Genomic DNA, 56,062 nt, shown 5'->3' on the forward strand with positions numbered 1-56,062 from the left:
CGGCGGTCGCCGCGGCGGCGGAGCACACCGGAGCGGCCCTGCGCGGCTGACGGCAGGCCCGTGGCCGGCGACGGCACGGAGTGAGGGCGCGCACCGGCGGAACGGCCGGTGCGCGCCCTCACCCCTTTCCCCCGGGACGGCCCAACCGGCCCGCCCCGCACGGCAGTTGCCCGGCTCCCTTCACACCCCGTGTGAAGCGCGGTTCACTACCCTGACGGCACGGAGTCAGTACGCCGACTGGAGGCATCCAGTCATGAGTCGCCGGCCCGTGGGCGGGCCCGGCTCACCGGGAGGCCGGCATGGAGCCCAACACCCTGCTCGACGCGATCCTCGACGAGGCGGGCATCTCGCACGCCGGGCTCGCGGCCCGCATCAACCATCTGGGGCGCAGCCGCGGCCTCGCGCTGCGCTACGAGCACACCGCGGTGGCCCGCTGGCTGAAGGGCCAGCGCCCGCGCGGCCAGGTCCCCGACCTGATCTGTGAGGTGCTCGGCGACCGGCTGCACCGCGCGGTGGGCCTGGACGACATCGGCCTCAGCCGCCCCGGTGCGGGCCGCACCTCTCCCGACACCCCGCTCTCCGGCTTCGTCGAACGGGCCACCGCGCTGTGGCGCTCCGACGAACAGCAGCGTGCGCACGTCGTGGACGCCCCCGCGCTGACCGGTACGTCCGCGGTCATCCCCGTCTGGGAGTGGGAGAACCCGCCGGAGGACTCCGACGTCTCCCGGGACGGCGTGGCGCGGGTCGGTATGGCCGACATCGAGATGCTGCGGGCCGCCAGGACCCACTACGAGCACCTGTACCGCAAGGCGGGCGGCGTCGCGACCAGGGCCCGCATCGTCGGCTTCCTCAACACCGAGGCCGCGCCGCTGCTGCGCGGCAGCTACAGCGACGCGACGGGACGCCAACTGCACCGCGCCACCGGCGGGTTGGTGGCCGTCGCGGGCATCTGCGCCTACGACTCGGACGCGCTCGGCCTGGCCCAGCGCTATTTCCACCAGGCCCTGCGCCTGGCGAAGGCCAGCGGTGACCGCGGCCTCGGCGCCTACATCATCGCGCTGCTCGTCAACCAGTCCCTCTTCGTACGGGAGTACCGGCAGGCGGTGGCCTTCGCGGAGGCCGCGCTGCGGGCCGCGGGGCCGCAGATCACCCCGGCGCTGAGCGCCGACCTCTACGCCATGCAGGCCAAGTCCTACGCCAGGCTCGGCGACGGCGCGGGCGCGCTGGCCTGCATCCGGCGCGCGGAGACGGCGGCCGAGCGGATCAGGCCGGGGCTCGAACCGGTGGAGACCGGCTACGTCCAGCCGGGTCTGGTGAACGTACAGGTCGCGGAGGCGTTATTGAGCCTCGGTGATCTGCGGGCCGCACGGGAGCAGGCGGACGCCGCCGTGGACACCCCCGCGCACGACCGCGGCCGGGTCCACCGGCTGGCCATGCTCACCCACATCGAGCTGCGCCAGGGCGACGCGGAGCGGGCGGCGGCCAACGCCGCGCAGATGACCGAGCGGGCCAGGGGAGTGGAGTCACAACGGTTGCGGGACCGGCTGCGGGCGGTGCGCGAACATCTGGCGGAGACCGGTAGCTCCGCGACGGACGCGGCGGCCGATCTCATCGACGAGGTGCTGCGCGTACCGCTGTAGGGCGACCCTGCCCTGACCCGGGCCCGTGTCACCTTGCCGGACAACCGCGGAAGGTGGCAGACAGTGCGTTGGAACAATCTCGCGGAAGAGACCGTGTACGAGAACCGTTGGTTCCGGGTCAATCTCGCCGATGTGCGGCTCCCCGACGGCCGGCACCTGGATCACTACCTGATCCGGATGCGGCCGGTGGCGGTGGCCACGGTGGTCAACGAGGCCAATGAGGTGCTGCTGCTGTGGCGGCACCGCTTCATCACCGACACCTGGGGCTGGGAACTGGCCGCCGGTGTCGTCGAGGACGGCGAGGACATCGCGTCGGCCGCGGCCCGGGAGATGGAGGAGGAGACCGGGTGGCGGCCGGGACCGCTGACCCATCTGCTGTCGGTCGAGCCGTCCAACGGCCTCACCGACGCCCGGCACCACATCTACTGGTCGGACGAGGGGACCTACACCGGGCCGCCCGAGGACGGCTTCGAGTCCGACCGGCGGGAGTGGGTGCCGCTGAAACTGGTGCCCGACATGGTGGCGAGGGGAGAGGTGCCGGCCGCCAACATGGCGGCTGCCCTGCTGATGCTGCACCATCTCCGGCTCGGCTGAGCTCCGGCCCGCCGCGGGCCCGGCAGGCTGTCGCCTGCCGGTGCCTGCCGAGCGGTCACCTGACCAGGACCTGCCAGACGGCCACCGCGAGCGCCGCGATGCCGGTGAGCGCGGCGAGCGAGGGCAGTGGCCAGCGTCCGCTCTCCAACTGCGTGACGCGGGCCTGGAGTTCGCCCGCGTCACGCTCGTACTGCGCGGAACGCTGGGCGAGCAGCGCCAGTTCGCCGTCGACGCGGGCGGTGCGCACGTCTAGGCAGCGCCTCAGCTCCGCCACATCGGTGGCTACCAGCTCGGGCTTGGGGTGGGCGGTCACTTTCCGCTCCTCTTTCCGTCTCCGGAATCGTCCGTGTTATCCGTACGACACCAGTCAACTGCCCAGGAAGAAAAGGCGGGAGCGTGTGCGGAGGGGCAATGGGGGTCACCGGCGCACACCCCGTGTGAAGTGACGGAGCGTGAGATCCGGGGCGGAGCGGGCCGGTTCGCGCGGGGTGCGAACCGCGCGCCACGGGTTGGCCGTTTCACACGCTTTTGCCGCCGCCCGTACGGTAGTTGACTCGAAGGTGCCACGGGGGGAGTGGCCGGCGGACGGGCGCCCGCCGGTCGCTGTCCGCCCGCCGTCCCCCCGAGCGGCGGGCGGACACCACGTCGGCTCCGGGCGGGCAGCCGCCACGACAGCGCGACGGCCCGCGTCCCCGGGGGGAGCGGGCCGTCGCGGCGTGCGGCTCAGTACGCGTAGAAGCCCGACCCGGACTTCCGGCCGAGGCGTCCCGCGTCGACCATGCGGGCGAGCAGCGGGGGAGCGGCGTACAGCGGCTCCTTGTACTCCTCGTACATCGAGGCGGCGACGGAGGAGACGGTGTCCAGACCGATCAGGTCCGACAGCTTGAGCGGACCCATCGGGTGCGCGCAGCCCAGCTCCATGCCGCGGTCGATGTCCTCGCGGCTGGCCATCCCCGACTCGAACATCCGGATCGCGGAGAGCAGGTACGGAATGAGCAGCGCGTTGACGACGAAGCCCGACCGGTCCTGGGCGCGGATCGCGTGCTTGCCCAGCACGTCCTGCACCAGCGTCTCGGCGCGGGTGATGGTCTCCTCGGCGGTGGTCAGCGCGGGAATCAGCTCGACGAGCTTCTGCACGGGCGCCGGGTTGAAGAAGTGGATCCCGATGACCTGGTCGGGGCGGGAGGTGGCGACGGCCAGCTTCACCAGCGGGATCGACGAGGTGTTGGATGCCAAGATCGCGTCCGGCCGGGTCACGACCTGGTCGAGAACCTGGAAGATCTCGGTCTTGACCTGCTCGTTCTCCACGACCGCCTCGATCACGAGGTCGCGGTCGGCGAACTCTCCGAGGTCGGTGGTGAAGTTGAGCCGGCCGAGCGTCGCATCGCGCTCCGCGGCGGTGATCTTGCCGCGTTCGGCTGCCTTGCCGAGGGAGTTGGTCAGGCGGGTGCGACCCAGCTCCAGGGCCTCGCCGGTGGTCTCGGCGACCATGACGTCCAGCCCGGCGCGGGCACACACCTCGGCGATGCCTGCGCCCATCTGGCCGCAGCCGACCACTCCGACGCGTGCGATGTCGGTGAAAGTGTCCGTCACCTCGTGCCTTTCGCTGATCTTCAGGACCGGCGGCGCGTCGCAGGAGCCCGCCTTCACCCGCGCAGGCCGGGCTCGGGTCGCGAGCTGATCCGGTCGGGGGCAAAGGCGGGCTCCAAGGGTTCCGACGACCGCCTCGACCCCGACGTTACTCCGAGCGGTAGGAGGCACCGGGCCCCGGGGCGGGCATTCTGACCTCGAAGAATGGGATGAACCGGACAAGTTGGGGACTTTTCATGAGACGAATCACACGCCGGGGGTTCGCGGTGGCCGCACTGGGCGCCACCTCGTCGCTCCTCACCGAGGGCGAGGCGACGGCCACCGGACCCGCCGGACCCGGGAAGAGCCACCGCGCGCTGCGCGGCATGTGGCTGGCGACCGTCGCCCGCCGCGACTGGCCGTCGGCGCCCGGCCTCACACCCGCCGCCGCGCAGCGCGAACTCATCGCCCACCTCGACACCGCGGCCGACCGCCGCCTCAACACCGTCTTCTTCCAGGTGCGGCCCACCGCGGACGCCCTGTGGCCCTCGCCGTACGAGCCGTGGTCGGACTGCCTCACCGGGCAGCAGGGCCGCGACCCCGGCTGGGATCCGCTCGGCTTCGCGGTCCGTGAGGCCCACCGCCGCGGCCTGGAGCTGCACGCCTGGTTCAACCCGTACCGGGTCGCCAACCACACCGACCGCGGTCTGCTGGCCCCCTCCCACCCCGTCCGCCGCCGTCCCGGCTGGGCGCTGCCGTACGGCGGCAAGCTCTACTACAACCCCGGGCTGCCCGAGGTCCGCCGCTTCGTCCAGGACGCGATCATGGACGCGGTCCGGCGGTACGCCGTGGACGGTGTGCATGTCGACGACTACTTCTACCCGTATCCGGTCGCCGGGCAGACCTTCGACGACGACGCGGCGTACGCGGCGCACGGCGGCGGCTTCGCGGACCGCGCGGCCTGGCGGCGGGCCAACACCGACCTGCTGATCCGGGAGCTGTCCGCCCGGATCGCCCGGATCACCGGGACCGGCCGCCGGGTGCGCTTCGGCGTCAGCCCGTTCGCGGTCTGGCGCAACCGCGAGAGCGACCCGGCGGGCTCCGCGACCCGGGCCGGTGTGCAGAGCTACGACGACCTCCACGCCGACACCAGGCGCTGGGTGCGCGAGGGCTGGCTCGACTACCTCGCGCCCCAGGCGTACTGGAACCTCGGTTTCGAGGCCGCCGACTATGCCGAGATCGTGCGGTGGTGGGCGCGGACGGTGGCGGGCACGGGCACGGACCTCTTCATCGGCGAGGCGCTCTACAAGGCGGGCGACCCGGCGCAGCCCGCCCCCTGGCAGGATCCCGCCGAACTCTCCCGCCACCTCACGTTCGCCGACCGGTATCCGCAGGTGGGCGGCCACATCTTCTTCTCCGCGAAGGAGGTGGCCGCCGACCGGTCGGGCGCCATGGCACGGGTCGTCGCCGACCACTACGGGACGGCGGCGCGCCTCCCGGCGTCCCGGCCGCCCGGGTGAGGCGGCACGCATCCGGGCAGCGCGGGGCCGCCGCTGCCCTGTGGTCCCGTCGCGGGTGCCGGAAAGGCCCCGCGCGGCGGGCGGCGGCGTCCGTGACGGTCAGGCGCGGCGGACGGGTCGCGGGGGCGGGCCTACTTCATGGGGCCGGGCGGCTCTTCGTGCCGGACGGCCGCGTCGGGCCCCGGCGACACGATCGCCTCGTGGCCGTCCTCGCCGCGGACACGGTAGGGAGGGGTGCCGTTCTCGCCCAGCACCTCGATGATCTTGACGACGTGGTCGTGCTGCCCGACGGTCCTGCCGTGCACCAGCAGCTGGTCGCCCGTGGTGGCGTGCATCAGGGATCCTCCCGCCTGGGATGGCCGGGTGGCCGAACGGCCGGCAACGCGACGGCCGGGTGGCACGACGGCCAGCGGATTACGGGCCGGGGGCGGCCCGGACGGCAGTACATGCCGTTGCGGCAAGTTTACGTCCGGGGCCCGTCCCTGCATCCGGGCGACGGCACCGCCGCCCGCGCCCGCCATGCCGCTCCCGGGCCGTCAGCCGCGGGAGCGCTGGGTCACCGCGATGCACGCCAGCACCGCACACGCCGCCACCGGGGCCGCGGGCGGCAGCCGCTCGCCGAGCAGCGCGACCGACCACACCAGCGTCAGCAGCGGCTGCGCCAGCTGTACCTGGCTCGCCTTGGCGACGCCGATGGCCGCCATCCCGCGGTACCAGACGACCATGCCGACGAAGGTCGAGCCGACCGCGAGCCACAGGAAACCGGCCACCGTGTGCGGCGTGAGCCGCAGCGGCTCGGTGGCGAGGGTGACGGCCGTGCCCGTCACGGTCACCGGCAGCGCGAGGACCAGCGCCCAGGCGATGACCTGCCAGCCCGGCATCAGGCGGGCCAGCCTGCCGCCCTCCGCGTAGCCCGCCGCGCAGACCAGCAGCGCGCCGAACAGGTACAGGTCGCCGGTGCTCGGCCTGCCGCCGCTCTGCTGCACCGCGAATCCGATGACGACCGCGGCACCGGCGAACGAGGCGATCCAGAACGTCCGGGAGGGGCGCGCCCCGGTCCGCAGCGCCGAGTAGACGGCGGTGGTCAGCGGCAGCAGGCCGACCACGACGGCCGCGTGCGAGGTGGTCGAGGTCTGGAGGGCGAGCGTGGTGAGCAGCGGGAAACCGAGGACGACCCCGGTCATGACGATGGCGATGCCCGCCCAGTGGCGCCGCTCCGGTATCCGTACGCGGCACAGCGCGAGGCACGCCCCGGCGACGGCCGCGGCCAGCACGCTGCGCAGCATCACCACGGTCCAGGGGCCCGCGCCCTCCAGGGCCCAGGCGGTCGCGGGGAAGGTGAGCGAGAAGGCGGCGACGCCGAGTGCGGCGAGCAGCGCGCCACGGCCGGCACCGTGGCCCGGCGCGGCGGCCGGGGTTGTTGCCGCGTCCGCAGGGCCGGGTGCGGTGCCCTGAATCCCGGGGGCGGGGCGGCAGTCGGGGGTGCCGTCGGTCGGGCGGCCTGCCGGGGCCCCGGCGCCGTCGACCGCTATCGCGAGCGAGGCAGTAGCGCTATCGTTGTCTCTCATGCATGAGCGTAGCAGTGTCGCCGAACTCGCCGCATCCCTCCGCCAAGAGGTGAACCGCTACTCACCTGGAGAGAAGCTGCCGTCGAGCCGTGCGCTCGTCGAGCGGTACCACGTCAGCCCGGTGACGGTCTCCCGCGCGCTGGCCGAACTCGCCGCCGATGGCCTGGTCACCACCCGCCCCGGCGCCGGGGCGTTCCGCGCCGAGCCGCACACCCGGTCGTCCCGGCCCGTCGACACCTCCTGGCAGGCGATCGCGCTGAGCGCCGAGGGCGCCGCCGACCAGGTGCCGCGCAGCGTGGACGCCGAGGGGGTGCTGGCGACGCTCGCCGTGCCACCGCCCGGCGTCATCGAACTCAACGGCGGCTACCTGCACCCCGACCTCCAGCCCGAACGCGCCCTCGCCGCCGCCCTCGCACGGGCCGGCCGACGCCCCGGGGCCTGGCGGCGCCCGCCCGTGGAAGGCGTGTCGGAGCTGCGCGCCTGGTTCGCGCGGGAGATCGGCGGGCCGGGCGGCGCGGTCGCCGCGAGCGACGTCCTGGTCACGGCGGGCGGCCAGAGCGCCCTGACCGCCGCCATGCGGGCGCTCGCCGCACCCGGCGCCCCGGTCCTCGTCGAAGCCCCCACCTACCCCGGCATCCTGGCCGCCGCCCGCGCGTCGGGGCTGCGCCCGGTGCCGGTACCGGTGGACGGGGACGGCATCCGCGCCGATCTCCTCGACGAGGCGTTCCGGGCCAGCGGCGCCCGGCTCGTCGTCTGCCAGCCGCTGTTCCAGAATCCGACGGGCACGGTGCTCAGCGCGGAGCGGCGGCGGGACGTGCTGCGGGTGGCGCGCGCCGCGGGCGCGTTCGTGGTCGAGGACGACTTCGCCCGCCGGCTGGTCCACGAGAACGCGCCCGCGCTGCCGCCGACCCTGATGGCGGACGACGAGGACGGCACCGTCGTCCATGTCTGCTCGCTCACCAAAGTGACCTCGCCCAGCCTGCGGGTCGGCGCGCTGGCCGCCCGCGGCCCGGTCCGCGACCGGCTGCGCGCCATCCAGGTCGTCGAGAGCTTCTTCGTGTCGGGCCCGCTCCAGGAGGCCGCACTCGAACTGGTCGGATCGCCGTCCTGGAGCCGTCATCTCCGGCTGATCTCACGGGAGTTGGCGGCCCGCAGGGACGCCCTGGCCGCCGCCCTGCACGAGCTGCTGCCCGGCCTCGTCGCACCCGGCCCGGCGCGGGGCGAGGCGTACGGCCACGGCCTGCGCGTCCCGCAGGGCGGCTGCCATCTCTGGCTGCGGCTGCCGGACGGCACCTCCGAACCTGCGCTCACCGGCGCCGCCCTGCGCGCGGGTGTCGCCATCGCGCCGGGCCGCCCGTACTTCGCCGCCGAACCGCCCGCCCCGCACCTGCGCCTGGGCTTCGCGTCCGCCACCGGAGCGGCCGAACTCGCCGAGGGAGCCCGCCGGTTGGCCGCCGCCTTCGGTGAGGTCACCGGCGGCTGAGCGGCGCGGGACGGCGCCGGCCGGGTGCCCCGCGCGGCCCGCGCAAACGGCTCGACGGGCGCCCCGCGGATCTGCGAACCTCCGGGCATGAGCGCTCACCTTCCCGAAGGCTACGAGATCTCCACCGACCCGGCCCGCCTGGATGCGGACCTGATCCACCACTGGCTGTCCACGGACACCTACTGGGCCCTGGGCCGCACCCGCGCGAAGCAGGACCTGGCCATCGCCGGATCGCTCAACTTCGGCCTGTACGCGTCCGCTTCGGGCCGTCAGGCGGCGTACGCCAGGGTGGTCACCGACCACGCCACCTTCGCCTGGCTCTGCGATGTCTACGTCGGACGTACCGACCGCGGCAAGGGCCTCGGCGGCGCCCTGGTCGAGGCCGTCGCCGACCGCCTCGCGGCCTGCGAGCTGCCGCGGATCACCCTGGCCACCAACGACGCGCACGGCATGTACGAGAAGGCCGGCTTCCGCGCCCTGGCCGCCCCCGAACGGTGGATGACCCTCGGTCTCGCCGACCCGGGCCCGCTCGCCGGGTGAACCGGTGCCGGGGGGCCGCCGCCCGCCTGCCCCATCCGGCCCAGCGGCCACCCGACCGGCGTACCCACCCACCTGACCTGCGGGAACGCCCCGGCCCTCGGCCCGGGGCCAGGACCGGGGCGGCCGGGGCGCCCACCACCGACATGCGTCCTGCGGACCGCCGCGTTCTGCTCGCTGTATGCAGATACGGCACGTCCTGCGGCACGCACCGGCGACCGGCGCCCTGGCGGCGTCCGTGGCCCTGACCTGCGTGGGCCCCGCCCTCGCGGCCGGCGGCTCGGACTCGGTGACCATCCAGCCCGATCCGGTCTCGCCCGGCGAGGAGTTCTCCGTCTTCGACGGCGGCCGGTGTCCTGGCGGGACCGGCGAGGCGACGTTCGACGGCGCGGGCATCCCGAAGATGAAGCTGTCCATGCTCAGCAACCAGGTGGGCGGCACCGGCACCGTCCCGAAGGCGACCAAGCCCGGTACGTACACCGTGACGATCACCTGCGGGGGCGGCGGCGGAGGCGGTGGTCACGACGGCTCCGGCTCCTGGGAAGGCGGCACCCACAAGCCGCCGAAGGGACAGCAGGACGGCGTGGTCCCCAAGGGGCAGCAGGACGGCGCGGTCCCCAAGGAGCAGCGGGACGGTCTGCCTCCGGACGCCTCGGGCGCCCCGGACGGCAGCGAGGGCGGCGCGGGCGCGTACGGCCGCCAGGAGGCACCGGGCGGCGCACTGCCCGGTGACGGCACCGAGCTGCCGGGCGACGGCGCGGGGGACTTGGGGATGCCGCTGCCCGGCGACGGCGGGGCAGGCACCGAGCCGCCCGGCTTCGGGACCGGCGCCGACGGCGGTCTCCCTGGCACCGGCGCCGAGAGCCTGCCGGGGGAGCCGCAGGCACCGGCGCCCGGTTCACCCACCGTCCAGGCGGGGCCCACGGGCGCCGTGCAGCGGACCTCCGCCGCGGAATCCGGCCGGAAAGTGCAGCTCACCGGAACCATGCGGGTCGTCGCCCGGCACCAGGGCATGCCCAAGGGCGGCTCGAAGACCGGGGCGGGCGGCGCCACCGGCACCGGCGTGGCCACCACCGCGGTGGGCGGCACCCTGCTGGCGGGCGCGGTCGGCTGGGGCCTGGCGGCCTTTCGGCGGCACGGCACCCGCGGGACCGGCCGGCGCTGACACCCGGCGCCGCCCCGGTCCCGCGGGACGCAGCCGTCCGCTTCCTCAGCCCGGCGGGAGACCCAGCAGGGTGCGGGCCTCGCCGACCAGGGCCAGCGAACCGATGACCACGATCAGGCCGCCGGGCCCGGTGAGCCGGGCCGCGTGCCGCAGCGCCGCGGGGACGTCAGGGGCGCGGTGGGTGTGCGGGCGGTCGACGGCGTAGCGGGCGATGCGGTCCGGGTCGGCCGCCGTCAGCGATCCGGTGCGGGTCACCAACAAGGGCCATTCGGCGGGGAGTTCGTCCAGCATCTCGGCGGACGCCTTGGTCTCGTCCGCCGCGAAAACCAGCACCGGAGCCTGCCCCGCCCCCGCTATCCGCCGGACTTCGGGGACCACGGTCGCCACGCTGTGCGGATTGTGCGCCCCGTCCAGGAGGACCGCACCGGACCAGTCGTCCAGCCGGGCGGGGCGCACCAGTTCCAGCCGGCCGGGCCAGGTGGTGGCCGCCAGGCCCTCCCGCAGCCGGTCCTCGGTGAAGTCCGGCACCAGGCCCCGCTCGCGCAGCGCGTCGATGCCCGCCACCGCCAGCGCGAGATTGCGCTCCTGGTGGGCGCCGCGCAGCGGACAGGGCAGGTCGCGGTGGGTGCCGAGCGGGGTGGTCACCTGCGCCACCGTCCGCTGCGCCGGGGCCACCGACGAGGGCCCGTCGCCCGCCTTCGCCTCGTACGCGGCCCCGGGCGCGGCATCGGCGGTCCCGGCCGTGACGCGGATCTCCTCGCCGAGGCGCCACACCGTCAACCCGCTGTGTCCGTCGAGTACCTGACGCACCATCTGCTCGGCCTCCGGCGGCAGGTCGCCGAGCAGCACGTGGTCGCCGTCCCTGACCACCCCGGCCTTGGCCCAGGCGATCTGCGCGTAGGTGTCACCCAGCATGTCGGTGTGGTCGAGCGCCACGTTGGTGATGACCTTCACGCCGAGGTCGAACGAGTTCACCGCGGTGTCCCGCCCGCCGGCGCTCGCCTCCATCACCGCCAGATCGATGCCGACCCGCCGGTAGTGCACCACCGCGGCGGCGGCCCGCAGCGCGGGTGCGTCGAGCGGCTCGCTCAGCCGCCGGGCCGCGGCGTCGACCTCGGTGTACGCGGCGGTGTAGGCGGAGCGCGAGACCGGGACGTTGTTCACGCGGATGCGCTCGGTGGACTCCTGGAGGTGCGGGCCCGGCATGCTGCCGACCCGCAGCCCGCAGGCGGCCAGGCCCGACACCGCGAACGCGCAGGTCGAGCCCTTCCCGTTGGTGCCGGCGACCAGCATGCCCCGCAGCTCCCTGCCGGGCCGGTCCAGCGCGTCGAGCAGCGGGGGAAGGTAGTTCTTGACCGGTAACGGCGTCGCCCGTCGGCGGACCGTGAGGTTCTGGGCCTGCTGATAATCCATGGCACGAGATCATGCCGCAGGCCCGGCCGCGGACCGGCGCCGCGGTCACCCGTCCCGGCCGGGGCGGTCTTGCGGAGTCGGACGTCAGGTCAGGGAGCGGGGACGGGCCCGCCGGGCCGGAACCGCTCCACCCCGACGATGTGCCGCACCTTGACCGGGCGCACGACCACCGCGACCCGCTGCTCCCCCAGCATGATCCACTCGAACCGCTCGCTGCCCAGGTACTTCCGGGCCAGCCGGTCCATCCGGTCGTGCGCCTCCTGGCCCTCGATGAAACGGGCCACCTCACCGCTGATCTGTACGCGGTCGAAGGGATCGGCGGCGTCCGCGTGCGAGAGGTAGACGCGGGGGTCGCGGCGCAGGTTCTCCTCCTTCACCCGGCCCACCGAGGTGTTGAACGTCAGCTCCCCCTCGCCCTCCAGGTCCACCCACATCGGGCTGACCTGCGGCGCTCCGTCGGCGAACACGGTGCCGACGTACCAGATGTGGGGGGCTTTCAGCCGGGCGCGGACGGCTTCGTCGAACGTGGAAAACATCCGGGGAGGCTACCAACCGTGACCGGAATCCACGGCTCGGGGGAACCGTGGAATCCGCCGGGCGAAGCCGACGTCGGGGAGCGCCGGACCGGCTAATCCTCGGCGGAGCCGGGGCGCCGCCGCCGTCCCGTGGCGCGGCGGGGCGCGAGCTGCCAGAGGGCCAGCGCGCCGAGAGCCAGGCCGATCCCGATGGCTCCCCACACCGCCGGGTGCTCCTCCACCCACATACGGCGGTCGCCCGCCATGCCGAGGGAGCCGAAGAGGCGGCCGTTGCGCCCGGGGACCAGGCAGGCCAGCGCGAGGAACGCCACGCAGCCGACGGCTGCCGCGCCGATGCCGCGCACCCACTGACGCCGTCTCAGCGCGGCGGAGGCCAACGCCCAGCAGCAGAGAACGCCGCTGCCGCAGAACGCCCCGAAGGCATAACCGGCACCAGGGCCGAGACCGGCCACCCAGCGCCACAGAGGATCGCCCACGAAGACCGAGGCGGCGGCGCCGAGGACGACGAGCCAGGACAGCTTCGTGGTGTGGCGTTCGGACATTCTGGCTATGAAGGACATCGCGGCAAGGCTACGGCACGGGGCAGGGGCTCCCCGGCCTCAGGAGCCCGTCGGCGGAACGAGGTCGTCGAGCGCCTTGGCACAGTCCTGGGCGGCCTGGGCCGAGCGCGGCAGCATGACGTTCTCGTAGGCGCGGACGGCGTCGTCGATGTCCGGCTCGGCGATGAGGGCCTGGGCGAGTTCGGCGCCGTCGAGCATGGCGAGGTGGGCGCCGACGACCGCGACGCGCGGGCCGGGAGCGGAGTGCATGGAGCTGTTCCCTCGAAAGACCGGGTGAGGTGCCAGGAGGTCCGGCACCTGATCAAGAAAGCACAGTGACCGGAAAAGTGCCCGGGAAATACGGCGTGCCGGCGGACCGGCCGACCGTGCGCCGCGAGCGCAACTGCCGGTGCCCTGACCGGTCATGAGCGGGTCCGCGCCGGGCGGGCCGCGGCCTTCGGCGACGGCACCGCCGCACCGCCCGCCCCCTGACCGGGAGAACGCGCCCCTCTGATCTCATCCCTGAGAGAAGCTGTGCACCAGGATCAGCCCGAGAAAGGAAGATCTTGCCCACCAAGACCCTGCAGATTCCCACCCCGGACGGCCAGGCCGACGCCTTCGCCGCCTTCCCCGACCGTGGCGAGCGGCACCCGGGGGTGCTGCTGTACCCGGACGCCTTCGGCTTGCGGCCCGTGCTGGAGGAGATGGCCCGCGAACTGGCCGAGCACGGGTACTACGTGCTCGTCCCCAACCTCTACTACCGGCACGGCCGGGCACCGGTGATCGAGCTTCCCGAGCACATCGGAGAAGAGGTCAGGCCCGCGGTCTTCGCCCAACTGATGCCGTTGATCGAGGCACACACCACCGAACGTGCCCTGCGCGACGCCGACGCCTACCTCAAGTTCCTCACCACCCAGCCCGAGGTCAGCGCGGGGCCGGTGGCCGCGATCGGCTACTGCATGGGCGCCGCCCTGGCGATGCGCACCGCAACGGCCCACCCCGACCGGGTGGCTGCCGTCGCCGGATTCCACCCCGGCTTCCTGGTCACCGACGCGCCCGACAGCCCGCACCGCCGCGTCCGCGAACTCACCGCCCAGGTCCACCTCGGCCTCGCCGAAGGCGACCTGTCGCCCGAGGCGATCAGCGAACTCGACCAGGCCCTGGACGCCGCGGGTGTCGCCCACAGCACCGAGGTCTACCCCGGCACCCTTCACGGCTTCACCATGTCCGACACCGACGCCTTCAGCCCCTCCGGGCTGCAACGCCACTGGGACCGTCTGCTCCCCCTCCTCGGCCGCACCCTGACCCACGGCTGAGGCTCGGCCCCGGGAACTCCCTGAAGTACCCGGCGCCTGAACCCTGAGGGCCCGCCCCGATCGATCGGGGCGGGCCCTCAGGGTTCACGGGATCCAGACGCCGGTGCGACCAAGCACTCGACGACAAAAGGCGAAGGCAAAAGGCAAGAAGGTCACGTCACCACTCCTCGCCACTTTCAACGTATAGCGCTCAGGGGGGCTTGCGGCAAGGCCCCGGTCGTGCCGCAGAATTGCCGGCCACGGCCAGGACCTGCGGAAATCAGGGGTTCACGCAGTGCGCGCGCCGCCGGACCGCGCGCAGCAACCGGCCACGACGCAGCCTTGCCCGATGGGGGGATCTTCATGATTGACGTGATCGTCGCCGGCGGTGGACCGACCGGCTTGATGCTGGCCGGCGAGTTGCGGCTGCACGGCGTGCGCACGGTCGTGCTGGAGAGGGACACGGAGCCGCCTCTACGAGCTGATGCACGGCGGTCGCGGCCTGCTGCTCGACCGGACCGGCCGGCTCTCGGTGGCGGGCTGGGCGGACCGGGTCGACCACGTCGTCGACGCCTGCGAGGAACTGGACGTGCCCGCGGCGCTGCTACGGCCCGACGGCCACGTGGCGTGGGTCGGCGAAGACCAGCAGGAACTGCTCAGCCGGCTACCCGAGTGGTTCGGCGCCGCCGCCGGTTGAGCACGCGGCGGGCTCCGTGTCAGTGCGGGGTGAGGACGCAGAACTCGTTGCCCTCCGGGTCGGCCATGACCGTCCACGGCACGTCGCCCTGGCCGAGGTCGATGTCGACGGCGCCGAGCGCCCGCAGCCGGGCCGCCTCCGCCGCTTGATCGCCACCGGCGTACGGGCGGAGGTCGAGATGGACGCGGTTCTTCACGGTCTTCGCGTCGGGTGTGCGGAGGAACTCCAGATACGGGCCGACACCCTTGGCGGAGCGCAGCACCGCGTGGTCGTCGGTCACCTCGTGCAGGGTCCAGTCCATCGCCTCGCCCCAGAACCGTGCCATGGCCCGCGGATCCGCGCAGTCGACCGCCACCGCGGCCATCGGCCCGGTGTCCCGGTAGAGCGATCGCGGCTCCAGCACGCAGAACTCGTTGCCCTCCGGATCGGCCATGACCGTCCACGGGACGTCGCCCTGGCCCACGTCGGCGAGCGTCGCGCCGAGAGCCCGGAGGCGCGCGACCAGCTCCGCCTGATGGGCCGCCGAGGTGGTGGCCAGGTCGATGTGCACACGGTTCTTGACCGTCTTGGGTTCCGGGACGCGAAGGATGTCGACGCAGACGGCGACGGGGTCGGGATAGCGGAAACCCACGGGTTCGAGGTTGGTCACGCCGGGCTCCTCGCTGTCGATGCCCCAGCCGAGCACCTCCGCCCAGAACCGGCCGAGCGCGGAGTCGTCCCGCGCGTTCATCGCGATTTGCACAAGCCGTGTCGCCATGCCGCCGACCCTATGCACACCGCCCTGCGGCGACAACGCATATACCGAGGCCCGGCGGAGACCGACTCGCTCGCCGATCGCCGTGCTCAGCTCGCCAATGGGAAGGGCCGGTCACAGCCGGGTGTGAAGCGGTACCGCTACGGCATTGCATAAAACTGCTGCTATCCGTATAGTCATGCCATCGATGAGGAGGGACCATGACGGTACGAGCGGCAGTGGCCGGTGCGAGTGGGTACGCGGGGGGTGAAGTCCTGCGTCTGCTTCTGGGGCACCCGGAAGTGGAGATCGGCGCGGTGACCGGGCACTCCAGCGCCGGGCAGCGACTGGGTTCCGTGCAGCCGCATCTGCTGCCGCTGGCCGAGCGCGAGATCGGGCCGACGTCGGCCGAGGCGCTGGCTGGCCACGACGTGGTGTTCCTCGCGCTGCCGCACGGGCAGTCCGCGGCCGTCGCCGACGAGCTGGGGCCCGAGGTGCTGGTCGTCGACTGCGGAGCGGACTTCCGGCTCAAGGACGCCGCCGACTGGGAGGCGTTCTACGGCTCGGCCCACGCGGGCACCTGGCCGTACGGGCTCCCCGAACTGCCCGGTGGGAGAGAGGCGCTCCGGGGGTCCAAGCGCATCGCGGTCCCGGGCTGCTACCCGACCGCCGTCTCGCTCGCACTGTTCCCCGCCTACGCGGCGCAGCTCGCCGAGCCCGAAGCGGTGATCGTCGCGTCGTCCGGCACCTCAGGAGCGGGCAAGGCGGCCAAGCCGCACCTGCTGGGCTCGGAGGTGATGGGCTCGATGAGCCCGTACGGCGTCGGCGGCGGGCACCGGCACACCCCGGAGATGATCCAGAACCTCAGCGCGCTGGCCGGCGAGCGGGTCGGGGTCTCCTTCACCCCGACGCTCGCGCCGATGGCCCGCGGCATCCTCGCCACCTGCACCGCGAAGGCGAAGCCAGGAGTGGACGCGGCGGCGGTGCGCGGCGCGTACGAGAAGGCGCTGGACGGTGAGCCGTTCGTGAGCCTGCTGCCGGAGGGCCAGTGGCCGGCGACCGCCGCCGTGTACGGATCCAACGTCGCGCAGCTCCAGGTCACCCTCGACCCCGCGGCCGGCCGGATCATCGCGATCTGCGCCATCGACAACCTGGCCAAGGGCACCGCGGGCGGCGCGGTGCAGAGCATGAACATCGCCCTGGGCCTCCCCGAGGACACGGGGCTTCCGAAGACCGGGGTCGCCCCGTGACGGCGCGGGGCACGGGACAGCAGGGCGTGACCGGCGGGGCCGGCGAAGCGATCGAGGAGAAGAAGCAGTGAGCGTCACCGCAGCACAAGGGTTCACGGCGGCAGGCATCGCCGCCGGGATCAAGCAGAACGGCAACCCGGACCTCGCTCTCGTGGTGAACAACGGGCCGAGCCTCGCCGCCGCCGGGGTGTTCACCTCCAACCGCGTCAAGGCGGCGCCGGTCGTCTGGTCCGAGCAGGTGCTCAAGGGCGGCCGGGTCTCCGCCGTCGTCCTCAACTCCGGCGGCGCCAACGCCTGTACCGGACCGCTCGGCTTCCAGGACACCCACGCCACCGCGGAGAAGGCCGCCGACGTGCTCGGCGACCACAGCGCGGGGGAGGTGGCGATCGCCTCCACCGGCCTGATCGGGCTGCGGCTGCCGATGGACAAGCTGCTCCCCGGCGTCGAGCGCGCCGCCGCCGAACTGACCGAGCACGGCGGCGAGAAGGCCGCCATCGCGATCAAGACCACGGACAGCGTGCACAAGACGGCGGTGGCCGGCGGCGACGGCTGGACGGTCGGCGGGATGGCCAAGGGCGCGGGCATGCTCGCCCCGGGCCTCGCGACCATGCTCGTGGTGCTGACCACGGACGCCGACGTACCGGCCGCCGAGCTGGACGCGGCGCTGCGGGCGGCGACCCGTACCACCTTCGACCGGGTCGACTCCGACGGCTGCATGTCGACCAACGACACGGTGCTGCTGCTCGCTTCCGGCGCCAGCGGCGTCGTCCCGGACGGCACGGAGTTCGCCGAGGCCGTACGGACCGTCTGCGACGACCTCGCCCGGCAGCTGATCGGCGACGCCGAGGGCGCGAGCAAGGACATCCGCATCGAGGTGATCAACGCCGCGAGCGAGGACGACGCCGTCCAGGTCGGCCGTTCCATCGCCCGCAACAACCTCCTCAAGTGCGCCATCCACGGCGAGGACCCCAACTGGGGCCGGGTGCTCTCCGCCATCGGCACCACGTCGGCCGCCTTCGAGCCCGACCAGCTGAACGTCGCGATCAACGACGTCTGGGTCTGCAAGAACGGCTCGGTGGGCGAGGACCGCGACCTCGTCGACATGCGGTACCGGGAGGTACGGATCACCGCCGACCTCGCGGCAGGCACCGAGTCGGCGGTCATCTGGGCCAACGACCTGACCGCCGACTACGTCCACGAGAACAGCGCGTACTCGTCATGAGCGATTCCCCCGCCGGCTCCGGCGCGACCCGTAAGCACACCGCACTGCCCAAGGCCCGCACCCTCATCGAGGCGCTGCCCTGGCTGACCCGCCACCACGGCAAGACCGTCGTCATCAAGTTCGGCGGCAACGCCATGGTCGACGACGAGCTGAAGAACGCCTTCGCCCAGGACGTCGTCTTCCTGCGGCACGCCGGACTGCGCCCGGTCGTGGTGCACGGCGGCGGCCCGCAGATCAGCGCCCACCTCGACCGGCTCGGTCTGGAGTCGGAGTTCAAGGCGGGCCTGCGGGTCACCACACCCGAGGCGATGGACGTCGTACGGATGGTGCTGGCCGGAAAGGTGCAGCGCGAGCTGGTCGGACTGCTCAACCGGCACGGACCGCTCGCCGTCGGCATGACGGGCGAGGACGCCCACCTGATGACGGCGACCAAGCACTACGCGGCGATCGACGGCGAGCAGGTCGACATCGGACGGGTCGGCGAGGTCACCGCGATCGACACCGGCGCGGTGCAGGCACTGCTGGACGACGGCCGGATCCCGGTCATCTCCTCCATCGCCCGCAGCAGCGACGAGGAGGACGGCTCCGGCGTCTTCAACGTCAACGCCGACACCGCAGCCGCCGCGCTGGCCGCCGCGCTCGGCGCCGAGACGCTGATGGTCCTCACCGACGTCGAGGGCCTGTACGAGGACTGGCCGCACAGCGACGAGGTGATCTCCCGCCTCACCGCCATGGAGCTGGAGAAGCTGCTGCCCGACCTGGCCAGCGGCATGGTGCCCAAGATGCGGGGCTGCCTGCACGCGGTCCGCAACGGCGTGCACAACGCCCGGGTCATCGACGGGCGGGTCCAGCACTCGATCCTGCTGGAGATCTTCACCGACGAAGGGATCGGCACGATGGTCGTGCCGGACGCGGACACGAGCGAGGGGACGGCATGAGCGACCCGATGGACAACGCGGACCTCGGACGGCGCTGGCAGGGCGCCATGATGGACAACTTCGGCACCCCGCGTCTGGCCCTGGTCCGCGGCGAAGGCACCCACCTGTGGGACGCCGACGGCAAGGAATACCTCGACTTCCTCGGCGGGATCGCCGTCAACGCGCTCGGCCATGCCCACCCCGCGGTGGTCCGCGCCGTGTCCGACCAGGTCGCCACCCTCGGCCACGTCTCCAACTTCTTCGTCGCCGAGCCGACGGTCGCCCTCGCCGAACGGCTGCTCGCGCTGGCCGGCCGCCAGGGGCGGGTCTACTTCTCCAACTCGGGCGCCGAGGCCGTCGAAGCCGCCTTCAAGATCGGCCGGCTGACCGGGCGCCGGCACATGGTCTCCGCGGCCGGCGGCTTCCACGGCCGGACCATGGGCGCGCTCGCGCTCACCGCCCAGCCCGCCAAGCAGGCCCCCTTCGCGCCGCTGCCCGGCGACGTCGACCACGTCCCGTACGGCGACGTCGAGGCACTCCGGGCCGCCGTCACCACCGACACCGCTCTCGTCATCCTCGAACCCCTCCAGGGTGAGAACGGCGTCGTCCCGCCGCCGCCCGGCTACCTCCAGGCCGCCCGGGAGATCACCGCGGCCACCGGCACCCTGCTGGTGCTCGACGAGATCCAGACCGGCATCGGCAGGACCGGGCACTGGTTCGCGTCCCAGGCGCCGGGTGTCGAGGCCGACGTGATCACCCTCGCCAAGGGCCTGGGCGGCGGCCTGCCCATCGGCGCGACGCTGGCCTTCGGCCCGGCCGCCGAGCTGCTGACACCCGGCTCGCACGGCTCGACGTTCAGCGGCAACCCGATCGTCTGCGCCGCCGCGCTCGCCGTGCTGGACACCATCGAGGCGGACGGGCTGCTCGATCACGTCAAGCGGGTCGGCGAGCGGCTGCGCGCGGGTGTCGAGGCGTCGGCGCACCCTCTGGTCGACCAAGTCCGCGGCGCGGGTCTCCTCCTGGGTATCGTCTTGACCGAGCCCCTCGCGCCCCAGGTGCAGCAGGCGGCTCAGGACGCGGGCCTGCTGGTGAACGCGGTCGCGCCGGACGTCATCCGGCTCGCCCCGCCGCTGATCCTCTCCGAGGACGATGCGGATACGTTCCTCCACAGGCTGCCCGCCGTCCTCGACACGGTCCTCGAAGGGGCCAACGGGGAACAACGATCCGGAGACTGACGACAACGATGACCGAGGCGCAGGACAACGAGACGCAGGCCGGCGGCCAGGCCGTACCGCAGACCCGCACCGCCCGCCACCGCCGGATCGTGGACATCCTCAACCGGCAGGCGGTCCGCTCCCAGAGCCAGCTCGCGAAGCTGCTCGCCGACGACGGGCTCACCGTCACCCAGGCGACGCTCTCCCGCGACCTGGACGAACTGGGCGCGGTGAAGATCCGCAACACCGGCGGTGAGCTGATCTACGCGGTGCCGAGCGAGGGCGGCGACCGCACGCCGCGGGCGCCGCTGGGGGAGTCGGCCAAGGAAGAGCGGATGCGCAGGCTCTCCGGCGAACTGCTCATCTCGGCCGAGGCGTCGGCCAACCTCGTCGTGCTGCGCACCCCGCCGGGCGCCGCGCAGTTCCTCGCCTCGGCCATCGACCAGGCCGAACTGCACGACATCCTCGGCACCATCGCGGGCGACGACACACTGATGCTGATCAGCCGCGACCCCGCGGGCGGCCAGGCGCTGGCCGACCATCTGCTGCGGCTGGCACAGAAGCCGCACTGAGCCCACCGGCCGGGACGGCGGCGCCGAGCGCGGCACCGGCGCTCAGCGCGCCGCCTCCCCGGCCCGGTGGCAGCCGCCGCAGTACCGGGCCTGCGGCACGATCTCCAGACGCGCGAACGGAATCGGCAGACCGCAGCGCCGGCAGCCGCCGTAGTCGCCGCGGTCCATCCGCTCCAGGGCGGCCTCCACGTCCACCAGCACCATCCGTGCGGAGGCCACCAGTTGGACGTGTACCTCAAGCCGCCCCGGTGAGGCGCAGGCGCGGGACCGTCCGAACTCCCGCAGCTGCTCGTGGCGGAACCGGCGCTGGTCCTCCAGGTTCGCGCGCAGCGCGGCCAGTTCATCGGGTCCGAGTCCGGCCTGGCCGGCATCGGTGACCTGGTGGGGCACGACGTCACATCCTCCGGGAGAGGCGACAGGGGAGAGCGGCGCGTCCTGCGCCGGTCAGGCGGTGCGTTCCTGGCAGCCGACGCAGCAGCGGGCGTACGGCAGGATCTCAAGGCGTTCGACGGGCACCGGCTTGGCGCACCGCCCGCAGTCGCCGTACGTCCCCGCGTCCAGGCGGGCAACCGCCGCGTCGATCTCGGCGAGCACCTGCCGGATCGCACGGATCTGCCCCGTCAGCAGCGCGTCACCGCCGGGCGGCGCGCTCTCCTCGATCGCGGCGATCTGCGCCAGCCGGGATCGGCGCTCGTGCGCGAGGCGCCCGCGGGCGTCGTGCGCGGCGAGCCGCTCGGCTCGGGGATCGGCGTGGGCCGCTTCTGGCGACATGAGGGACGTTCCTTTCGGGGCGGGCAGGTGCTGCGGGGTCGAGGGCGAACGAACGGGAATGGCCCCACCCTGGCCGCCCGCGCCGCCTCCCGCCATGGGGGCAGGCACCCATTTCCGGGGGCGCCGGGGCTGTAACCGCCCGCCCGCGCCCCGCGTTTCGGACACCGCGGATGGCTGCCGTACCCGATCGACGCGGCGTCCCTGCCGACGGCAGGCTGGGCCGTACCGGGCCCCGGCGGTCAGGACCCGGCCGTTCCCGTGGGCGCGGCGAATGGGAGAGTGACCGAAACGAGGAGGTTTTGCACGCTGTGACCGTGTCGTTGTTCTGGCGGATCTTCGGGCTCAACGCGGTGGTGCTGGGCGCGGCCACCGCGCTGCTGCTGTGGGCGCCGGTGACCGTATCCGTCCCCGTCGTGCTCACCGAGGCCGTCGTCCTGGTCGGCGGCCTGGTCGTCATGCTCGTCGCCAACGCGGCGCTGCTGCGCATCGGGCTGGCCCCGCTGGACCGGCTGGCCCGGCAGATGACCACCGTCGACCTGCTGCGGCAGGGCCGCCGGCTGCCGGTCAACGGACACGGCGGGGTCGCCCAACTGCTGCGCACCTTCAACGAGATGCTCGACCGTCTTGAGGCCGAGCGGGCCACCAGCACCGCCCGGGTGCTCTCCGCCCAGGAGGCCGAAAGGCGCCGCATCGCCCAGGAACTCCACGACGAGGTGGGACAGAGCATGACCGCCGTACTGCTCGAACTCAAACGTGTCGCCGACCGCGCCCCCGAAGCCCTGCGCGCCGACCTCCAGCACGCCCAGGAAACCACCCGGCAGAGCCTGGACGAGGTCCGCAGGATCGCCCGCCGGCTGCGCCCCGGCGTCCTGGACGACCTCGGCCTGGTGAGCGCGCTGACCGCGCTCACCACCGACTACGCCACCCACACCGGCCTCGCCGTGCAGCGCCGCTGCGCCCCCGACCTGCCGCCCCTGGACCCGGAGACGGAGCTGGTGCTCTACCGCGTCGCCCAGGAAGCGCTGACCAACGCGGCCCGGCACGCGGGCGCGGCACACGTCGAGCTGACCCTGCGGCACTCCGGTACCGAGGTGGTGCTGGACGTCTGCGACGACGGCCGCGGGCTCGGCCACGCCTGGGAGGGCGCCGGCATCCGCGGGATGCGCGAACGTGCCCTGCTCATCGACGCAGGGCTTGACATCGGGCCAGGACCCGCGGGCGGCGCCCGGGTCCGGCTGACCGTTCCGCTGCCCCGGGACGCCGCATGACGCATCCGCCCCGCACCGGCACCCCGCGCCCGGCCCGTATCCTCCTCGCCGACGACCACGCGCTGGTCCGCCGCGGCATCCGGCTCATCCTGGACGGCGAGCCCGACCTCGAAGTCGTCGCCGAGGCAGGGGACGGCGCCGAGGCGCTGGCGCTGGCCCGCAGCAGCCGCCCCGACCTCGCCATCCTGGACGTCGCGATGCCACGGATGACCGGCCTCCAGGCGGCCCGCGAACTCTCCGCGCTCCAACCGGGCCTGCGCATCCTGATGGTGACGATGTACGACAACGAGCAGTACTTCTTCGAGGCGCTGAAGGCGGGCGCGTCCGGCTACGTGCTCAAGTCGGTCGCCGACCGTGACCTGGTGGAAGCCTGCCGCGCCGCGATCCGCGGCGAGCCGTTCCTCTACCCGGGCGCGGTCACCGCCCTGATCCGCAACTACCTCGACCGCGTACGGCAGGGCGACGACGTCCCCGACAAGGTGCTCACCGTGCGCGAGGAGGAGATCCTCAAGCTGATCGCCGAGGGCCACTCGTCGAAGGAGATCGCCCATACCCTGGTCATCAGCGTCAAGACGGTCGAACGCCACCGCGCGAACATGCTGCACAAGCTCGGCATGCGGGACCGCCTGGAGCTGACCCGCTACGCGATCAGGGTCGGCCTGATCGAGCCGTAACGCGCCGCGGACGGGAGCGGGCTGGGGCAGAGACACACCGGACACGAGGAGGGGGCATGGCGCGGCGGACCGTACGGCGGCCCGGCGGCGCGCTCCGCGTCAGGGGCGGCCACGCGCTGCGCGTCCTGCTCACGCTCACCGCACTCCTCGTCGGCCTCCTCCCGGCCGCGGCACCGGCGACCGCGGGCCCCGCGCCCGCCACCCGGGCCACCGCGGCACCGCTTCCGTACGCCCCGCACTCAGGCACTCCGCACACCGGCACCTCGCATCCCGGCGTCCGGCACCAGGCCACCCCCTGCGCCAGGCCCCCGCTGTCCGCGCTGCGCCCCGGCGCGCCGTGCGACGGCGAGCCCGGCCACCCGCACCTCCCCGCGCCCGGCACGGCGTGCGCGTACCTTTGGGCGCCCCCACTGCGCGCCGGACCCCGCCCGCCCCGCCCCGGACCCGCCCGCCAGGACCACCCCCCGTACGCCGGGCGGTGCCTGGACCGCGCCCCGCCCCGCTCCAGCAGCTGACCGGCATCCCCGTCGCTCTTCGCCGCGCCCGGACAACTCCCGGCCGCGGTGCGCCTGTTGGAGGCATTGATGACCCGCGCCACCACGGTGCGGGCGCTGTTCGCGCTCGCCCTGCTAGCCCTGTCCGTCTTTCTCGCCGTGACGCAGCCCGTCCGGCTCGGTCTCGATCTGCGCGGCGGTACGCAGATCGTCCTGGAGACCCGCGACTCCCCGACGGCCGATGCCGACCGGGACGCGACCGACCGCACGCTGGAGGTGCTGCGCCGCCGGGTGGACGCCCTCGGTGTCGCCGAACCGTCCATCGCCCGCTCAGGTGACCACCGGATCGTCGTGGAACTTCCCGGCGTCCAGGACCCCGAGCAGGCCACCGAAGTGCTCGGCCGCACCGCCCAGTTGACCGTCCACCCGGTCATCGGCACGGCGGCGGGGCCGCAGCAGCCCACCGGCCACAAGGGGAAGGAACCCGCCGACCCGGCAGGAAAGGTGCTCCCGGACGCGTCCGGCGCCCACCTGCGCCTGGGGCCGCCCGCCCTGACCGGCGCCGAGGTGGACCGGGCCGACGCGCGGTTCGACGCGGAGACCGGTTCCGGCTGGTTCGTCGGCCTCGATCTGCGCGGCGCGGGGGAGCGGGCCTGGGCCGGGCTGACCGGTGAGGCGGCCTGCGCGCCGCCGGGGGATCCGGCCAGGCGGGCCGCCATCGTCCTGGACGACAAGATCATCTCCTCGCCGCAGGTCGACACCTCGGTGGCCTGCGGCACCGGAATCACCGGCGGCTCGACGCGGATCACCGGCGGATTCGACCAGGAGACGGCGACCGAACTGGCCCTGCTGGTCAACGGCGGCGCACTGCCGGTCCCCGTCGAGGTCGTGGAACAGCGGACGGTGGGGCCGACGCTGGGCGCCGCGGCCATCGACTCCAGCGCTCGCGCGGCGGCCATCGGCATCGCGCTGACCGCCGTCTTCCTCACCGTCGTCTACCGGCTGCTCGGCGCCCTCGCGACGCTCGCCCTGGCCTGCTACGCGCTCCTCTCGTACGCGGCGCTGCTCGCCGTCGGCGCGACCCTGACCCTCCCCGGGCTCGCCGGTTTCGTGCTCGCCGTCGGGATGGCGGTGGACGCCAACGTGCTGGTCTTTGAACGGGCCAGGGAGGAGTACGCGGCCGGGCGCACGCCCCGCCGCGACGGTGCCGCGCCCCGGAGCCTGCGCACCGCCCTGACGGCCGGCTTCCGGCACGCCTTCAGCGCCATCGCCGACTCCAACGCCACCACCCTGCTCGCCGCCGGACTGCTGTTCCTGTTCGCCTCCGGGCCGGTCCGCGGCTTCGGCGTCACGCTGTCCATCGGCGTGCTCGCCTCCATGGTCAGCGCCCTGCTCATCACCCGGGTCCTGGCCGAGTACGCGGTGACCCGCAAGCCGCTGGAGCGCCGCCCGCGGCTGTCCGGCATCGCAGGTCACGGACGGGTGCGCCGGCTGCTCGTCCGCCGCGGCCCGTCCCTCATGCGCCACCGGCGCCGCTGGCTCGCCGGATCCGCCGCCGCCCTGATCCTGGCCACCGGCGGGATCGCGCTGCGCGGCCTCGACTTCGGGGTGGAGTTCACCGGCGGCCGGCAGATCGCCTACACCACCCAGTCCCCCGTCGACGCCGAGCGGGCCCGTACCGCCCTGGGCGACGCGGGCTTCCCGCGGGCGGTGGTCCAGACATCGGGCGACGGGGAGCTGACCGTCCGCACCGAGCGGCTGACCGGCGAGCAGGAGGACCGGGTCGGCACGGTGGTCGACGAGCTGGGCGGCGGCGCGCAGAAGGTACGCGACGAGCTGATCGGGCCCAGCCTCGGCGACGAACTGCGCCGCAACGCGCTGATCGCCCTCGGTGTGGCGCTCGCGGGCCAGATGGCCTACCTGGCGCTGCGCTTCCGCTGGACGTTCGCCCTCTCCGCGGTCGCCGCGATGGCACACGACGTGCTGATCCTCGTCGGCGTCTTCGCCTGGCTGGGCAAACCGGTCGACGGGGTCTTCCTGGCGGCGCTGCTGACGGTCATCGGCTACTCCGTCAACGACTCCGTCGTGGTCTTCGACCGGGTGCGCGAGCTGTGGGCGGCGGCCCGCCGCACCCCGTTCGCGCAGATCGCCGACCGGGCGCTCCTGGAGACCGTGCCGCGCACCGTCAACACCGGCATCGGCGCGGTCTTCATCCTCGCCGCGCTCGCCGTGCTGGGCGGCGACTCGCTGACCGACTTCGCCGTGGCCCTGCTGATCGGCATCGGCGTCGGCACGTACTCGTCGATGTTCACCGCGACGCCGCTGGCCATCGCGCTGGAGGCGCGCAGCGGCAGTCCCGCGCCGAGCCCGGCCGGCCGCGGATCCGGCAGGAGGGGAGCGGCGGGCGCCCGCCGCGGCCCGGGGCGGCGGCCGGGCACCGGCGCGCAGGTCTGACCGGCCGCTCACACGAAAAAACCCGCTGACCTGGAGATTTCTCTCCGGTCAGCGGGTTTTCGCACCGTCGGGACGACAGGATTTGAACCTGCGACCCCTTGACCCCCAGTCAAGTGCGCTACCAAGCTGCGCCACGTCCCGGTGCTCGTCCGCCCGGATGTTCTCCGGTCGGCGCGTGCAGAAGAAAAATACCCTGTCCGGTGCCCTGATTCCAAAGCGGGGCCCCCGACGGCCATCCGACCGGCCTCCTGGAGGGGGTGCGCGGGGGCCTCGCGCGCACCGGCGAAGCGGCGCCCGACGTGTTTCGATGAGGGCATGGCCAAGGAATCGCCCGGCACCGGACACCCGGGACGCGGGGGGTCGGGGAGCGGCATCCAGGTGCGCCGGATCTATGACCGGGCCGACCCCGCCGACGGCGCGCGGGTGCTGGTCGACCGGCTGTGGCCGCGCGGCGTCTCCAAGGAGGACGCCCGGCTGACGGAGTGGTGCAAGGACGCCGCGCCCTCGTCCGGCCTGCGCCGCTGGTACGGCCACGACCCGGAGCGGTTCGACGGGTTTGCCGGCCGCTACCGCGAGGAGCTGGCCGGGCCGCAGCCGCAGGCGGCCCTGCGGCGGCTGCGCGAGCTGGCGTCCGACGGCCCGCTGACGCTGCTGACCGCGACGAAGGACCTGCCGCACAGCCACGTACAGATCCTGCTGGAGGCACTGCGCGAGACCGGCTGACGGCCCGCGCGACCCGGTAGAGACACCGCTGACCTGCGACGTCGCTCGCTCATTGACGAAACATACGGTGGAGTGCATACTTATGCTCATCAGCGTATGCACCGTAAGGAGAAACCCGTGACCGAGCGCGTCGTACTCGCCTACTCGGGCGGCCTGGACACCTCTGTCTGCATCGGCTGGATCGCCGAGGAGACGGGCGCCGAGGTCATCGCCGTTGCCGTGGACGTCGGCCAGGGCGGCGAGGACCTGGACGTCATCCGCAAGCGCGCCCTGGCCTGCGGCGCCGTCGAGGCCGAGGTCGCGGACGCCAGGAACGAGTTCGCCGACGAGTACTGCCTCCCGGCGATCCAGGCGAACGCCCTCTACATGGACCGCTACCCGCTGGTCTCCGCCCTCTCGCGGCCGGCCATCGTCAAGCACCTGGTGGCCGCCGCCGAGAAGCACGGCGCCTCCACCGTCGCCCACGGCTGCACCGGCAAGGGCAACGACCAGGTCCGCTTCGAGGCCGGCATCTCCTCCCTCGCCCCCGACCTCACCTGCATCGCCCCGGTCCGTGACTACGCGATGACCCGGGACAAGGCCATCGCCTTCTGCGAGGCGAAGAACCTCCCGATCGCGACCACCAAGAAGTCGCCGTACTCCATCGACCAGAACGTCTTCGGGCGGGCCGTCGAGACCGGCTTCCTGGAGGACATCTGGAACGCGCCGATCGAGGACGTCTACGAGTACACCGAGAACCCGGCCACCGCGCGCGAGGCCGACGAGGTCGTCATCACCTTCCAGCAGGGTGTCCCGGTGGCGATCGACGGCAGGCCCGTCACCGTCCTGGAGGCGATCCAGCAGCTCAACGTCCGGGCCGGCGCCCAGGGCATCGGCCGGATCGACATGGTCGAGGACCGGCTGGTCGGCATCAAGTCCCGCGAGGTCTACGAAGCTCCCGGTGCCATCGCGCTGATCACCGCGCACCAGGAGCTGGAGAACGTCACCGTCGAGCGTGAACTCGCCCGCTACAAGCGGCAGGTCGAGCAGCGCTGGGGCGAACTGGTCTACGACGGCCTGTGGTTCTCGCCGCTCAAGCGCGCCCTGGACGGCTTCATCGCCGAGGCCAACCAGCACGTCACCGGCGACATCCGGATGACCCTGCACGGCGGCCGTGCGGTCGTCACCGGCCGGAAGTCCGCCGAGTCGCTCTACGATTTCCACCTGGCGACCTACGACACCGGCGACACCTTCGACCAGTCGCTGTCCAAGGGCTTCATCGAGCTCTTCGGAATGTCCAGCAAGATCGCCGCCCGGCGCGACCAGGGCTGAGCCCAGGACCCGTCACTTTCCGGCACCACCCCGCTTCCCCGCCCCGCGCGGGGAAGCGGTCGTACCGTCACAGCCTTGAGGAGCAGCAGTGAGCAACGGCGCCGATTCGATCGACAAGGGCACGGGAGACGTCCGGCTCTGGGGCGGCCGGTTCGCCGACGGACCGGCCGAGGCACTCGCCCAGCTGTCCGCTTCGGTCCACTTCGACTGGCGGCTGGCCCCCTACGACATCGCCGGATCCCGCGCGCACGCCCGGGTGCTGCACAAGGCGGGGCTGCTCACCGCCGACGAGCTGGAGCGGATGCTGGCCGGACTCGACCGGCTGGCGGCCGATGTCGCCGACGGGTCCTTCACCGGCACCGTCGCCGACGAGGACGTGCACACCGCCCTGGAACGCGGCCTGTTGGAGCGGCTCGGCGCCGACCTCGGCGGCAAGCTGCGGGCCGGCCGGTCCCGCAACGACCAGGTCGCCACGCTCTTCCGGATGTACCTGCGCGACCACGCCCGGATCATCGGCGGCCTGCTCGTCGAGCTCCAGGAGGCGCTGGTCGGCCTCGCCGAGGCGCACCCTGACGTCGCGATGCCGGGCCGCACCCACCTCCAGCACGCCCAGCCGGTGCTCTTCGCCCACCACGTGCTGGCCCACGTCCAGTCGCTGTCCCGGGACGCCGAGCGGCTGCGGCAGTGGGACGAGCGGACCGCCGTGTCCCCGTACGGTTCCGGCGCGCTGGCCGGCTCCTCGCTCGGCCTCGACCCGGAGGCGGTCGCCGCCGACCTCGGCTTCGAGCACGGCAGCGCGGGCAACTCCATCGACGGCACGGCCTCCCGTGACTTCGTCGCCGAGTTCGCCTTCATCACCGCGATGGCCGGCGTCAACCTCTCCCGGATCGCCGAGGAGGTCATCATCTGGAACACGAAGGAGTTCTCCTTCGTGACCCTGCACGACGCCTTCTCCACCGGCTCGTCGATCATGCCGCAGAAGAAGAACCCGGACATCGCCGAGCTGGCGCGCGGCAAGTCGGGCCGCCTCATCGGCAACCTGACCGGCCTGATGGCCACGCTCAAGGCGCTGCCGCTCGCCTACAACCGCGACCTCCAGGAGGACAAGGAGCCGGTCTTTGACTCCTGCGACCAGCTGGAGGTCCTGCTGCCCGCCTTCACCGGCATGATGGCCACGCTCACCGTGAACCGGGAGCGCATGGCGGAGCTGGCGCCCGCCGGCTTCTCGCTCGCCACCGACATCGCGGAGTGGCTGGTCAAGCAGGGCGTGCCGTTCCGGGTCGCGCACGAGGTCGCCGGTGAGTGCGTCAAGGAGTGCGAGGCGCACGGCATCGAGCTGGACGAGCTCACCGACGAGCAGTTCGCCAAGATCTCGCCGCATCTGACCCCCGAGGTCCGCACCGTGCTCAACGTGCCGGGCGCGCTCGCCTCGCGCAGCGGCCGGGGCGGCACCGCGCCGTCCGCCGTCGCCGTCCAGCTCGCCGAGGTGATGGCGGACCTGGCGACGCAGCGGGCCTGGGCCACGGCGAAGCAGCCGACGACGTAGGGACACCGCGCCCTGCCCGTGCGGCGGCCCCCACCCGATCGGCCGGGTGGGGGCCGCCGCCGTTTCGGCCCGGCGGGGACCGACATGCACCCAGGGAGCGCCCTACGTATGGAATGAGACATTCACGTCTCATTCCGTTAAGGTGCGTCTCATGGCCGTGGATCGTGCACATGTACTGGAAGAAGCCGCCGCGCTGCTCGCGCGCCGGTCGACCTCCTCCATGGACGAGATCGCCCGCGCCGCCGGGATCAGCAGGGCCACCCTGCACCGGCACTTCGCGGGCCGCGACGCGCTGATCCGTGCCCTGGAACAGTTCGGCATAGAACAGCTCGCCCAGGCGATGGACGCCGCCGGGCTCGACGAGGACGACGCCGCCACCGCGCTGCGCCGGCTGGTCGCCGAGGCGCAGCCGGTCGCCGGCGTGCTGGCCTTCCTGTTCACCGAGAACCAGCTGTTCGAGGGCGAGGAGGTCAACTCGGGCTGGGCCCGCCTCGACACACGCATCCACGCGCTGTTCCGCCGCGGCCAGGAAGAGGGCGACTTCCGCATCGACCTGAGCGCGACCTGGCTGACCGAGGCGTTCTACGGACTCGTCGGCGCCGGCGCGTGGGCCGTCCAGGAAGGCCGCGTCGCCCGTAACGACCTCACCCACTCGATCGCCGAGCTGCTGCTCGGCGGCATCCGACGGAGCATGGAGAAATGAGCGAGAGCGCAGCGGTGGGACCGGCAGGTTCGGCCCACGAGGACCACCCCCGCCCAGGACGCTGGCTCGCGCTCGCCGTCCTCGTCCTCGCCGTACTGCTGGTCGGTGTGGACGCCACGGTCCTCGGCCTGGCGACCCCCTTCCTCAGCGAGGACCTGAAGCCGTCGGGCACCCAACTGCTGTGGATCGGCGACATCTACTCCTTCGTCATCGCCGGCCTACTGGTCTCGATGGGCAGCCTCGGTGACCGGATCGGCCGTAAGAAGCTGCTGCTCATCGGTTCCGTCGCGTTCGGCGCGATGTCGGCGCTGTGCGCGTACGCCACCAGCCCGGAGATGATGATCGCGGCCCGCGCCCTGCTCGGCGTGGCCGGCGCGACGCTGATGCCCTCCACCCTCGCGCTGATCCGCAACCTCTTCCACGACCCGAAGGAACGCAGCCTCGCGGTCGGCATCTGGGGCGCGATGGCCTCGGCCGGCACCGCCGTCGGGCCGGTACTCGGCGGCTTCCTGCTCGGCCACTTCTGGTGGGGCTCGGTCTTCCTGATCAACCTGCCGGTGATGGCGCTGCTGGTGGTCGTCGGCGCCCGGGTGATCCCCGAATCCCGCAACCCGGACCCGGGACCGTGGGACATCCCCAGCGTCGCCCTCTCGCTGGTCGGCATCGTCGGCGTGGTCTACGCCATCAAGGAAGCCGCGGTGCACGGCTTCCGCTGGGACATCGCGGTGGCCGCCGCCATCGGCATCCTGGCGCTGGTCGTCTTCGTCCGCCGCCAGTACGCGCTGCCCTCGCCGCTGCTGAACATGAAGCTCTTCCACCACCGCGGCTTCTCCGGGGCGGTACTCGCCGACCTGCTGACCATCCTGGGCCTGTCCGGGCTCGTCTTCTTCCTCTCCCAGTTCCTCCAGATGGTGCAACTGCGCTCGCCGCTGAACGCCGGGCTCACCGAACTCCCCGCCGCGATCGGCGCGGTGGGCGCAGGACTCGCCGCCGGATACGTCGCCAGACGGCTGTCCGTGCGCATCGTGGTGGCCGGCGGCCTGGCGGTCGTCGGGCTCGCGCTGGCCGGCTGCGTCACCCTGCACGCCGACACCGGCACCCTCGCGCTGGCCACCATCCTCTTCGTCGTCGGCATCGGCGCCGGATTCGCCTTCACCGTCACCGCCGACGTGATCCTCTCCAGCGTGCCCAGGGACGAGGCGGGCGCCGCGTCCGCGGTCTCCGAGACGGCCTACGAGCTGGGCGCCGCGCTGGGCATCGCCCTGCTCGGCTCCATCGTCACCGGCATCTACCGCGGCTTCGCCACCCCGTCCGGCGTACCGGAGGCCCCGGCCGACGCGGCCAGGGAATCCCTGGGCGGCGCCGTCGACGCCGCCTCGTCGCTCCCGCAGGACCAGGCCGCCGCGCTGCTGAAGACCGCTCAGGACGCCTTCGTCGACGGACTCGACGTGGCGGCCGGGGTCGGCGCCGCGGTGCTGCTGGCCGCGTCGGTCGCCGCGTGGTTCCTGCTGCACGGCCAGGAGCTGGGCGAGAGCCCCGAGCCCGAGCCGGAGACCGTGCCCGAGCGCCCCGCCGGATCCGCGTAACCCGGGCACCGCCCCCGTCCCCCTTCCGTACGGCCGCGGAACGCGCCTGCCTGCGGCGGACGGGGGACGGTGGTGCCCGGCGCGCGCCGGCGGGGCGTGTCCTGCCGGGCGGCGCGCGACGCGAGCGCCATGATCCATACGGCACGCCGCCGGGACCGCTGTCCGCCGCCTGTTCACGTCCGGGACGCGTCCCGGAGGCCGGCCGGCCCGACCCGCCCGTTTGACTCTCCGTCCGTTCCCCTCGGTCGGGCCCGTTCAGGAGAGTGACGCAGTGCGCGAGATCGGACGACGCTCCTTCTTCACCGCGGCCGGAGCCCTGGCCACCACCGGCGCCATCGGCAGCCGCGCCTACGCCACCGACCACGCACGCGACGCGGCCACCGCCACCGAATACGTCGATGTGCAACTGCTCAGCATCACCGACCTGCACGGCTTCCTCCAGGGCGCCCCGGGCGGCAACTCCGTCATCACCGGCGCCGGTGGCCGCACCTACACCGTGGGCGGGGTGGCGTACATGGGCGCGCACCTGAAGGCGCTGCGGGCCGGCCGCACCAACTCCGTCTTCTTCGCGCCCGGCGACCTCTTCTCCGGCTGGGAGTTCGACGTCTCCTCGCTCGCCGACGAGCCCACCATCGAGGCCCTGAACGCGATGGGCCTGGACTTCGCCTCCGCGGGCAACCACGAGTTCGACAAGTCGGCGGCCTTCCTCACCTCGCACATGGCAGCGGGGAAGCCCTTCCCCGTCATCGACCGCGACGACGCCTTCAAGGACTCCACAGGACGGCGGTTCCACGGCGCCGACTTCCCCTACTACAGCGCCAACATGGTCTGGTCGGGCACGGGGAAGACGGTGCTGCCGCCGTACAACATCGTGCAGGTGGACGCCGGCGGCGGCCGTACGCTGCCGGTCGGCTTCATCCACCTGACCGCCGTCGGCACCGAATCCTTCCCCGGCTCCTACCAGCCGGGACTGCGCACCCTGGACGAACTGGAGACCGCCAACAGCCGCGCCGCCGAACTCAAGGCCCGCGGCGTCAACGCCATCGTGCTGAGCATGCACGACGGCGCCGTGGCGGGCAGCGACTTCAACAGCGGCAGCAACCCCTCGGGACCTGCCTACGAACTGGCCCTGCGCGCCTCGCCCGACATCGACGCGATCGTCACAGGACACTGGCACTGCGCCTTCTCCATGATGCTGCCCGATCCCGACGGCACCCCCCGCCCGTTCGTCGAAGCGGGCTGCTACGGGCAGCTCATCAACGAGATCAACCTGCGCCTCGACCCCGTCACGGGGGCCGTCGTCCGGTCCCTGACCACGACCACCAACCACCCCAACACCCGTGACATCACCCCCGATCCGGAGCTGCGGGAGATCGCCGACTACTGGGCCGGCTACGGAACCCGGCGCGCCGCCACCGCGCTCGGCACCCAGACCGGATCGTTCACCCGCGCCGGCAACGCCGCGGGCGAGAGCACCATGGGCGACCTCGCGGCCGACTGGGCGCTGTGGGCGGGACGGCAGCCGCTCGACCCGGCAGCCGACTCCGGCGGGCCCGCCAACACCCCAGCCGACCTCGCCGTCATCGCCGTCGCGCCGCGCATCGGACAGGCCGTCATCGCCGCCGACCTGGTACGCGACGAAGCCTCCGGCGGCACCGTCACGTTCGGGAAGGCGTGGAACGCCGTCGGGTTCGGCGACCCGGTCATGACGGTGACCGTCACCGGCGCGCAGATCCACGACGCGCTGGAGGAACAGTGGGCGCCGGCCTCCGGCGGCGTCCTGTCCTTCGCGCCGCTGGCCGTCTCCGCCAACGTCCGCTACTCCTTCGACGCCGCGGGCCCGGTGGGCAAACGCGTCGACCCCGCCGATGTCCTCATCGACGGCAAGGCCCTCGACCCGGCCCGCTCCTACCGGCTCGCCGCCCCCTCGTACACCCTCATCAACCAGGACGGCTTCAGCGCCTTCCTGGGCTTCACCGCTCCGGTGCGGCACACCAGGGACTTCGAGAGCTTCGTCTCCTACGTACGGACCACGAAGACGCTGGCGCCCGCGGCCCTGGACCGGGTGCGGGTGAAGAACGCGGACGTGCCAGGCGCCCGCGTCGGCACCGTCACCGAACGGGCGCAGCTGCGGCAGGCGGACGGCAGCGCGATGCCGCGGCCCGAGGCGGCCCTGCGCGCCGCGCGGACCGGCGGCGCCGAGGGACAGCGCGCGCCCGGCGGCTTCCGGGTGCCCTGCTGACCCCGCCCGGGATACGGCGACGGGCCGCACCCCGTGAGGGATGCGGCCCGTGCGGCGGACGGTGGGTCAGGCGACCCTGGCCTTCGTGGCGTAGATGTCGACGTACTCCTGGCCCGACAGCTCCATGACGTCGCTCATGACCTCGTCGGTCACCGCGCGCAGGACGTAGCGGTCGCGGTCCATGCCGTCGTAGCGGGCGAAGTCCAGCGCCTTGCCGAAGCGGACGGTCACCGGGGCGACGTGCGGCCGGCCCTTGCCGCCGGGCTGCACCTTGTCGGTGCCGATCATCGCGAACGGCACGACGGGCGCGCCGGTCATCAGCGCGAGCCTGGCGATGCCGGTACGGCCGCGGTAGAGCCGGCCGTCGGGGGAGCGGGTGCCCTCGGGGTAGATGCCGAAGGCGTGGCCGTCCTCCAGGATCCGACGGCCGGTCATCAGCGCCGCGACGCCGCCGCGTCCGCCGTCCCGGTCCACCGGGATCATCCCGGAGCTGGTGAAGAACCAGGCCATCAGGCGGCCCTTGACGCCCTTGCCGGTGACGTACTCGTCCTTGCCGATGAAGTAGACGGGGCGTTTGACCACCAGGCTCAGGAACAGCGAGTCGATGAAGGTGACGTGGTTGCCGGCCATGATGACGGGGCCGGTGTCCGGGATGTGCTCCATGCCCTCGACCGTGGGGCGGTACAGGACGCGCATGACGAATCCGAGAATCGCCTTCAGCAGAATGCGGGACAACGGGCCCTCCGGGCGTGGCTGGTCGAAGCGAGCAGATGCAGGACTACTTAGCGGCTCTGGACGATACTCGCGGGTCACCTCCGCCCGCACATCGGGTTCACCGGACGGATACGCAGAGTTGACACGCGTTTGTCCCATGTTCCCTCTCACACCGCTGCCCGTCTCCCCGGATGCCCCCGGTCGTGCATACGATCGGACGGTCCCAACCGCAGGTCAGGGACGACCGATACAGCACGGAGCAAGGAGCGGGGATGTACAAGCGGCAGCAGCCGGGACGCCGGACGGTACTGGGGGCAGCGGCCCTGGGCGCGGGCGCGGCGGTACTGGGCGCGGCCGGACAGGCGGGCGCGGCAGGGCGCACCGCCGCGTCCGGTGACCGTGGCGCGGCGGGCCACGGCGGCGCGGGCCACGAACTGCCGGTGCCGCTGATCGTCGGCCACCGCGGAGCCAGCGGCTACCGCCCCGAGCACACCTTCGGCTCGTACCAACTCGCCCTCGACATGGGCGCGGACATCATCGAGCAGGACGTCGTCCCCACCAAGGACGGACATCTGGTCTGCCGGCACGAGAACGACATCACCGCCACCACGGACGTCGCCGACCACCCCGAGTTCGCCGACCGCAAGACCACCAAGACCGTCGACGGCGAGAAGCACACCGGCTGGTTCACCGAGGACTTCACGCTCGCCGAGATCAAGACGCTGCGCGCCAAGGAGCGCATTCCGGGCAACCGGCAGCACAACACCCTGTACGACGGGGTGTGGGAGGTGCCCTCCTTCGACGAGGTGCTCCAGTGGGCCGAGCGCGAGGGCCGCAAGCGGGGCCGCCGGGTCTGGCTGCACATCGAGACCAAGCACCCCACCTACTTCCGCAAGCTGGGCCTCGGTTTGGAGGAGCGGCTGGCCAAGGCGCTGCGCAAGTACGGCAGGCACAAGAAGCACGCGCCGAACTTCCTCCAGTCCTTCGAGCCCAGCAGCCTCCAGCGGCTCGGCAAGCTGGTGGACTGCCCCAAGGTCGTCCTGCTCTCCACCCCCGACACCCAGCCGTGGGACTTCGTCGACTCCGGTGACCCGCGGACGGTCGCCGACCTGATCACGCCCAAGGGCCTGGCGTGGATAGCCGGCTTCGCACAGGGCATAGGCCCGGACCTGACCGTGATCATCCCCTGGGACAAGGACGACAGGCTCGGCGAGCCGACCTCGGTCGTCAAGGACGCGCACGCCGCCGGTCTGGTGCTGCACCCCTACACCGTCCGCAACGAGAACCCCTTCCTGCCCGCCGATCACCGCCACGGCAGCGACCCCCAGGCGTACGGCGACTCCCTCGCCGTCTTCCGGGCGTACCTCGGCACCGGCATCGACGGGCTGTTCTCCGACAACCCCGACACCGCGCTGCTGGCCGCCGCGGAGTTCCGCAAGGGCTGACCGCCAGGCCGCCCGCACCGGACCGGTTCCACCCCCTGCGCCGCTCATCGGAGTTGGCAAAGTCACAGGGGAGCTTGGGGCCGGTCCGTTCCGGTTGTCCCCTTTGCCGTCGCAGAATGCTCGCGGCGGAGATTGCCGCTGCCGAATTCCGGGGAGTGCGGAGTGCAGCAGTGTCAGTCACGCCATGGCGGCGGCGCGTACCCCAGGCGCCGCCGGTCAGGGCCATTCGTTCCGGGCGTACCCCCAACACCCTCAGCGCGCCCGGCCACAGCGAACCGAAAAGGGGAGGCAGACGCGCATGGGCACGAGCGTGACCATCTCTGCGGCGACCGACCAGGACGCCGAGCAGATCCTCAAACTCCAGTACCTCTGTTACCAGTCGGAGGCCGCGCTGTACGACGACTACGGCATCGAGCCGCTCACCCAGAGCCTCGCGGCGCTCCGTACGGAACTGGGCGACGGCTGCGTGCTGGTGGCCAGGCTCGGCGCGGAGGTGGTCGGCTCGGTACGCGGCACGGTCGACGCCGAAGGCACCGCCGACATAGCCAAGCTCATCGTGCACCCCAGGCTCCAGCGGCACGGCCTGGGCGGCCGGCTGCTCGCGGCGGTCGAGGCCAGGCTCGGCGAGGAGCGGGCGGCCAAGCGCTACCGCCTGTTCACCGGCCACCGCAGCGAGGCCGGTCTGCACCTCTACCGCAGCCACGGCTACGCGCCCGTCGGGACGGATGAGGTCACCCGCAGGCTCAGCGTGATCACGCTGGAGAAGCCGGCCGCCGCCGCGGCGTACGCGGCCGGAGCCTGACGAAGCGGTGCGGGGCCCGTACGGCGACTCGCCGCGGACCCCGCACCACCACAGGCGGGACGGCTACGCGGTACGGGACCTGCGCAGCCAGACGAGGCCGGTGACCGGCAGGATGACCGGGATGAAGAGATAGCCCATGCCGTAGTCGGACCAGACCGTGGCGTCGGGGAAGGCGGACGGGTCGGCCAGCGTCCAGGTGCCGATGCCCAGCACCCCGAGCAGTTCCAGGGCGCAGCAGGCGAACGCCGCCCTGCGGGCCCCTTCGCCGCCGCGCACCAGCGAGAAGGTGATGAAGCCGTAGACGACGGCGGAGACCGCCGACAGGATGTACGGCAGCGGGGCCACGTCGAACTGGGCGATCAGCTGGTAGAGCGAGCGGGACGCGGCGGCGACGGTGAAGACGCCGTAGAGCGTGACCAGCAGCCGCCCGGGTCCGGTGCCGAGCGAGCGCCGTCCCCCGGCCGGGGCGGCGGTCTTCGCCGCGGTGGTCGCAGAGGTCTCAGGCACTGCCGCCTCCCCAGATGTCGAAAAGCCTTACTTCCAGCACCGCAAGCACCACGGCGCCCGCCGTGACGGTGGCCGAACCCCAGCGGGTGCGCTCGGAGAGCGACATGAACCCGGTCGCCGGGATGCAGGCCGCCGCCCCGACCAGATACGCGACGAAGATCGCAGTGCCCTGATCGGGCGACTGTCCGCGCGCCAACTGCACGACGGCGACGACCAGTTGGACGATGCCGAGGAGCGAGACGACGGCCATGCCGATGAAGTGCCAGTCCTTCGTCGGCTCGTCGCGGTACGTGGCGACACCGCACCAGGCGGCCAGGGCGAGAGCGGTCACGGCGACCACGATCGTCAGGGCGTCGATCACCGGGACCTCCGCGCGGCACGGCGGCGCACCGTGGGGTTGTGGGGCATGAGGCGATGCTAATCGGCGCCCGGCGGGCGGCTGCGTCCGGCCCCGGCGCGCCGCGGTGGCCCGGCACGGTGGGGCCGGCCGGTGCCGCCGCGTCCTGCTGCCGGGACAGGGGCCGTGGTGTTGGCCACAACCTGCCGGTGCTGTGTGTGCCCGGCGCCGGCGGCCTTCCCGGCTTCCCAGCGGCATCCGCGCAGGCCGGCGAGGGGGTGGTGGAGATCGTGGCGGCGGGCCCGCCGTCCACCCTCCGATCGGCCCTGTCCGTTATGCGGACAGGCTTGAGGGGCGCGCGGAGCCGTCTGGTTTACTGGCCGCTATGACCACGACGAGCAGCCGCACCCCTGCGACCGAGGCGATCACGACGCCCGGTGCTCGTTGCATGTGTCGAATGTGTGACCGCTGAGGGCCCCCGCCTGAGCCTCGCGCCCCGAAGCGAGACTGCTGCCATGTGCCGAATACGTCCGTCCCCGCGGAACCGGCCGCCCCGCGCGTCACCGGAACCCGAAGCCCGGCCCCGAGCCCGCCTTCCCCGGTTCCCCCATGCCGCACTCGCAAGAATGCCCCGTGCCCGGCGGGCGAGCCGCCGAGCACTCGACAGTGACGGAATTCCCTGTGATCACCACAACGGGCCTGACCAAGGTCTACCGATCGGGCGACCGCGTAGTCACCGCCCTGGACGGCGTCGACCTGCACGTCCGCGAGGGCGAGGTGTACGGCGTCATCGGCCAGAGCGGCGCCGGTAAATCCACCCTCATCCGCTGCCTCAACCTCCTGGAGCGCCCCAGCTCCGGCACGGTCACCGTGGCCGGCCAGGACCTCACCGCGCTCGCCGGCAACCAGAAGCGCGCGGGCGCCGCCCTGCGCGCCGCCCGCAGCCACATCGGCATGGTCTTCCAGCACTTCAACCTGCTGTCCTCGCGCACCGTCCAGGACAACGTCGAACTGCCCCTGGAAATCCTCAAGGTCGACCGCCGCGAACGCGCCCGCAAGGCACTCGAACTGCTCGACCTCGTCGGCCTCGCCGACAAGGCCAAGGCGTACCCCGCCCAGCTCTCCGGCGGCCAGAAGCAGCGCGTCGGCATCGCCCGCGCCCTGGCAGGCGACCCCAAGGTGCTGCTCTCCGACGAGGCCACCAGCGCCCTGGACCCGGAGACCACCCGCTCCATCCTCCAGCTGCTGCGCGACCTCAACCAGCAGCTCGGCCTCACCGTCGTCCTCATCACGCACGAGATGGACGTCGTCAAGACCATCTGCGACTCGGCGGCGCTGATGAAGAACGGCCGCGTCGTCGAACAGGGCACCGTCGCCGAACTCCTCGCCACCCCCGGCTCCGAACTGGCCCGCGAGCTGTTCCCGGTCGGCGGCGAGCCCTCCGCCGACGGCCGCACGGTCGTGGACGTCACCTTCCACGGCGACGCCGCCACCCGCCCCGTCATCTCCGAGCTGTCACGTACCTACAACGTCGACATCTCGATCCTCGGCGCCGCCATGGACACCATCGGCGGCAAGCAGGTAGGACGGATGCGGATCGCGCTGCCCGGCCCGTTCGACGAGAACGTCGTCCCCATCGGCTTCCTCCGCGAACAGGGGTTGCAGGTGGACGTCGCCGACGCCGCCGATGAGCCCGCCACGTCCCCGGCGCCCGGCGCCTCGTCCCTGAAGGAAGGTGCCAAGTGAGCTGGACCGACATGCAGCCGCTGCTCTACAACGCGTGTCTCGACACCTTCTTCATGGTGTGGTGGGCGACCGTGTGGGCCGTCGTCGGCGGTCTGCCGCTCGGTGTGCTGCTGGTGCTCACCGAGCGCGGCGGACAGTTGCAGAACGCCGTGGTCAACAAGGTCATCAGCGTCGTCGTGAACATCGGCCGCTCGCTGCCTTTCGTCATCCTGATGATCGCCCTGATCCCCTTCACCCGCTTCGTGATCGGCACCTCGATCGGCCCGAGCGCGGCGGTCGTCCCGCTCGCCATCGGCGCCATACCGTTCTTCGCGCGGCTGGTGGAGACCTCGGTGCGCGAGGTCGACGGCGGACTCGTCGAGGCGGCCCAGTCCATGGGCGGCGGCACCTGGACCATCGTCTTCAAGGTCCTGCTCCCGCAGTCCATGCCCTCACTCGTGGCCGGTCTGACCAACACCGTCATCACCGTCATCAGCTACTCCGCGATGGCCGGCGCCCTGGGCGCGGGCGGACTCGGCAGCGTCGCCATCACCTACGGGCAGCAGCGCTTCGACACCCGCTTCATGATCGTCACGGTGGTCCTCATCATCGTCATCGTGACCCTCGTCCAGCTCATCGGCGACCTCGCGGTGCGCATCCTGTCCCGCCGCTCCTCCCGCGCCGACAGTCCCGTACGACTGCTGCGCCTGCCCGGACCGCGCAAGCCGTCCGAGGAGACCGCCAAGATCTGACGCGTCTTCCGTGACCCGGAGTCCGGACCCTTTGCCGGACGACACACCCGCAAGAAAGGCACTCTTCGTGCGTAACACCATCAAGATCACCGGGGCGGTCGTGGCCGCCGCAGCCCTCACCTTCGGACTCGGCGCGTGCAGCGCCCCGTCCGACCCCGACACCGGCAAGAAGGACGACGCCGGCGCGCCGCTCACCGTCGGGGCCACGTCCGTCCCGCAGGGCCAGATCCTCGACTACGTCAAGAAGAACCTGGCGTCGAAGGAAGGGCTCAAGCTCAACGTCCGCACCTTCGAGGACTACACGCTCGTCGACCCCGCCACCGAGAACGGGGAGCTGGACGCCAACTACTTCCAGCACAAGGAATACCTCGACGAGTACAACAAGAAGCAGAACGGCCACCTCGTCCCGGTGGTCAACGTGCACCTGGAGCCGATGGGCCTCTACTCCAAGAAGCACACCAAGCTCTCGGAACTCGGCTCCGGCAGCGTCATCGGCGTCCCCAACGACCCCAGCAACCAGGGCCGCGCCCTCAAGCTGCTCGACTCCAAGGGCCTGATCGTCCTCAAGGACAAGAACGCCGACAACCCCGGTCTCAACGACATCAAGGACCCCAAGGGCCTGAAGTTCGAAGAGGCCAAGGCCGAGACCCTGCCGTCCTCCCTGCCTGACTACGACGCCGCGGCGATCAACGGCAACTACGCCATCCCCGCCAAGCTCAAGCCGTCCAAGGACGCCCTGGCCATCGAGCCGGTCCAGGGCAACCCGTACGCCAACTTCCTCGCCGTGAAGAAGGGCAACGAGGACGACCCGCGGGTCGAGAAGCTCGCCAAGCTCCTCAACTCCGACGCGGTCAAGAAGTACATCGAGAAGACCTACAGCGACGGCTCCGCCCTGCCGTCCTTCGGCAAGCCCAAGAGCTGACCCCGCGCCAGGCATCCCGACGGCCCGTCCGCAGCCAGGTGCTGCGCACGGGCCGTCGTGCTTGGCACATCTCCGTCCGGATGCTGCATGCTGGTGCACTCACGAGGTCAACAAGATGATCGAAAACGACCCGTAACTTCCCGGAGTTCTACGGTCAACGGCGTTGGAGCAGCGGCATGACACCCACCTTTCCGGACATCTCCATCAACACGGAGCGGTTGGTCCTGCGCCCCTTCGACGAGACCGACGCCCCCGCGCTGGCCGCGATGATGAACGACGAGCTGGTGGCCGCGTGGACCGCGGTGCCGCAGCCCTACAGCGAAGCCGCCGCCCGCCACTGGGCCACCCGGTACGCGCCCGCCGAACGCGCCGCGGGGCGCGGCATCGACTTCGCGGTCACCGAATTCCTCACCCAGCGCCTGGTCGGCGTCGTCCAGCTGAGCAACACCGACTGGCGGGTGCGCTCCGCCGAACTCTCGTACATCGTCGCCGCCTGGGCGCGGGGCGAGGGCTACGCATCCGAGGCCACGCTCGCCGTCGCCCAGTGGCTCTTCGACGACCAGCGGTTCGAGCGCCTCGAACTGCGCACCGCGGCGGGCAACACCGCGTCCCAGCAGGTGGCGCAGAAGACCGGCTGCATCAGCGAAGGCGTCCTGCGCAACGCCTGGATAGCCCGCAGCCGCACCGAGGACGGCGGCTGGACGGACATCCGCACGGACCTCATCGTCTGGAGCCTGCTGCCCGAAGACCTCGACGTGCTGCCCGGCAGGACGGTCGACGCCAACGGCTTCGCCCACCCGGAATGGAACTGACCCGGCACCGGACCCGATCCCGGGACCTGACCCGCCGGGGGTAGTCTCGGCCTGCTGCCCTCCGCCCCCGCGCGGACCAGCGGCGCCGCGGATCCCCGCACCCCGCCCGCGTAACCCCACCAGCCACAGGAGACTGACGAAGCATGGCCGACCGGGTCACGGTGATCGGCTGGGACGGCTCGCCGCTCACCGCCGCCGCCCGCTCAGCGCTGGGGGCCGCGACCCTCGTGGCCGGCGCGGCCCACCACCTCGCCCTGCCCGAAGTGCCGCCCGCGGCCGAACGCATCCGGCTCGGCAGCGTCTCGCTCGCCGCCCGCCGGATCGCCCAGCACCGCGGCACCGCCGTCGTCCTCGCCGACGGCGACCCCGGCTTCTTCGGCGTCGTGCGCACCCTGCGCGCCCCCGAACACGGCCTGGAGGTCGAGGTCGTACCGGCCGTCTCCTCCGTCGCCGCCGCCTTCGCACGGGCCGGAATGCCCTGGGACGACGCCCAGATCGTCGTCGCGCACAGCCGCGACCTGCGCCGCGCGGTCAACGTCTGCCGCGCCCACCCCAAGGTCGCGGTGCTCACCGCACCGGGCGCCGGGCCCGCCGAACTCGCCCTGCTGCTGGGCGGCGTGCACCGTACGTTCGTCATCTGCGAGGCGCTGGGCACCGACCGCGAGCGGGTGACGGTTCTCACGTCGGACAAGGCGGCCGACCACGACTGGCGCGACCCCAACGTCGTCATCGTCGTCGGCGGTTCGGCCGGTGGCGCCGCGGCCCAGGGCAGCGGCTGGATCGCCGGCCACGACGTCGGGCACCCGACCGGGCCACGCGGCTGGGGGCTGCCGGCCGGCGCCTACGGCGGCGTGCTCGGCGAGGGCGAGTCCGTCCAGCTGCGCACCGCCCAACTGGCCAGGCTCGGGCCGCAGGTGGGCGAGCTGGTCTGGGACATCGGCTCGGGCTGCGGGGCCGCCGCGGTGGAGGCCGCCCGCTTCGGCGCCGCGGTCATCGCCGTGGACGCCGACCCGGACGCCTGCGGCCGTACCACCGCCGTCGCCCGGCGCTACGGCGTCCAGCTCCAGGTCGTCCACGGCCGCGCGCCGCAGATCCTCGAAGACCTGCCCGAGCCCGACGTGGTGCGGGTCGGCGGCGGGGGAGCGGCGGTGGTCACCGCCTGCGCGGCCCGCCGTCCGGAGCGGATCGTCACCCACGCGTCGACCCGTGACGAGGCCGAGTCGCTGGGCCGCGCGCTGGCCGACGGCGGGTACGACGTCGAGTGCGCGCTGCTGCAATCGGTCGATCTGGACACTTCGGCATGGGTCGAACGCGAGCGCTCCGTCGTCTTTCTGCTGAGCGGCTATCGCGTTCCTCACCCGTGACCAGGACGGCGACCCACGGAAGGTAGGCTGGCGGATCGTTGCGCCGCCGTGCCGCGTTCGGCTTCGTGCACCAATATCCGGAAAATGCCGCGGTTTTGGCTGAAAATGAAGCTCTAGAGGGCGGACGTGCCGGGAGGCGTGCTCGCTCGTTCTAGCTATCGGGGCGTACGACGCGTCCCGGTCGAGCGCGTCGTACGAGCGGTTGAGAAGGAGCACTACCAATGGGCGAGGGGTACGCATGACCGACACCGGCCAGGTCCCGGGCGAGGGACTGCCGGAGAACGCAGGCGGACATCCCGGGCAGCCGCAGCCGGCGGCCGTCCCCTCCCCTGCCGGCTCCGCACCGATCGAGCAGCCGGGCGTGCTGCCGCCCCCGGACGCCTACCCCTACGTCGAACCGGCCGAGGTCGTGACCGATGACGACGATCTGCTGCTGATGCCGGGTGCCCAGGGCGCCTGGAGCGAACACCAGGTGTCCCAGCCGTCCCCGCAGCCGCAGGCGGCCGTCCCGGCGCCCCAGGAAGCCGTCGCCGGGGCGCAGTTGCCCGCCCAGGCCGGTGACCACGAGAGCGGTGGCCGCGACACCGGTTCCGTCGACTTCGAAGCCGTCCGCCTCCAGCAGACCGCCCCGGCCCCGCAGGAGCGGATGCCCGCGGCGGCCCAGGCAGCGCCGCCGCGCCGCCCGCTCCACATGGGCCCGCCGGTGCCCGACGCGACCGGCGGCGTGGTCCGCTCGCTCGCCGACCGCGGCCCCGCGCACCCGCCCCAGCCCGTGCCCGTACGGCAGCCGGGCCCGCCCACCGTCGGCCCCGAGTACCTCGACGTCCCTGAAACGGGCCCCGCCACCGAGGCACCGGCCGCGCAGGAGACCGTCCAGGCGTACGCCGGACAGCCGGACGGGACCGCCCACGACGGCCGGTCGTTCGGCCCGCAGGCCCAGGGACTCACCGCGTACGGCGCGCCGGGCGAGGCCCCGCTGCCGGGCCCGCAGCTCGGCGAGATCCCGTCGCAGGTGCCGCCGTGGGGCGAGGCGTCGGCCCAGGCCGTCGGCCTCCCGATGGCAGGAACGGCCGCGCAGGGCGGCGTGCCGGACGGCGCGGTCGCACCCCAGGACGCGCAGGACGCGCAGGAACCGCAGGACGCACAGGAACCGCAGCAGGCACCGGACGAGACGGCCGCGGAGGAAGCCCAGGCCGTCGGCGCCGCCCCGGCCGCCGCGGAGCAGACCGCCGGATCCGCCGTGCCGCCGCAGGCCGAGGACGCGCCGCAGGACCTTCCGCAGCCCGCGACGGCCCCGGCGGCGCCGGAAGCCGAGGGGGCGACTCCCGCGCAGGCGGCCCCTGAAGCCCAGGCCCAGGCGCCGCTCCAGGCGACCGCGGACCAGGTCATACAGGCCGCGCCGGAACCGTCCGCCGCCGAGCGGACACCGCAGGAGGAGCAGTCGGCGGCCGATGCCCCGTCCGCCGCCGCGGCCACCGCGCAGGACGCGGACGAGCAGCCGGCGCCGCAGGACACGGAGCCCGCCGCCCCGGCGCAGCCCACCGCTGACGTCGCTCCGGCCGCGCCGCAGGCGCCCACGTCGGAGGAAGCCGCGCCGCAGCAGCCGTCGGCGGTCGTCGGCGACCAGGCCCCCGAGGCCGCCGGCGCCGAAGCCGGTGCACCGCAGACCGCCGAGGACGCCGGAGCCCAGGCCCCGCCGTCGCCGCAGGCCGAGGCCCAGGAGACGGAACAGGCCGCGGAGCCGACGCCCGAACAGCCCGCGGACCAGGCACCGCAGGGTGACCACGGTGACCAGGTGCCGGACGGCGAGCAGGCGGCGGACGGCGTTCCGGCCGAGGCCGACGGGGATGCCGCAGGTGACGGCGGCGCTGCCGTCGCGGAGGCCGCCCCGGCAGCCGACGGCGGCGCCCCGGCGCCCGATGCCGTGGAGCCGTCGGCCGCCGCCGAGGCGCAGCCGGAAGCCGTCGCCCCGGAGGGGACGGCCGCCGCGCCGCACCCGGAGCAGACGCCCGCCGAGCAGATCCCCGGACAGCCACAGCCCGTCGCCCAGGCCACCGGTGCCTTCCCCGTCGGCGTCCCGCTGCACGGCACCCCGGCCGCCGGCACTCCGATCGATGGCTGGCCCGGGAACGTGCCCGCCGGAATCGCCGCACCCGCCGACGCCGTGCCCGCCGAAGCCGAAGTCCCCGCGCCGCAGCAGCAGGACGGCGCCGCACTCGTCCAGCTCGGCGAGTCCGACGGCTCCGACGACCAGGCCCCGTCCCAGGAGCAGCCTGAGCTTCAGCCTGAGGCCCAGCCCGAGCAGGAGGCCGCGGAGCAGGCCCTCGACGGCACGGACCAGGCCCAGGACGACAGCCGGGCCGAGGCTCACCCCGTAAGCCAGGACGCCGCCGAGGCACCGGCCGCACCGCAGGCCGAAGCCGCCGCGGCCGACGGCGCCGCCACCCCCGGAGCCGAGCAGACGGCGGAGACCGGCGAGGCGGCGGACACCCCCGCAGCGACCGCGGCCGACCCCGCCGAAACCACGGCCCCCGCCGCCCCGTCCGACCTGCCCCAGGACGGACCGGTGGACGGACCGGTGGACGACGGAACGGCGCCCGAGAGCGGCCCGCTCCAGGCTCCGGCCGCCCCGTACGACGACTCCGAACGCGCCGCCGTCCACCGCGTGATGCGCGAACGCCGCGACATCCGCAACGGATTCCGCAGCGACCCGATCCCCAACGACGTGCTGCTGCGCGTCCTGGAGGCGGCGCACACCGCGCCGAGCGTCGGCCACTCCCAGCCCTGGGACTTCGTCGTCATCCGCTCGGACGAGACCCGCGAGCGGATGCACCAGCTCGCGATGGACCAGCGGGACGCGTACGCCAAGTCGCTGCCCAAGGCCCGCGCCAAGCAGTTCCGCGAGCTGAAGATCGAGGCCATCCTCGAAACGCCCGTCAACATCGTCGTCACCGCCGATCCCACCCGCGGCGGCCGGCACACCCTCGGCCGGCACACCCAGCCGCAGATGGCCCCGTACTCCTCCGCGCTCGCCGTGGAGAACCTCTGGCTGGCGGCCCGCGCCGAGGGCCTCGGCGTCGGCTGGGTCAGCTTCTTCGACGAGCGCGAGATGGTCCGCGCGCTGGATCTTCCCGAGCACTTGGAGGTCGTCGCCTACCTCTGCATCGGCTACGTCGACGAGTTCCCCGACGAGCCCGAGCTGATGCAGGCCGGATGGGCCAAGCGCCGCCCGCTGTCCTGGGTCGTCCACGAAGAGACGTACGGCCGCCGCGCCCTGCCCGGCGAGGACCCGCACGACCTGCTCCAGGAGACGCTGCACGGCATCCGCCCGCTGGACGCCAAGGCGCTCGGCGAGGCGTGGGAGCGGCAGAAGCGGATGACCAAGCCCGCCGGGGCGCTGGGCATGCTGGAGATCATCTCCGCGCAGCTGTGCGGCCTCTCCCGCAAGTGCCCGCCGCCCATCCCGGAGCCGGCCGCCGTCGCGATCTTCGCGGGCGACCACGGCGTGCACGCCCAGGGCGTCACCCCCTGGCCCCAGGAGGTCACCGGCCAGATGGTCGCCAACTTCCTGGGCGGCGGCGCGGTCTGCAACGCCTTCGCCAACCAGGTCGGCGCCGAGGTCTGCATCGTGGACGTCGGCGTGGCCGCCGAACTCCCCGCGACGCCCGGCCTGCTGCCCCGCAAGGTCCGCCCCGGCACCGCGGACTTCACCGCGGGCCCCGCGATGTCCCACGAGGACGTGCTCAAGGCGATCGAGGTCGGCATCGAGACGGCCCGTGACCTCGTCGCGGCCGGCAACAAGGCGCTGCTGACCGGCGAGATGGGCATCGCCAACACCACCGCTTCGGCCGCCCTGATCGCCGTCTACACCGACGCCGACCCGGTCGAGGTCACCGGCCGCGGCACCGGCATCAACGACGAGACGCACACCCGCAAGGTCGAGGTGGTCCGCCGCGCGCTGGAGCTGCACCGGCCCGACCCGGCCGACCCGATCGGCGTCCTCGCCGCGGTCGGCGGCCTGGAGCACGCGGCACTCGTCGGCCTGATCCTCGGCGGTGCCTCGCTGCGCACCCCGGTCATCCTCGACGGCGTCAGCGCGGGCGCCGCCGCCCTGGTCGCCCGCGCCATCGCCCCCGAGGCGCTGGCCGCCTGCATCGCGGGCCACCGCAGCGCCGAGCCGGGACACGTCGCGGCCCTGACCAAGCTGGGCCTGCGCCCGCTGGTCGACCTCGACCTCCGGCTCGGGGAAGGCACCGGCGCGCTGCTCGCCCTCCCCGTCGTGCAGGCCGCCGCCCGCGCCATGCACGAAGTCGCCACCTTCGACGCGGCCGGGGTGACCGAGAAGGACTGACCGGCACCGCCGCCGCAGCACCCCCGGCCCGCAGCTCTGCACGTTGCGGGCCGGGGCCTTACCCTCCACCGGTACGCCGGGCCGCGAGCCGCAGGGACGAGCGGGTGCCCGCCCCTCGGGAGCGCTCATCTAGGCTGGCGGCCAGGATGCCCCCGCACCGGCACCCCGGCGTACCACCCCTCACCAGCCGCTCCAGCGCCGCAGCGGCAGCCGCCGATCTCGCACCTTCCGCACAAGGAGCCACACCGCCATGGCCGAGCACGCCGCCGAACACGCCGCCTACCCCGTCGGACTGCGCCTGTCCGGCCGCCGCGTGGTCGTCCTCGGCGCCGGACAGGTCGCCCAGCGCCGGCTCCCCGCGCTCATCGCCGCCGGTGCCGACGTCCTGCTGATCTCCCCGTCCGCCACCCCGTCGGTCGAGGCCATGGCCGACACCGGCGAGATCCGCTGGGAGCGCCGCCGCTACCGCGCGGGCGACCTCACCGGCGCCTGGTACGCGCTGATCTCCACGGACGACCCGGAGGCCAACGCCGCCGCGTCCCAGGAGGCCGAGGACCACCGCGTGTGGTGCGTACGCTCCGACGACGCCGAGGCGGCCACCGCCTGGACCCCGGCCACCGGCCACAGCGAGGGTGTCACCGTCGCCGTGCTCACCGGCCGCGACCCGCGCCGCTCCGCCGCCGTCCGCGACGCCATCGTCGAAGGACTGCGGGACGGCACCCTCGCCGCACCGCACCACCGCAGCCGCACCACCGGCGTCGCCCTGGTCGGCGGCGGTCCCGGCGACCCCGACCTGATCACCGTCCGCGGCCGGCGGCTGCTCGCCGAGGCCGACGTCGTCATCGCCGACCGCCTCGGCCCCCGCGACCTGCTCGCCGAACTCCCGCCGCACGTCGAGATCATCGACGCGGCCAAGATCCCCTACGGCCGCTTCATGGCCCAGGAAGCGATCAACCACGCGCTGATCGAGCACGCGAAGGCAGGCAAGGCCGTGGTCCGGCTCAAGGGCGGCGACCCGTTCGTCTTCGGCCGCGGCATGGAAGAGGCCCAGGCCCTCGCCGAGGCGGGAATTCCCTGCACGGTCGTCCCCGGCATCTCCAGCACCATCTCGGTACCCGGCGCGGCCGGCATCCCCGTCACGCACCGCGGCGTCGCCCACGAGTTCACGGTCGTCAGCGGCCACGTCGCCCCCGACGACGCGCGCTCGCTGGTGGACTGGCCCGCCCTCGCCAAGCTGCGTGGCACCCTCGTCGTCCTGATGGGCGTGGAGAACAGCGGCGCCATCGCCGCCAAGCTCATCGAGCACGGCCGCCCCGCCGACACCCCCGCCGCCGTCATCCAGGAGGGCACCACCGCGGCCCAGCGCCGCGTCGACGCCACCCTCGCGACGCTCGGCGAGACGGTACGGGCCGAAGGCGTACGGCCCCCGGCGGTCATCGTCGTCGGAGACGTCGTCGCGGTCGCCTCACCTACCCGTAAGTAGCCGAATCCGTAACCGGCATTGGCACCTCGACACCGACAAGGCACTATCTCCCCGTGGCAGAAATCATCACCGTCGATGACCCGGACGACCCGCGGCTGAGCGACTACACCGGCCTCACCGACGTCGAGCTGCGGCGCCGGCGCGAGCCCGCCGAAGGGCTGTTCATCGCGGAGGGCGAGAAGGTCATCAGGCGCGCTGGGCACGCCGGTTACACCATGCGCTCGATGCTCCTCTCGGCCAAGTGGGTCGACGTCATGCGCGATGTCATCGACGAGGTACCGGCCCCCGTCTACGCCGTCAGCCCGGACCTCGCCGAGCGGGTGACCGGCTACCACGTCCACCGCGGCGCGCTCGCCTCCATGCAGCGCAAACCCCTGCCCACGGCCGCCGAACTGCTCGGCGGCGCACGGCGGATCGCGGTCATGGAGGCGGTCAACGACCACACCAACATCGGGGCGATCTTCCGCAGCGCCGCCGCGCTCGGCATGGACGCCGTCCTGCTCTCCCCGGACTGCGCCGACCCGCTCTACCGGCGCTCGGTCAAGGTATCCATGGGCGCCGTCTTCTCCGTGCCCTACGCACGGCTCGACAGCTGGCCCCGCGACCTCGCCGCCGTACGGGAAGCGGGCTTCAAGCTGCTCGCGCTGACCCCCGCGGAGCAGGCCACCGCCATCGACGAGGCCGCCCCGCACACCCTGGAACGCGCCGCCCTGATGCTCGGCGCCGAGGGCGAAGGACTGTCCACCGGAGCGCTGCGGGCCGCCGACGAGTGGGTGCGGATCCCGATGGCGCACGGCGTGGACTCGCTCAACGTCGGCGCCGCGGCGGCCGTCGCGTTCTACGCGGTCGCCACCGGCCGCCCGAAGGACTGACCGGACGGGCGGGCCCGGACGAAGCTCAGCGGGCCCGCCCGGCGGCCGGATCCTTCGTACCGTCATCCACCGCCGCCGGCCCGGCAGCCGGCGTGCCCGCCGCGGCGTGGGTCACCGGAACGTTTCGCTCCACGCCAAGACCGCGGGTGGGCCCCTGACAGCCCTGCGCCGCCGCGATGCCGAGCGCCACCAGCAGCGTCACCGTCACGAACACGATGATCCGCTGCCGCAGCAACCGCCGGTCAGGACCGGGCCGCCGGCCGCCCGACCCCGTACGCACCGGGGCGCGGCGCCCCTTGCGCCCGGCAGGACCGGCGGCCGGGGCACGCCCCGAATGCGGCCCGCCGGACCGCGCGTTGCCGCCACCGGGCGCCGACGGATGACCGGACGGCCGGGAGGACGAACCCTCCCGCTGCGCCGGGGGCCTGGCGGCCTGCGGACGCGGCGGCGGTGTACCGGTCGGCCGCCGTTCGGTGCGCTGGCGCGCGTACTCCTCGGCGCGCTGCCCGGTGGGCCGGTCGGACGGACGGCGGTCCGTACGGGCCCGGCCCGCCCCCGGATTCGCGCCGCCCGCCGCGCTCTCCGCCGGGCCCGACAGGCCGTGCGCCTCACGTGCCGCGATCTCCTTCAGCCGCAGCGAGAGGGACAGCGTGCTGGGGCGGTCCGCCGGATCCTTGGCCAGGCAGGAGGCGAGCAGCGGCGCCAGCGCGTCCGGCACCCCGGCCAGTTGCGCCTCCTCGTGCACCACGCGGTAGAGCATGACCTCCGAACTGCCCTGTCCGAAGGGCGAGTCGGCGGTGCAGGCGTAGGCGAGGGTGGCGCCGAGCGCGAAGATGTCCGTCGCCGGGGTGACCGCGGCGCCGCGCACCTGCTCGGGCGCGAGGAACCCGGGGGAGCCGACCGCGGTGCCGACGTGCGTCAGCGTGCTGGCGCCGGTCGCCCAGGCGATGCCGAAGTCGATGATCCGCGGCCCCTTGGGGGACAGCAGGATGTTGGAGGGCTTGAGGTCGCGGTGGACCACCCCCGCGTCGTGGACGGCCAGCAGCCCTTCGGAGAGCGCGGCGCCGACCGAGGCGACCTGCGCGGGGGACAGCGGGCCCTCCTCGTTCACCTTGTCGTGCAGCGAAGGGCCGGGCACGTACTGGGTGGCGAACCACGGCCGGTCCGCGTCGAGATCGGCCGCGACCAGCCGCGCCGTACAGCCGCCGCGGATCCGCCGGGCCGCCGACACCTCGCGGGCGAACCGTGAGCGGAACTCCTGATCCTCCGCCAGGTCCGGGCGGATCACCTTCAGCGCCACCCGCTGCCCGCGCTTGTCCGAGCCGAGATAGACGACGCCCATCCCGCCCGCGCCGAGCCTGCGGTGCAGCCGGAACGTGCCGACGACACGCGGGTCCTCGCGCCGGAGCCGCATCATCGCCATGTCCGTCCCCTACCTACGGTGGGGAGGCCCCACGCTGCCAACCGTCTGACGTGGCACAGCTTACGGATTGACGGCCCGCTGCGCTGAGAGGCCGCGCATGCGTCGGTACCGGGAATGCCGCGGGGCGGCGGGATCCGGGCGCGGTGGCCCCGGCGCGGTCGGGCCGCGCGTCCGCCCGCCCTTCGCGCGGTCCCAATCCTCGGCCCTGGAAAGGGGATTGGCGCGGGGGAGAGGCGCCAGGTCAGACGTGCGCGGGGGGCCGGGAAGCCGCCCGGGAGCGCCCAAGTCCCCGTGGTGCGGGCCGGGTGCGGAGCGTACGGAGCATGACCCGGAGGAGCGAGGGGAGTTGCGGGAGTGAGAGAAGTCACCCGCAGGGGAACCGGTGCCACCGGCCCGGAGTACCGGACGACGGCCCGCCCCGCACCGTGCGGCGCACCGAACCGCCTCGGGGTCGCCTCGGGGTCACCTCCACCCGCTCTCCAACCAGGGGAGTACACACGACGCCCCGCCGTCATACTCCTGGAGGCCCGTCATCGGTACGACGGGCTGACGCCGGTCCGCCGCCTGTTGCCTACTGTGGAGATCAAGCGGCGGGTGCAGCACTCGTCCCCCGAGGCCAGACACCCGCCGCTGCGGATTCAGGACAGGAGTCAGGTGATGCCGGACATCCCAGGGCGTACGGGCCTCCGGGCGCAGGGGCGCAAGACCGCCGCGGCGCTCGGCCGGCAGCCCTCGGGTACCCGCCATCCCCTCGTCGCCGTGGCGATGGTGCTGCCACTGGCGATCTTCCTGGCGGTGGCGTTCGGCGGCTGGGAAGCCGTCATGACACAGGCGTCGTCCGTGGTCGGAATGCTGGGGCGCTGAGGCGTCCCGGTCCTGGGAGAGCGGCCCGGGACGGGGGACTCCGGCCGACAACCCCGTGGGGACGGGGGTACGGCGGACGGCACGAGTGGCCGGGCATCTGGGGAGATGCCCGGCCATCGGGCTTTCCCACCGCCGCCACGCTCCGCACCCGCCGCGCGTACGATTCCGGACCGGGCCGCGCCCGGCCCGCCTTCGCGCACCACGCGTCACCCCGGGGGAACGATGTCCACCACACTGCTCGCCCGCCTGGCGGCCCTGTCCTCGGCACCCGGCCCGGCCCCGGCCTCCGCCGCACCCGTACCGCCGCCCTCCCCAGAGACACCCGCCTCCCCTGAGATACCCGCCTCCCCTGAGACACCGGCCGCAACGCCCGCCCCCGAGGTCCTCGCCGACCGGCCCGACGGCACGGTCGTCCGCAGCGGCCCGCGGGTGGCCAAGGCCCACGACCCTGCATGCGCACCCCGCGACCTCGCCGCCCGCCTGAGCGTCGCCGCCCACCCCCGCCTGCACGGCATCCTCCTGACCCCCCTCCCCGTCACCGCACCCGACGGCTTCCTCACCCGCACCGAGGACGGCCGCCTGCTGACCCGGTGGCCCTACGGAAGCCCCGTCCCGCCCGACGACCCCGACGCCGCCCCCTGGGAGGACGCCGCCCGCCTGCTGGCCGCACTGCACTCCGTGGACCCCCGCCAACTGCCCGCCCCCGTACCGCCGATGCGCGGCCCGGCCAAGGCGGCCCGCGCGCTGGCCAGGATGCGCGCCGCCACCACGGGCGTCCCGCTGCCCGCACCGCTGCGCGCGGCATCCGGCGCCGTCGAGCGCGCCTGGACCCTCCTGCCGCCCTGGGCCCGCGCCGCAACGGCCGGACCACCGCGCCCCGCGGACCGCCCGGCACTCCTCTGCCACGGCGACCTCCACCTAGGCCAGCTCGTCCGCCACCCGGCTCCCATCGGCCCCTGGCTGCTGATAGACATCGACGACCTCGGCCTGGGCGACCCCGCCTGGGACCTGGCCCGCCCCGCCGCGTGGTTCGCCACCGGCCTTCTCGCGCCGGACATCTGGTCCCGCTTCCTGGCCGCCTACCGCGCGGCCCGCGGCCCCGCCGTGCCGTCCGAAGGCGACCCGTGGCCCGCCCTGGAACCGGCCGCCCGCGCGCTCACCGTGCAGACGGCCGCGCTCGCCGTCGCGAAGGCCGCCGCCGCGCCCCGCCTCCTGGACGACATCGAGACGGCGGTTGCCGACGCCTGTGCCCGAATGGCACCGATGCCACCCGATGCGGACGGATCCGCCCCCGAACGACCTCCCCACCGCGGGAGTTCGCGCAGGCCGGACGCGTCGTAGGGTGAACACCTCATCGCCGGGAGGCCGTTCCGGCGGTGCCGGAACGAGCAGTGATGGATAACGGGAGTTGAGCCGACGATGCAGTGCCCCAAGTGCCATGCGCCGATGCATACGTACAACCGCAACGGCGTCCAGATCGAGCAGTGCGCCGGCTGCCGGGGGATCTTCCTGGACTACGGGGAGCTGGAGTCGCTGACCCGCCTGGAGTCCCAGTGGGTCCAGCAGGCCCCGCCGCCGCCCGCCCCGCAGGCGTACCCGGCGGCCCCCGCCTGGGGAGCACCGCACCAGGGCCACCACGGCGCCCACCACGGTCACCACGGCCATCACCGCAGCTTCGGCCGGATGCTCTTCTCCTCCTGAAACAGCCGGACAACGACCGAGGGCCGGAGCGATGTGCTCCGGCCCTCGGTCGTACGGTGTGGACGATACTGGGATTGAACCAGTGACCTCTTCCGTGTCAGGGAAGCGCTCTCCCGCTGAGCTAATCGTCCTCGGGACCACGGACCTCGATGATCTCCGTGGGGTGTTGCGGTGCTGCGTGCGCGATACTGGGATTGAACCAGTGACCTCTTCCGTGTCAGGGAAGCGCTCTCCCGCTGAGCTAATCGCGCGGGACGGATACCCGTTGTGCGGGGATCCAGTGGACGATACTGGGATTGAACCAGTGACCTCTTCCGTGTCAGGGAAGCGCTCTCCCGCTGAGCTAATCGTCCTTGGAGGTGGAGACGGGATTTGAACCCGTGTAGACGGCTTTGCAGGCCGTTGCCTCGCCTCTCGGCCACTCCACCAGGAGCGCAGGGGTTCGGGAAGATCCCCCACATCGAGCGGACGACGAGACTCGAACTCGCGACATCCACCTTGGCAAGGTGGTGCTCTACCAACTGAGCTACGTCCGCAGGTGACTCTCCCAGACTACGTCGGGAAGCTACCCGGTCTCCGGGGCGCTTTCGCGTCCCGGCGACGTGTTGAACTCTAGCGGATTCCGGGGCCAGTACAAAAACGCGTTTGTGCAGCGTGCTGCGCTGCTCGCTCGGCCACGGCGGTGACCGGGCCGCCGCCATAGACTCATTGACGTGCGCGACCTTCCTCCCGTGGCCCGCTTCGGCGGCCTGATAGCCACCGATCTGCGAGACGTCACCAGCGACCCCGCCGCCCTGGATTCCAGCGGCTGGTGGGCCGTGGTGGCCGGATTCGAAGGGGAGGTGGTCTGCGCGCGCTTCGCCGACGTCCGGCCCGCGACCCCGGCGGACGCCCCGGACCCCGCACGCTGGAGCGGCCCCGCGACCGGCGCCTGGCACAGCTCCCTGGACCGCGACGCCTATACCGCCGGCGTGCGGCGGGTACGCGCACACATAGCGGCGGGCGATGTCTACCAGGTGAACCTCTGCCGGGTGCTGAGCGCGCGGCTGCCCGACCCGGACCGTTCCGACGTCGACGCGCTGACCGCGCTGCTGGCCCACGGCAACCCCGCCCCGTACGCAGGCACGATCCGGCTGCCCGCCCACGGCGTCGAGGTCGCCACCGCATCCCCCGAGCTGTATCTGCGGCGTACGGGACGCACCGTCGACTCCGGGCCCATCAAGGGGACCGGCAGGACCGCCGCCGATCTGTCGGACAAGGACCGGGCGGAGAACGTGATGATCGTCGACCTGGTCCGCAACGACCTCGGCCGGGTCTGCGCCACCGGCACCGTCACCGTCCCCGCCCTGTGCGCCGTCGAGGAGCACCCCGGGCTCGTCCACCTCGTCTCGACCGTGCGCGGTGATCTCGCCGACGCGCACGAGAAGACCGCCTGGGCCGACCTGCTCACCGCCACCTTCCCGCCGGGCTCGGTCACCGGCGCGCCCAAGGAGAGCGCGCTGCGGATCATCGGCGAACTGGAGCGGGCGCCCCGCGGCCCGTACTGCGGCGGCATCGGCTGGGTGGACGCGGACCGCGGCACCGGCGAGCTGGCCGTCGGCATCCGCACCTTCTGGATCGACCGCACGGACCCCGGCGGACCCGCCCTGCGCTTCGGCGCTGGCGCCGGGATCATCTGGGACTCCGACCCCGTACGGGAGTGGGCGGAAACCGAACTGAAGGCGCACCGGCTGCTCGCGGTAGCGTCGGGCC

The 56,062-nt window shown here is 73.2% G+C and carries 52 protein-coding genes, 6 tRNA genes and 1 pseudogene (2 of these 59 only partly in view); 38 read left to right on the forward strand and 21 right to left on the reverse strand.

Going from position 1 to position 56,062, the window contains the following annotated elements; genetic code table 11:
- From pheT to ACIBK8_RS19580, 3 genes are all read left to right on the forward strand, one after another.
- Positions 1-50: the end of a phenylalanine--tRNA ligase subunit beta gene (gene pheT, locus ACIBK8_RS19570; RefSeq protein ID WP_399043097.1), read on the forward strand. It extends 2,476 nt beyond the left edge of the window; 50 of the gene's 2,526 nt are visible here — the last part of the coding sequence; its start codon lies beyond the left edge, outside the window; it ends in the stop codon at positions 48-50.
- Positions 51-299: 249 nt separating this feature from the next.
- Complete coding sequence (locus ACIBK8_RS19575) at positions 300-1,640, forward strand: transcriptional regulator (protein ID WP_399043098.1); 1,341 nt, start codon at positions 300-302, stop codon at positions 1,638-1,640.
- 63 nt (positions 1,641-1,703) lie between these two features.
- Positions 1,704-2,234, forward strand: a complete 531-nt coding sequence (locus ACIBK8_RS19580; RefSeq protein ID WP_393686130.1) for an NUDIX hydrolase — start codon at positions 1,704-1,706, stop codon at positions 2,232-2,234.
- Positions 2,235-2,289: 55 nt separating this feature from the next.
- Here ACIBK8_RS19580 and ACIBK8_RS19585 read toward each other — a convergent pair whose 3' ends face one another.
- A complete protein-coding gene (locus tag ACIBK8_RS19585) occupies positions 2,290-2,547 on the reverse strand; it encodes a hypothetical protein (protein WP_393686128.1) in 258 nt (85 codons plus the stop codon).
- Positions 2,548-2,957: 410 nt separating this feature from the next.
- Positions 2,958-3,827 carry a 3-hydroxybutyryl-CoA dehydrogenase gene (locus ACIBK8_RS19590; protein ID WP_393686126.1) on the reverse strand — a complete coding sequence of 290 codons (870 nt, stop codon included), beginning with the start codon at positions 3,825-3,827 and terminating at the stop codon, positions 2,958-2,960.
- A gap of 233 nt (positions 3,828-4,060) precedes the next feature.
- Between ACIBK8_RS19590 and ACIBK8_RS19595 the strand changes: the two genes are divergently transcribed.
- Entirely contained in the window at positions 4,061-5,323 is a 1,263-nt protein-coding gene (locus ACIBK8_RS19595; protein ID WP_399043099.1) for a glycoside hydrolase family 10 protein, read from the forward strand.
- Positions 5,324-5,454: 131 nt separating this feature from the next.
- Here the strand turns inward: ACIBK8_RS19595 and ACIBK8_RS19600 are convergent, their stop codons facing one another.
- Both ACIBK8_RS19600 and ACIBK8_RS19605 read right to left on the reverse strand, forming a co-directional pair.
- A complete protein-coding gene (locus ACIBK8_RS19600) occupies positions 5,455-5,658 on the reverse strand; it encodes a DUF1918 domain-containing protein (protein ID WP_393686123.1) in 204 nt (67 codons plus the stop codon).
- A gap of 201 nt (positions 5,659-5,859) precedes the next feature.
- On the reverse strand, positions 5,860-6,891 hold the full coding sequence (locus ACIBK8_RS19605) for a DMT family transporter (protein WP_399043100.1): 1,032 nt from the start codon (positions 6,889-6,891) through the stop codon (positions 5,860-5,862).
- Here ACIBK8_RS19605 and ACIBK8_RS19610 point away from each other — a divergent pair.
- The 3 genes from ACIBK8_RS19610 to ACIBK8_RS19620 all read left to right on the forward strand — a co-directional run bounded on the left by ACIBK8_RS19610 (position 6,890) and on the right by ACIBK8_RS19620 (position 10,076).
- The gene (locus tag ACIBK8_RS19610) at positions 6,890-8,374 is read left to right on the forward strand and encodes a PLP-dependent aminotransferase family protein (RefSeq protein ID WP_399043101.1); all 1,485 of its coding nucleotides are present in this window, start codon (positions 6,890-6,892) and stop codon (positions 8,372-8,374) included. The genes ACIBK8_RS19605 and ACIBK8_RS19610 overlap by 2 nt on opposite strands.
- Before the next feature lie 87 nt (positions 8,375-8,461).
- Entirely contained in the window at positions 8,462-8,914 is a 453-nt protein-coding gene (locus ACIBK8_RS19615) for a GNAT family N-acetyltransferase (RefSeq protein WP_399043102.1), read from the forward strand.
- Positions 8,915-9,092: 178 nt separating this feature from the next.
- Positions 9,093-10,076 carry a hypothetical protein gene (locus ACIBK8_RS19620; RefSeq protein ID WP_399043103.1) on the forward strand — a complete coding sequence of 328 codons (984 nt, stop codon included), beginning with the start codon at positions 9,093-9,095 and terminating at the stop codon, positions 10,074-10,076.
- Positions 10,077-10,121: 45 nt separating this feature from the next.
- Here the strand turns inward: ACIBK8_RS19620 and ACIBK8_RS19625 are convergent, their stop codons facing one another.
- The 4 genes from ACIBK8_RS19625 to ACIBK8_RS19640 all read right to left on the reverse strand — a co-directional run bounded on the left by ACIBK8_RS19625 (position 10,122) and on the right by ACIBK8_RS19640 (position 12,834).
- Positions 10,122-11,489: a bifunctional folylpolyglutamate synthase/dihydrofolate synthase gene (locus ACIBK8_RS19625; protein WP_399043104.1), complete on the reverse strand. Its 1,368-nt coding sequence runs from the start codon at positions 11,487-11,489 to the stop codon at positions 10,122-10,124.
- 89 nt (positions 11,490-11,578) lie between these two features.
- Entirely contained in the window at positions 11,579-12,025 is a 447-nt protein-coding gene (locus tag ACIBK8_RS19630; RefSeq protein ID WP_399043105.1) for a TIGR03618 family F420-dependent PPOX class oxidoreductase, read from the reverse strand.
- A 92-nt stretch (positions 12,026-12,117) separates the two neighbouring features.
- Complete coding sequence (locus ACIBK8_RS19635) at positions 12,118-12,585, reverse strand: hypothetical protein (RefSeq protein ID WP_399043106.1); 468 nt, start codon at positions 12,583-12,585, stop codon at positions 12,118-12,120.
- 39 nt (positions 12,586-12,624) lie between these two features.
- A complete protein-coding gene (locus ACIBK8_RS19640) occupies positions 12,625-12,834 on the reverse strand; it encodes a hypothetical protein (RefSeq protein ID WP_399043107.1) in 210 nt (69 codons plus the stop codon).
- 296 nt (positions 12,835-13,130) lie between these two features.
- Here ACIBK8_RS19640 and ACIBK8_RS19645 point away from each other — a divergent pair, with 296 nt between their 5' ends.
- Positions 13,131-13,880, forward strand: coding sequence for a dienelactone hydrolase family protein (locus tag ACIBK8_RS19645; RefSeq protein WP_399043108.1), 750 nt, complete (start codon positions 13,131-13,133; stop codon positions 13,878-13,880).
- A gap of 442 nt (positions 13,881-14,322) precedes the next feature.
- Positions 14,323-14,556: pseudogene (locus tag ACIBK8_RS19650) on the forward strand (FAD-dependent oxidoreductase); the annotation flags it as partial.
- Between the two features lie 19 nt (positions 14,557-14,575).
- Here ACIBK8_RS19650 and ACIBK8_RS19655 read toward each other — a convergent pair.
- Positions 14,576-15,313, reverse strand: a complete 738-nt coding sequence (locus tag ACIBK8_RS19655; RefSeq protein ID WP_399043109.1) for a VOC family protein — start codon at positions 15,311-15,313, stop codon at positions 14,576-14,578.
- Positions 15,314-15,510: 197 nt separating this feature from the next.
- On the opposite strand from ACIBK8_RS19655, the gene argC reads away from it, so the two are divergent.
- The 5 genes from argC (at position 15,511) to ACIBK8_RS19680 (ending at position 20,464) form a co-directional block, all read left to right on the forward strand.
- Entirely contained in the window at positions 15,511-16,539 is a 1,029-nt protein-coding gene (gene argC, locus ACIBK8_RS19660; RefSeq protein WP_399043110.1) for an N-acetyl-gamma-glutamyl-phosphate reductase, read from the forward strand.
- Positions 16,540-16,606: 67 nt separating this feature from the next.
- Positions 16,607-17,761 carry a bifunctional glutamate N-acetyltransferase/amino-acid acetyltransferase ArgJ gene (gene argJ / locus ACIBK8_RS19665; protein ID WP_399043111.1) on the forward strand — a complete coding sequence of 385 codons (1,155 nt, stop codon included), beginning with the start codon at positions 16,607-16,609 and terminating at the stop codon, positions 17,759-17,761.
- Positions 17,758-18,699 carry an acetylglutamate kinase gene (gene argB / locus ACIBK8_RS19670; RefSeq protein WP_399043112.1) on the forward strand — a complete coding sequence of 314 codons (942 nt, stop codon included), beginning with the start codon at positions 17,758-17,760 and terminating at the stop codon, positions 18,697-18,699. Before argJ ends, argB begins: the two co-directional genes overlap by 4 nt.
- Before the next feature lie 8 nt (positions 18,700-18,707).
- On the forward strand, positions 18,708-19,913 hold the full coding sequence (locus tag ACIBK8_RS19675) for an acetylornithine transaminase (protein ID WP_399043190.1): 1,206 nt from the start codon (positions 18,708-18,710) through the stop codon (positions 19,911-19,913).
- Positions 19,914-19,921: 8 nt separating this feature from the next.
- Positions 19,922-20,464 (forward strand): arginine repressor, encoded by a 543-nt coding sequence (locus ACIBK8_RS19680; RefSeq protein ID WP_393686095.1) that lies wholly within the window; start codon positions 19,922-19,924, stop codon positions 20,462-20,464.
- A 42-nt stretch (positions 20,465-20,506) separates the two neighbouring features.
- Here ACIBK8_RS19680 and ACIBK8_RS19685 read toward each other — a convergent pair whose 3' ends face one another.
- Together ACIBK8_RS19685 and ACIBK8_RS19690 are read right to left on the reverse strand one after the other, a co-directional pair.
- Positions 20,507-20,854, reverse strand: coding sequence for a TraR/DksA family transcriptional regulator (locus tag ACIBK8_RS19685; protein WP_399043113.1), 348 nt, complete (start codon positions 20,852-20,854; stop codon positions 20,507-20,509).
- Between the two features lie 54 nt (positions 20,855-20,908).
- A complete protein-coding gene (locus ACIBK8_RS19690) occupies positions 20,909-21,235 on the reverse strand; it encodes a TraR/DksA family transcriptional regulator (RefSeq protein ID WP_393686092.1) in 327 nt (108 codons plus the stop codon).
- A gap of 314 nt (positions 21,236-21,549) precedes the next feature.
- On the opposite strand from ACIBK8_RS19690, the gene ACIBK8_RS19695 reads away from it, so the two are divergent.
- The 4 genes from ACIBK8_RS19695 to secD all read left to right on the forward strand — a co-directional run bounded on the left by ACIBK8_RS19695 (position 21,550) and on the right by secD (position 26,125).
- Positions 21,550-22,503 (forward strand): HAMP domain-containing sensor histidine kinase, encoded by a 954-nt coding sequence (locus ACIBK8_RS19695; protein WP_399043114.1) that lies wholly within the window; start codon positions 21,550-21,552, stop codon positions 22,501-22,503.
- Positions 22,500-23,177, forward strand: a complete 678-nt coding sequence (locus ACIBK8_RS19700; protein WP_393686090.1) for a response regulator — start codon at positions 22,500-22,502, stop codon at positions 23,175-23,177. Before ACIBK8_RS19695 ends, ACIBK8_RS19700 begins: the two co-directional genes overlap by 4 nt.
- Positions 23,178-23,233: 56 nt before the next feature.
- Positions 23,234-23,692, forward strand: a complete 459-nt coding sequence (locus ACIBK8_RS19705) for a hypothetical protein (protein ID WP_399043115.1) — start codon at positions 23,234-23,236, stop codon at positions 23,690-23,692.
- A 69-nt stretch (positions 23,693-23,761) separates the two neighbouring features.
- A complete protein-coding gene (gene secD, locus ACIBK8_RS19710; protein ID WP_399043116.1) occupies positions 23,762-26,125 on the forward strand; it encodes a protein translocase subunit SecD in 2,364 nt (787 codons plus the stop codon).
- Between the two features lie 67 nt (positions 26,126-26,192).
- Here the strand turns inward: secD and ACIBK8_RS19715 are convergent.
- Positions 26,193-26,266, reverse strand: a tRNA-Pro gene (locus tag ACIBK8_RS19715).
- Positions 26,267-26,440: 174 nt separating this feature from the next.
- On the opposite strand from ACIBK8_RS19715, the gene ACIBK8_RS19720 reads away from it, so the two are divergent.
- The 6 genes from ACIBK8_RS19720 to ACIBK8_RS19745 all read left to right on the forward strand — a co-directional run bounded on the left by ACIBK8_RS19720 (position 26,441) and on the right by ACIBK8_RS19745 (position 34,236).
- Positions 26,441-26,848: a DUF488 domain-containing protein gene (locus ACIBK8_RS19720; protein ID WP_399043117.1), complete on the forward strand. Its 408-nt coding sequence runs from the start codon at positions 26,441-26,443 to the stop codon at positions 26,846-26,848.
- A gap of 117 nt (positions 26,849-26,965) precedes the next feature.
- Positions 26,966-28,159, forward strand: coding sequence for an argininosuccinate synthase (locus ACIBK8_RS19725; RefSeq protein ID WP_399043118.1), 1,194 nt, complete (start codon positions 26,966-26,968; stop codon positions 28,157-28,159).
- 109 nt (positions 28,160-28,268) lie between these two features.
- Entirely contained in the window at positions 28,269-29,705 is a 1,437-nt protein-coding gene (argH, locus tag ACIBK8_RS19730; protein ID WP_399043191.1) for an argininosuccinate lyase, read from the forward strand.
- 151 nt (positions 29,706-29,856) lie between these two features.
- Positions 29,857-30,408, forward strand: coding sequence for a TetR/AcrR family transcriptional regulator (locus ACIBK8_RS19735; protein WP_399043119.1), 552 nt, complete (start codon positions 29,857-29,859; stop codon positions 30,406-30,408).
- Positions 30,405-31,994, forward strand: coding sequence for an MFS transporter (locus ACIBK8_RS19740; RefSeq protein ID WP_399043120.1), 1,590 nt, complete (start codon positions 30,405-30,407; stop codon positions 31,992-31,994). The genes ACIBK8_RS19735 and ACIBK8_RS19740 overlap by 4 nt, the downstream gene beginning before the upstream one ends.
- Positions 31,995-32,265: 271 nt before the next feature.
- Positions 32,266-34,236: a bifunctional metallophosphatase/5'-nucleotidase gene (locus ACIBK8_RS19745; protein ID WP_399043121.1), complete on the forward strand. Its 1,971-nt coding sequence runs from the start codon at positions 32,266-32,268 to the stop codon at positions 34,234-34,236.
- Between the two features lie 66 nt (positions 34,237-34,302).
- Here ACIBK8_RS19745 and ACIBK8_RS19750 read toward each other — a convergent pair whose 3' ends face one another.
- On the reverse strand, positions 34,303-34,971 hold the full coding sequence (locus ACIBK8_RS19750) for a lysophospholipid acyltransferase family protein (RefSeq protein ID WP_399043122.1): 669 nt from the start codon (positions 34,969-34,971) through the stop codon (positions 34,303-34,305).
- 251 nt (positions 34,972-35,222) lie between these two features.
- Between ACIBK8_RS19750 and ACIBK8_RS19755 the strand changes: the two genes are divergently transcribed.
- Together ACIBK8_RS19755 and ACIBK8_RS19760 are read left to right on the forward strand one after the other, a co-directional pair.
- Positions 35,223-36,395, forward strand: a complete 1,173-nt coding sequence (locus ACIBK8_RS19755) for a glycerophosphodiester phosphodiesterase (protein ID WP_399043123.1) — start codon at positions 35,223-35,225, stop codon at positions 36,393-36,395.
- 298 nt (positions 36,396-36,693) lie between these two features.
- Complete coding sequence (locus ACIBK8_RS19760; RefSeq protein WP_393686074.1) at positions 36,694-37,197, forward strand: GNAT family N-acetyltransferase; 504 nt, start codon at positions 36,694-36,696, stop codon at positions 37,195-37,197.
- A gap of 63 nt (positions 37,198-37,260) precedes the next feature.
- Here ACIBK8_RS19760 and ACIBK8_RS19765 read toward each other — a convergent pair whose 3' ends face one another.
- Complete coding sequence (locus tag ACIBK8_RS19765) at positions 37,261-37,704, reverse strand: hypothetical protein (protein WP_399043124.1); 444 nt, start codon at positions 37,702-37,704, stop codon at positions 37,261-37,263.
- Positions 37,697-38,065, reverse strand: coding sequence for a hypothetical protein (locus tag ACIBK8_RS19770; protein WP_393686070.1), 369 nt, complete (start codon positions 38,063-38,065; stop codon positions 37,697-37,699). Before ACIBK8_RS19770 ends, ACIBK8_RS19765 begins: the two co-directional genes overlap by 8 nt.
- Positions 38,066-38,722: 657 nt before the next feature.
- Here ACIBK8_RS19770 and ACIBK8_RS19775 point away from each other — a divergent pair.
- The 8 genes from ACIBK8_RS19775 (at position 38,723) to ACIBK8_RS19810 (ending at position 50,322) form a co-directional block, all read left to right on the forward strand.
- On the forward strand, positions 38,723-39,787 hold the full coding sequence (locus ACIBK8_RS19775; protein ID WP_399043125.1) for a methionine ABC transporter ATP-binding protein: 1,065 nt from the start codon (positions 38,723-38,725) through the stop codon (positions 39,785-39,787).
- Complete coding sequence (locus ACIBK8_RS19780; RefSeq protein ID WP_399043126.1) at positions 39,784-40,518, forward strand: methionine ABC transporter permease; 735 nt, start codon at positions 39,784-39,786, stop codon at positions 40,516-40,518. Before ACIBK8_RS19775 ends, ACIBK8_RS19780 begins: the two co-directional genes overlap by 4 nt.
- Before the next feature lie 67 nt (positions 40,519-40,585).
- Positions 40,586-41,440 (forward strand): MetQ/NlpA family ABC transporter substrate-binding protein, encoded by an 855-nt coding sequence (locus ACIBK8_RS19785; protein WP_399043127.1) that lies wholly within the window; start codon positions 40,586-40,588, stop codon positions 41,438-41,440.
- Positions 41,441-41,616: 176 nt separating this feature from the next.
- A complete protein-coding gene (locus tag ACIBK8_RS19790) occupies positions 41,617-42,252 on the forward strand; it encodes a GNAT family N-acetyltransferase (RefSeq protein WP_399043128.1) in 636 nt (211 codons plus the stop codon).
- Between the two features lie 143 nt (positions 42,253-42,395).
- Entirely contained in the window at positions 42,396-43,616 is a 1,221-nt protein-coding gene (gene cbiE, locus ACIBK8_RS19795) for a precorrin-6y C5,15-methyltransferase (decarboxylating) subunit CbiE (RefSeq protein WP_393686061.1), read from the forward strand.
- Positions 43,617-43,854: 238 nt separating this feature from the next.
- Complete coding sequence (cobT, locus tag ACIBK8_RS19800; protein ID WP_399043129.1) at positions 43,855-47,967, forward strand: nicotinate-nucleotide--dimethylbenzimidazole phosphoribosyltransferase; 4,113 nt, start codon at positions 43,855-43,857, stop codon at positions 47,965-47,967.
- 250 nt (positions 47,968-48,217) lie between these two features.
- Positions 48,218-49,450 (forward strand): uroporphyrinogen-III C-methyltransferase, encoded by a 1,233-nt coding sequence (cobA, locus tag ACIBK8_RS19805; protein ID WP_399043130.1) that lies wholly within the window; start codon positions 48,218-48,220, stop codon positions 49,448-49,450.
- Between the two features lie 53 nt (positions 49,451-49,503).
- Complete coding sequence (locus ACIBK8_RS19810; protein ID WP_399043131.1) at positions 49,504-50,322, forward strand: TrmH family RNA methyltransferase; 819 nt, start codon at positions 49,504-49,506, stop codon at positions 50,320-50,322.
- Between the two features lie 25 nt (positions 50,323-50,347).
- On the opposite strand, the gene ACIBK8_RS19815 is transcribed toward ACIBK8_RS19810, so the two are convergent.
- Positions 50,348-51,745, reverse strand: coding sequence for a serine/threonine-protein kinase (locus ACIBK8_RS19815; protein ID WP_399043132.1), 1,398 nt, complete (start codon positions 51,743-51,745; stop codon positions 50,348-50,350).
- Between the two features lie 657 nt (positions 51,746-52,402).
- On the opposite strand from ACIBK8_RS19815, the gene ACIBK8_RS19820 reads away from it, so the two are divergent.
- From ACIBK8_RS19820 to ACIBK8_RS19830, 3 genes are all read left to right on the forward strand, one after another.
- A complete protein-coding gene (locus ACIBK8_RS19820; RefSeq protein ID WP_399043133.1) occupies positions 52,403-52,609 on the forward strand; it encodes a hypothetical protein in 207 nt (68 codons plus the stop codon).
- Positions 52,610-52,831: 222 nt separating this feature from the next.
- Positions 52,832-53,950 (forward strand): phosphotransferase family protein, encoded by a 1,119-nt coding sequence (locus ACIBK8_RS19825; protein WP_399043134.1) that lies wholly within the window; start codon positions 52,832-52,834, stop codon positions 53,948-53,950.
- Positions 53,951-54,028: 78 nt separating this feature from the next.
- Positions 54,029-54,310 carry a zf-TFIIB domain-containing protein gene (locus tag ACIBK8_RS19830; protein WP_393686048.1) on the forward strand — a complete coding sequence of 94 codons (282 nt, stop codon included), beginning with the start codon at positions 54,029-54,031 and terminating at the stop codon, positions 54,308-54,310.
- 59 nt (positions 54,311-54,369) lie between these two features.
- On the opposite strand, the gene ACIBK8_RS19835 is transcribed toward ACIBK8_RS19830, so the two are convergent.
- From ACIBK8_RS19835 to ACIBK8_RS19855, 5 genes are all read right to left on the reverse strand, one after another.
- Positions 54,370-54,441 (reverse strand) — tRNA-Val (locus ACIBK8_RS19835).
- Between the two features lie 48 nt (positions 54,442-54,489).
- Positions 54,490-54,561, reverse strand: a tRNA-Val gene (locus tag ACIBK8_RS19840).
- A gap of 30 nt (positions 54,562-54,591) precedes the next feature.
- Positions 54,592-54,663 (reverse strand) — tRNA-Val (locus tag ACIBK8_RS19845).
- Between the two features lies 1 nt (position 54,664).
- Positions 54,665-54,738 (reverse strand) — tRNA-Cys (locus ACIBK8_RS19850).
- A gap of 35 nt (positions 54,739-54,773) precedes the next feature.
- Positions 54,774-54,846 (reverse strand) — tRNA-Gly (locus ACIBK8_RS19855).
- Positions 54,847-55,023: 177 nt separating this feature from the next.
- On the opposite strand from ACIBK8_RS19855, the gene ACIBK8_RS19860 reads away from it, so the two are divergent.
- Positions 55,024-56,062, forward strand: partial view of a chorismate-binding protein gene (locus ACIBK8_RS19860; protein ID WP_399043135.1) — the 5' portion only. 32 nt of this gene lie beyond the right edge of the window; only the first 1,039 of its 1,071 coding nucleotides appear in the window; its start codon is at positions 55,024-55,026; its stop codon lies beyond the right edge, outside the window.

This window comes from Streptomyces sp. NPDC050161 (assembly GCF_044460025.1).
Taxonomy (GTDB): Bacteria; Actinomycetota; Actinomycetes; order Streptomycetales; family Streptomycetaceae; genus Streptomyces.

Bases quoted from the DNA above. Each gene is read 5' to 3' on its own strand.
- ACIBK8_RS19575 (WP_399043098.1), top strand. From the start codon at position 300: ATGGAGCCCAACACCCTGCTCGACGCGATCCTCGACGAGGCGGGCATC.
- ACIBK8_RS19595 (WP_399043099.1), top strand. From the start codon at position 4,061: ATGAGACGAATCACACGCCGGGGGTTCGCGGTGGCCGCACTGGGCGCC.
- ACIBK8_RS19600 (WP_393686123.1), bottom strand. From the start codon at position 5,658: ATGCACGCCACCACGGGCGACCAGCTGCTGGTGCACGGCAGGACCGTC.
- ACIBK8_RS19610 (WP_399043101.1), top strand. From the start codon at position 6,890: ATGCATGAGCGTAGCAGTGTCGCCGAACTCGCCGCATCCCTCCGCCAA.
- ACIBK8_RS19605 (WP_399043100.1), bottom strand. From the start codon at position 6,891: ATGAGAGACAACGATAGCGCTACTGCCTCGCTCGCGATAGCGGTCGAC.
- ACIBK8_RS19615 (WP_399043102.1), top strand. From the start codon at position 8,462: ATGAGCGCTCACCTTCCCGAAGGCTACGAGATCTCCACCGACCCGGCC.
- ACIBK8_RS19620 (WP_399043103.1), top strand. From the start codon at position 9,093: ATGCAGATACGGCACGTCCTGCGGCACGCACCGGCGACCGGCGCCCTG.
- ACIBK8_RS19625 (WP_399043104.1), bottom strand. From the start codon at position 11,489: ATGGATTATCAGCAGGCCCAGAACCTCACGGTCCGCCGACGGGCGACG.
- ACIBK8_RS19630 (WP_399043105.1), bottom strand. From the start codon at position 12,025: ATGTTTTCCACGTTCGACGAAGCCGTCCGCGCCCGGCTGAAAGCCCCC.
- ACIBK8_RS19635 (WP_399043106.1), bottom strand. From the start codon at position 12,585: ATGTCCTTCATAGCCAGAATGTCCGAACGCCACACCACGAAGCTGTCC.
- ACIBK8_RS19640 (WP_399043107.1), bottom strand. From the start codon at position 12,834: ATGCACTCCGCTCCCGGCCCGCGCGTCGCGGTCGTCGGCGCCCACCTC.
- ACIBK8_RS19655 (WP_399043109.1), bottom strand. From the start codon at position 15,313: ATGGCGACACGGCTTGTGCAAATCGCGATGAACGCGCGGGACGACTCC.
- argC (WP_399043110.1), top strand. From the start codon at position 15,511: ATGACGGTACGAGCGGCAGTGGCCGGTGCGAGTGGGTACGCGGGGGGT.
- argB (WP_399043112.1), top strand. From the start codon at position 17,758: ATGAGCGATTCCCCCGCCGGCTCCGGCGCGACCCGTAAGCACACCGCA.
- ACIBK8_RS19675 (WP_399043190.1), top strand. From the start codon at position 18,708: ATGGACAACGCGGACCTCGGACGGCGCTGGCAGGGCGCCATGATGGAC.
- ACIBK8_RS19680 (WP_393686095.1), top strand. From the start codon at position 19,922: ATGACCGAGGCGCAGGACAACGAGACGCAGGCCGGCGGCCAGGCCGTA.
- ACIBK8_RS19690 (WP_393686092.1), bottom strand. From the start codon at position 21,235: ATGTCGCCAGAAGCGGCCCACGCCGATCCCCGAGCCGAGCGGCTCGCC.
- ACIBK8_RS19700 (WP_393686090.1), top strand. From the start codon at position 22,500: ATGACGCATCCGCCCCGCACCGGCACCCCGCGCCCGGCCCGTATCCTC.
- ACIBK8_RS19705 (WP_399043115.1), top strand. From the start codon at position 23,234: ATGGCGCGGCGGACCGTACGGCGGCCCGGCGGCGCGCTCCGCGTCAGG.
- secD (WP_399043116.1), top strand. From the start codon at position 23,762: ATGACCCGCGCCACCACGGTGCGGGCGCTGTTCGCGCTCGCCCTGCTA.
- ACIBK8_RS19720 (WP_399043117.1), top strand. From the start codon at position 26,441: ATGGCCAAGGAATCGCCCGGCACCGGACACCCGGGACGCGGGGGGTCG.
- ACIBK8_RS19735 (WP_399043119.1), top strand. From the start codon at position 29,857: ATGGCCGTGGATCGTGCACATGTACTGGAAGAAGCCGCCGCGCTGCTC.
- ACIBK8_RS19740 (WP_399043120.1), top strand. From the start codon at position 30,405: ATGAGCGAGAGCGCAGCGGTGGGACCGGCAGGTTCGGCCCACGAGGAC.
- ACIBK8_RS19755 (WP_399043123.1), top strand. From the start codon at position 35,223: ATGTACAAGCGGCAGCAGCCGGGACGCCGGACGGTACTGGGGGCAGCG.
- ACIBK8_RS19760 (WP_393686074.1), top strand. From the start codon at position 36,694: ATGGGCACGAGCGTGACCATCTCTGCGGCGACCGACCAGGACGCCGAG.
- ACIBK8_RS19790 (WP_399043128.1), top strand. From the start codon at position 41,617: ATGACACCCACCTTTCCGGACATCTCCATCAACACGGAGCGGTTGGTC.
- cbiE (WP_393686061.1), top strand. From the start codon at position 42,396: ATGGCCGACCGGGTCACGGTGATCGGCTGGGACGGCTCGCCGCTCACC.
- cobT (WP_399043129.1), top strand. From the start codon at position 43,855: ATGACCGACACCGGCCAGGTCCCGGGCGAGGGACTGCCGGAGAACGCA.
- cobA (WP_399043130.1), top strand. From the start codon at position 48,218: ATGGCCGAGCACGCCGCCGAACACGCCGCCTACCCCGTCGGACTGCGC.
- ACIBK8_RS19815 (WP_399043132.1), bottom strand. From the start codon at position 51,745: ATGGCGATGATGCGGCTCCGGCGCGAGGACCCGCGTGTCGTCGGCACG.
- ACIBK8_RS19820 (WP_399043133.1), top strand. From the start codon at position 52,403: ATGCCGGACATCCCAGGGCGTACGGGCCTCCGGGCGCAGGGGCGCAAG.
- ACIBK8_RS19825 (WP_399043134.1), top strand. From the start codon at position 52,832: ATGTCCACCACACTGCTCGCCCGCCTGGCGGCCCTGTCCTCGGCACCC.
- ACIBK8_RS19830 (WP_393686048.1), top strand. From the start codon at position 54,029: ATGCAGTGCCCCAAGTGCCATGCGCCGATGCATACGTACAACCGCAAC.